45 protein-coding genes are annotated in these 42,578 nt (G+C 72.7%); 27 read left to right on the plus strand and 18 right to left on the minus strand.

All coding sequences use genetic code 11. From position 1 onward, the window contains the following. The 4 genes from AB0F10_RS19985 to AB0F10_RS20000 form a co-directional block, all read right to left on the minus strand. The coding region (locus tag AB0F10_RS19985; RefSeq protein WP_360626894.1) for a UvrD-helicase domain-containing protein at nt 1-1,008 on the minus strand (1,008 nt) is incomplete at its 3' end. Nucleotides 1,009-1,120: 112 nt separating this feature from the next. Next, a complete protein-coding gene (locus AB0F10_RS19990) occupies nt 1,121-2,140 on the minus strand; it encodes a LacI family DNA-binding transcriptional regulator (RefSeq protein ID WP_360626769.1) in 1,020 nt (339 codons plus the stop codon). 84 nt (nt 2,141-2,224) lie between these two features. Continuing rightward, nucleotides 2,225-2,767 (minus strand): TIGR00730 family Rossman fold protein, encoded by a 543-nt coding sequence (locus AB0F10_RS19995; RefSeq protein WP_360626772.1) that lies wholly within the window; start codon nt 2,765-2,767, stop codon nt 2,225-2,227. 1 nt (nt 2,768) lies between these two features. Then, nucleotides 2,769-3,545: a TIGR00730 family Rossman fold protein gene (locus tag AB0F10_RS20000; RefSeq protein ID WP_360626775.1), complete on the minus strand. Its 777-nt coding sequence runs from the start codon at nt 3,543-3,545 to the stop codon at nt 2,769-2,771. 199 nt (nt 3,546-3,744) lie between these two features. On the opposite strand from AB0F10_RS20000, the gene AB0F10_RS20005 reads away from it, so the two are divergent. Beyond that, nucleotides 3,745-3,912, plus strand: a complete 168-nt coding sequence (locus AB0F10_RS20005; RefSeq protein WP_360626778.1) for a hypothetical protein — start codon at nt 3,745-3,747, stop codon at nt 3,910-3,912. Nucleotides 3,913-3,924: 12 nt separating this feature from the next. Here AB0F10_RS20005 and dapE read toward each other — a convergent pair whose 3' ends face one another. After that, a complete protein-coding gene (dapE, locus tag AB0F10_RS20010) occupies nt 3,925-5,001 on the minus strand; it encodes a succinyl-diaminopimelate desuccinylase (protein WP_360626780.1) in 1,077 nt (358 codons plus the stop codon). 119 nt (nt 5,002-5,120) lie between these two features. On the opposite strand from dapE, the gene AB0F10_RS20015 reads away from it, so the two are divergent. The 4 genes from AB0F10_RS20015 (at nt 5,121) to dapD (ending at nt 8,398) form a co-directional block, all read left to right on the plus strand. Then, nucleotides 5,121-5,420, plus strand: a complete 300-nt coding sequence (locus AB0F10_RS20015; protein WP_360626784.1) for a type VII secretion target — start codon at nt 5,121-5,123, stop codon at nt 5,418-5,420. Beyond that, nucleotides 5,417-6,958, plus strand: a complete 1,542-nt coding sequence (locus tag AB0F10_RS20020) for a hypothetical protein (RefSeq protein WP_360626787.1) — start codon at nt 5,417-5,419, stop codon at nt 6,956-6,958. The genes AB0F10_RS20015 and AB0F10_RS20020 overlap by 4 nt, the downstream gene beginning before the upstream one ends. Beyond that, a complete protein-coding gene (locus AB0F10_RS20025) occupies nt 6,955-7,350 on the plus strand; it encodes a hypothetical protein (RefSeq protein ID WP_360626790.1) in 396 nt (131 codons plus the stop codon). Before AB0F10_RS20020 ends, AB0F10_RS20025 begins: the two co-directional genes overlap by 4 nt. 100 nt (nt 7,351-7,450) lie before the next feature. After that, complete coding sequence (gene dapD, locus AB0F10_RS20030) at nt 7,451-8,398, plus strand: 2,3,4,5-tetrahydropyridine-2,6-dicarboxylate N-succinyltransferase (protein WP_360626793.1); 948 nt, start codon at nt 7,451-7,453, stop codon at nt 8,396-8,398. Here dapD and AB0F10_RS20035 read toward each other — a convergent pair. Further along, entirely contained in the window at nt 8,395-9,249 is an 855-nt protein-coding gene (locus AB0F10_RS20035) for a LysR family transcriptional regulator ArgP (protein ID WP_360626796.1), read from the minus strand. The two genes, dapD and AB0F10_RS20035, sit on opposite strands and share 4 nt — an antisense overlap. Nucleotides 9,250-9,320: 71 nt before the next feature. On the opposite strand from AB0F10_RS20035, the gene AB0F10_RS20040 reads away from it, so the two are divergent. The 5 genes from AB0F10_RS20040 (at nt 9,321) to AB0F10_RS20060 (ending at nt 15,475) form a co-directional block, all read left to right on the plus strand. Then, nucleotides 9,321-9,914, plus strand: a complete 594-nt coding sequence (locus tag AB0F10_RS20040) for a LysE/ArgO family amino acid transporter (RefSeq protein ID WP_360626799.1) — start codon at nt 9,321-9,323, stop codon at nt 9,912-9,914. Between the two features lie 81 nt (nt 9,915-9,995). Further along, complete coding sequence (locus AB0F10_RS20045) at nt 9,996-12,323, plus strand: hypothetical protein (protein WP_360626802.1); 2,328 nt, start codon at nt 9,996-9,998, stop codon at nt 12,321-12,323. Nucleotides 12,324-12,369: 46 nt separating this feature from the next. Then, complete coding sequence (locus AB0F10_RS20050) at nt 12,370-13,413, plus strand: MerR family transcriptional regulator (RefSeq protein WP_360626898.1); 1,044 nt, start codon at nt 12,370-12,372, stop codon at nt 13,411-13,413. 75 nt (nt 13,414-13,488) lie between these two features. Continuing rightward, complete coding sequence (locus AB0F10_RS20055) at nt 13,489-14,550, plus strand: beta-eliminating lyase-related protein (RefSeq protein ID WP_360626805.1); 1,062 nt, start codon at nt 13,489-13,491, stop codon at nt 14,548-14,550. A gap of 70 nt (nt 14,551-14,620) precedes the next feature. Beyond that, complete coding sequence (locus AB0F10_RS20060) at nt 14,621-15,475, plus strand: oxidoreductase (RefSeq protein ID WP_360626808.1); 855 nt, start codon at nt 14,621-14,623, stop codon at nt 15,473-15,475. 14 nt (nt 15,476-15,489) lie between these two features. Here AB0F10_RS20060 and AB0F10_RS20065 read toward each other — a convergent pair whose 3' ends face one another. Continuing rightward, a complete protein-coding gene (locus AB0F10_RS20065) occupies nt 15,490-16,470 on the minus strand; it encodes a hypothetical protein (protein WP_360626811.1) in 981 nt (326 codons plus the stop codon). On the opposite strand from AB0F10_RS20065, the gene AB0F10_RS20070 reads away from it, so the two are divergent. From AB0F10_RS20070 to AB0F10_RS20095, 6 genes are all read left to right on the plus strand, one after another. Continuing rightward, nucleotides 16,469-17,209: a methyltransferase gene (locus tag AB0F10_RS20070; protein WP_360626814.1), complete on the plus strand. Its 741-nt coding sequence runs from the start codon at nt 16,469-16,471 to the stop codon at nt 17,207-17,209. The genes AB0F10_RS20065 and AB0F10_RS20070 overlap by 2 nt on opposite strands. Nucleotides 17,210-17,312: 103 nt before the next feature. Further along, on the plus strand, nt 17,313-18,545 hold the full coding sequence (gene egtA, locus AB0F10_RS20075) for an ergothioneine biosynthesis glutamate--cysteine ligase EgtA (protein ID WP_360626817.1): 1,233 nt from the start codon (nt 17,313-17,315) through the stop codon (nt 18,543-18,545). A gap of 89 nt (nt 18,546-18,634) precedes the next feature. Continuing rightward, nucleotides 18,635-19,939, plus strand: coding sequence for an ergothioneine biosynthesis protein EgtB (egtB, locus tag AB0F10_RS20080; RefSeq protein WP_360626820.1), 1,305 nt, complete (start codon nt 18,635-18,637; stop codon nt 19,937-19,939). After that, complete coding sequence (gene egtC, locus AB0F10_RS20085) at nt 19,939-20,688, plus strand: ergothioneine biosynthesis protein EgtC (RefSeq protein WP_360626823.1); 750 nt, start codon at nt 19,939-19,941, stop codon at nt 20,686-20,688. The genes egtB and egtC overlap by 1 nt, the downstream gene beginning before the upstream one ends. Continuing rightward, nucleotides 20,685-21,650, plus strand: coding sequence for an L-histidine N(alpha)-methyltransferase (egtD, locus tag AB0F10_RS20090; RefSeq protein WP_360626826.1), 966 nt, complete (start codon nt 20,685-20,687; stop codon nt 21,648-21,650). Before egtC ends, egtD begins: the two co-directional genes overlap by 4 nt. A 149-nt stretch (nt 21,651-21,799) precedes the next feature. Next, nucleotides 21,800-21,979, plus strand: a complete 180-nt coding sequence (locus tag AB0F10_RS20095) for a hypothetical protein (RefSeq protein WP_360626829.1) — start codon at nt 21,800-21,802, stop codon at nt 21,977-21,979. On the opposite strand, the gene AB0F10_RS20100 is transcribed toward AB0F10_RS20095, so the two are convergent. Together AB0F10_RS20100 and AB0F10_RS20105 are read right to left on the minus strand one after the other, a co-directional pair. Then, nucleotides 21,976-23,133 carry a PQQ-binding-like beta-propeller repeat protein gene (locus AB0F10_RS20100; RefSeq protein ID WP_360626832.1) on the minus strand — a complete coding sequence of 386 codons (1,158 nt, stop codon included), beginning with the start codon at nt 23,131-23,133 and terminating at the stop codon, nt 21,976-21,978. The two genes, AB0F10_RS20095 and AB0F10_RS20100, sit on opposite strands and share 4 nt — an antisense overlap. A 77-nt stretch (nt 23,134-23,210) precedes the next feature. Continuing rightward, complete coding sequence (locus tag AB0F10_RS20105; protein WP_360626835.1) at nt 23,211-23,597, minus strand: RidA family protein; 387 nt, start codon at nt 23,595-23,597, stop codon at nt 23,211-23,213. Nucleotides 23,598-23,623: 26 nt separating this feature from the next. Here AB0F10_RS20105 and AB0F10_RS20110 point away from each other — a divergent pair, with 26 nt between their 5' ends. The 5 genes from AB0F10_RS20110 to AB0F10_RS20130 all read left to right on the plus strand — a co-directional run bounded on the left by AB0F10_RS20110 (nt 23,624) and on the right by AB0F10_RS20130 (nt 27,908). Then, nucleotides 23,624-24,361 carry a class I SAM-dependent methyltransferase gene (locus AB0F10_RS20110; protein WP_360626838.1) on the plus strand — a complete coding sequence of 246 codons (738 nt, stop codon included), beginning with the start codon at nt 23,624-23,626 and terminating at the stop codon, nt 24,359-24,361. Nucleotides 24,362-24,672: 311 nt separating this feature from the next. Next, on the plus strand, nt 24,673-25,431 hold the full coding sequence (locus AB0F10_RS20115) for a hypothetical protein (protein WP_360626841.1): 759 nt from the start codon (nt 24,673-24,675) through the stop codon (nt 25,429-25,431). Between the two features lie 71 nt (nt 25,432-25,502). Next, a complete protein-coding gene (locus AB0F10_RS20120) occupies nt 25,503-25,976 on the plus strand; it encodes a hypothetical protein (protein WP_360626844.1) in 474 nt (157 codons plus the stop codon). Nucleotides 25,977-26,008: 32 nt separating this feature from the next. Then, nucleotides 26,009-26,632, plus strand: coding sequence for a hypothetical protein (locus AB0F10_RS20125; RefSeq protein WP_360626847.1), 624 nt, complete (start codon nt 26,009-26,011; stop codon nt 26,630-26,632). 604 nt (nt 26,633-27,236) lie between these two features. Then, nucleotides 27,237-27,908, plus strand: coding sequence for a hypothetical protein (locus AB0F10_RS20130; protein ID WP_360626850.1), 672 nt, complete (start codon nt 27,237-27,239; stop codon nt 27,906-27,908). 280 nt (nt 27,909-28,188) lie between these two features. On the opposite strand, the gene AB0F10_RS20135 is transcribed toward AB0F10_RS20130, so the two are convergent. From AB0F10_RS20135 to fdxA, 4 genes are all read right to left on the minus strand, one after another. Further along, complete coding sequence (locus tag AB0F10_RS20135) at nt 28,189-29,469, minus strand: DUF4407 domain-containing protein (protein WP_360626853.1); 1,281 nt, start codon at nt 29,467-29,469, stop codon at nt 28,189-28,191. A gap of 141 nt (nt 29,470-29,610) precedes the next feature. After that, a complete protein-coding gene (locus tag AB0F10_RS20140) occupies nt 29,611-30,267 on the minus strand; it encodes an SIMPL domain-containing protein (RefSeq protein ID WP_360626856.1) in 657 nt (218 codons plus the stop codon). A gap of 272 nt (nt 30,268-30,539) precedes the next feature. Then, entirely contained in the window at nt 30,540-31,628 is a 1,089-nt protein-coding gene (gene dapC, locus AB0F10_RS20145; protein ID WP_360626859.1) for a succinyldiaminopimelate transaminase, read from the minus strand. Between the two features lies 1 nt (nt 31,629). Continuing rightward, nucleotides 31,630-31,956 carry a ferredoxin gene (gene fdxA / locus AB0F10_RS20150; protein ID WP_360626862.1) on the minus strand — a complete coding sequence of 109 codons (327 nt, stop codon included), beginning with the start codon at nt 31,954-31,956 and terminating at the stop codon, nt 31,630-31,632. Nucleotides 31,957-32,039: 83 nt separating this feature from the next. On the opposite strand from fdxA, the gene AB0F10_RS20155 reads away from it, so the two are divergent. Further along, the gene (locus tag AB0F10_RS20155) at nt 32,040-32,996 is read left to right on the plus strand and encodes a GNAT family N-acetyltransferase (protein ID WP_360626865.1); all 957 of its coding nucleotides are present in this window, start codon (nt 32,040-32,042) and stop codon (nt 32,994-32,996) included. 8 nt (nt 32,997-33,004) lie between these two features. On the opposite strand, the gene AB0F10_RS20160 is transcribed toward AB0F10_RS20155, so the two are convergent. The 4 genes from AB0F10_RS20160 to mshB are packed head-to-tail and all read right to left on the minus strand — an operon-like array spanning nt 33,005 to nt 36,620. Next, a complete protein-coding gene (locus AB0F10_RS20160) occupies nt 33,005-33,469 on the minus strand; it encodes a hypothetical protein (protein WP_360626868.1) in 465 nt (154 codons plus the stop codon). 19 nt (nt 33,470-33,488) lie between these two features. After that, nucleotides 33,489-35,237, minus strand: a complete 1,749-nt coding sequence (locus tag AB0F10_RS20165) for a VanW family protein (RefSeq protein WP_360626871.1) — start codon at nt 35,235-35,237, stop codon at nt 33,489-33,491. A 52-nt stretch (nt 35,238-35,289) separates the two neighbouring features. Beyond that, nucleotides 35,290-35,736, minus strand: a complete 447-nt coding sequence (locus tag AB0F10_RS20170) for a hypothetical protein (RefSeq protein WP_360626873.1) — start codon at nt 35,734-35,736, stop codon at nt 35,290-35,292. Continuing rightward, a complete protein-coding gene (mshB, locus tag AB0F10_RS20175) occupies nt 35,733-36,620 on the minus strand; it encodes an N-acetyl-1-D-myo-inositol-2-amino-2-deoxy-alpha-D-glucopyranoside deacetylase (RefSeq protein WP_360626876.1) in 888 nt (295 codons plus the stop codon). The genes AB0F10_RS20170 and mshB overlap by 4 nt, the downstream gene beginning before the upstream one ends. A 79-nt stretch (nt 36,621-36,699) precedes the next feature. Here mshB and AB0F10_RS20180 point away from each other — a divergent pair, with 79 nt between their 5' ends. From AB0F10_RS20180 to AB0F10_RS20200, 5 genes are all read left to right on the plus strand, one after another. Then, nucleotides 36,700-38,439 (plus strand): prolyl oligopeptidase family serine peptidase, encoded by a 1,740-nt coding sequence (locus AB0F10_RS20180; protein WP_360626879.1) that lies wholly within the window; start codon nt 36,700-36,702, stop codon nt 38,437-38,439. Further along, complete coding sequence (locus AB0F10_RS20185; RefSeq protein WP_360626882.1) at nt 38,436-38,954, plus strand: Uma2 family endonuclease; 519 nt, start codon at nt 38,436-38,438, stop codon at nt 38,952-38,954. Before AB0F10_RS20180 ends, AB0F10_RS20185 begins: the two co-directional genes overlap by 4 nt. 37 nt (nt 38,955-38,991) lie before the next feature. Further along, on the plus strand, nt 38,992-39,546 hold the full coding sequence (locus tag AB0F10_RS20190; RefSeq protein WP_360626885.1) for a Uma2 family endonuclease: 555 nt from the start codon (nt 38,992-38,994) through the stop codon (nt 39,544-39,546). Between the two features lie 89 nt (nt 39,547-39,635). Continuing rightward, on the plus strand, nt 39,636-40,961 hold the full coding sequence (locus AB0F10_RS20195) for a GH1 family beta-glucosidase (RefSeq protein ID WP_360626900.1): 1,326 nt from the start codon (nt 39,636-39,638) through the stop codon (nt 40,959-40,961). Further along, entirely contained in the window at nt 40,958-42,199 is a 1,242-nt protein-coding gene (locus AB0F10_RS20200) for an MFS transporter (RefSeq protein ID WP_360626888.1), read from the plus strand. The genes AB0F10_RS20195 and AB0F10_RS20200 overlap by 4 nt, the downstream gene beginning before the upstream one ends. Here AB0F10_RS20200 and AB0F10_RS20205 read toward each other — a convergent pair. Next, nucleotides 42,174-42,578: LuxR C-terminal-related transcriptional regulator (locus AB0F10_RS20205; protein WP_360626891.1), on the minus strand; the 405-nt coding region annotated here is incomplete at its 5' end. The genes AB0F10_RS20200 and AB0F10_RS20205 overlap by 26 nt on opposite strands.

Genomic DNA, 42,578 nt, shown 5'->3' on the forward strand with positions numbered 1-42,578 from the left:
TGGTGGTGGGGTCAGGCGGTGGCGGGTCGCGCCGCGCATCCGCCGGGAGAGCCGCCCGGTCGCGTCGAGCAGCGCCGGCTCGGCCCGGTAGCTCGTGTGCAGCGTGACGACCTCGGCCAGCGCCTTGGACGCCGTCCGGAAGCGCTGCGGGAAGCCGCGCACCGCCTCCGGATCGGCGCCGCGGAAGCCGTAGACCGACGAGTCCGGGTCGCCGAACGCCACCAGCGGCGTGCCACCGCCCGCCACCAGGGACAACAGCTCGATCTGGGCCGGGTCGGTGTCGGCCAGCTCGTCCACGTAGACGTAGGACAGGCGGCGGCGCTCGGCCGCGAGCAGGTCCGGCGCATCGGCCAGCAGGCCGGACGCCGCCCGCACCAGCTCGGCCGGGTCGTAGGCCGTCGACCCGCGGGTCGTCGCGTCGCGCAGCGCGAGCACGGCGACGTATTCGCGCAGGAAGCGGGCCGCGGCCGGCCAGTCGTCGCGGCCCAGCCGCTCGCCGAGCCGGGCCAGCTCGACCGGCCCGATCCCGCGCTCCGCCGCCCGCTGCATCAGGTCGCGCAGCTGCTGGGCGAACGCCCGGGTGGGCAGCGCCGGCCGCAGCGCCTCGGGCCACCGCACGGCGTCCTCGACCTCGGGATCGCCGACCGCCTCGAGCAGCTCGCGGATGATGAGGTCCTGCTCCGGCCCGGTCAGCAGGCGCGGCGAGGGCTCGCCGCGCTCGGCCGCGGCCCGCCGCAGCAGCCCGAACGCGTAGGCGTGGAAGGTGCGCACCAGCGGCTCGTGGAAGCTCGGGCCGGAGATCCGGGCCTCGATCCGGTCCCGCAGGGCCGTCGCGCCGCGGCGGCCGAAGGTGAGCACCAGGACGCGTTCCGGGTCGACGCCGTCGGCGATCCGCTGCGCGACCGACTCGACCAGGACCGTCGTCTTGCCCGTGCCCGGACCGCCCACCACGAGCAGGGGGCCGTCGGTGTGCTCGACCACGTAGCGCTGCAGCGGGTCGTCGCGCAGCCGCGCCGCGGGGGCGGCGCTGCGGCGGACGAGCCGGTACGCCGGGCGGCGAACCGCCCCGGGAGTCGAGGTCACGGCACCAATGAGACCACGCGGGTATGACGGCTACCGATCAGGGCGAACCCATCGACGCGCGGTCGCGTACCGGCATCGGCAGCCGCCACACCTCCGGCTGGGGGTGTGCCGCCGGGTCCAGCAGCAGCTCGACCGCGCGCCAGCCCAGCTCGTAGTGGGGCAGCGAGATGCTGGTCAGCTGCGGGCGCAGCCAGGCGGCCAGGTCCGAGTCGTCGAACGACAGCACCGAGACGTCGTCCGGGATGCTCAGGCCCGCCTCGCGCAGCGCCTGGTAGGTGCCCAGGGCCACCCGGTCGTTGAGGCAGATCAGGACCTTGGGCGGCGGCCCCGCGGCCAGCGCCCTGGTGACCGCCTCGTACGCCGAGTCCGGCCACCAGTCGCAGTCGATCGTTCCGGACAGCCGGGTGCCCGCCGACGCGAGGCCCGCGCGGATCCCGGCCAGGCGCTCGCGGCCGGCGAAGACGTGGCGTGCCGGGTTGCCGACCAGGTGGATGCCGTCGCGATGGCCGTGCCCGGCGACCACCCCGGCCGCGCTGACGCCGGCGCCGGCCTCGTCGGGGATGACCGAGTGGTACGCCGGGCTCGCGGCCCGGGTCAGGCAGTTGAGCAGCACCACCGGATGCCCCTTGAGCAGCTTCGGCACGCGCACGTGGCGGGTGAACATGCTCGCGTACACGAAGGCGTCGACCTGCCGGTCCAGGAAGTCGGAGATCAGCTTCTCCTCGACGACCGCGTCGCCCTCGGTCTCGCCGATGAAGAGCAGGTGTCCGCGCGCGACCGCCGCGGCCAGGCCGCCGTGGATCGCACGGCCGGCGTAGGGGTCGGACGCGAGCGTGTCGGAGACCAGCGCGATGGTCTTGGTGACCTTCGTGCGCAGGCTCCGGGCCATGAGGTTGGGCCGGTAGTCCAGCTCCTGGGCCGCGCGGAGCACCCGTTGCCGGGCGTCCTCGGAAATTCGCATGTCCACGTGGCGTCCGGCGAGGACGAACGACGCCGTGCTGCGGGACACGCCGGCCCGTTGTGCGACCTGGAGCAGAGTCGCCCGTTGCGGGGGCATGAGAAGAATTCTTCCACGCTCGGCCGGACGGACGCCTCGGCGAACCGTGTCTTTCGTGAACGCGGCCCGCCGCCGGGCGGACGGTCAGTGGCCGCCCTCGATCGCGTCCAGCGCGGCCTCGACGGAGTCGACGACCGTGAGCTGGGCCAGCGCGGGACGGCGGACGAATTCCGTGTCCGCCAGCCCGCCGAGCCAGCCCAGCAGGCCGTCGTAGAAGCCGGCCGTGTTCAGCAGGATGATCGGCTTGGCGTGCAGGTGCAGGGTCGCCGTCGTCCAGACCTCGAAGAGTTCGTCCAGTGTGCCCAGACCGCCCGGCAGCGTGATGAACGCGTCCGAGCGCTCGATCATGATGTTTTTGCGCTCGCCCATGTCCGTGGTCACGATCAACTCGTCCGCCGAGGTGTCGGCGACCTCGAGATCGACCAGGTACTGCGGGATCACGCCGAGCGTGTGTGCGCCCGAGGCCCGGGCGGCGTCGGCCACCGCGCCCATCATGCCGACGCGGCCGCCGCCGGAGACCAGGTTGTGACCGCGCGGCCCCAGCGCCTTGCCCAACTCGGCCGCGAGGTCGAGCCAGTGCTGGTCGAGATCGCTGGAGGACGCGCAGAACACGCAGACGGCCGCCACGTCACCGGTTTCCGTCTTCGGCCTGCGCCACGTCCGCGCCGACGATGATCTGCACGGCCTCCGCCACGTCGTCGGTCACCCTGATCAGGTCCATGTCGCGCGCGCTGACCTTGCCGTCGGCGAGCAGCCGTCCCTTGATCCAGTCGAGCAGCCCGCCCCAGTACTCTGAGCCCATCAGGATCACCGGGAAGCGGGTGACCTTGCGGGTCTGCACCAGCGTGACCGCCTCGAAGAGTTCGTCCAGCGTGCCGAATCCGCCGGGCAGCACGACGAACGCCTGGGCGTACTTCACGAACATGGTCTTGCGGACGAAGAAGTAGCGGAAGTCGATGCCGATGTCGACCCAGCCGTTGAGGCCCTGCTCGAACGGCAGCTCGATGCCCAGGCCGACGGACATCCCCCCGGCCTCGGTCGCACCGCGGTTCGCCGCCTCCATCACGCCCGGGCCGCCGCCGGTGATCACCGCGTACCCGGCCTCGGCCAGGGCCGCGCCCAGGTCGGCGGCGAGCTGGCACTCGGGGCTGCTCGGATCGCTGCGCGCCGAGCCGAAGACGCTCACCGCCGGCGGCAGGTCGGCGAGGGTGTCGAAGCCCTCGACGAACTCCGACAGGATGCGCAGCGCCCGCCAGGCGTCCTTGGTTTTCCACTCGCCGCGATGGTGGGAATCCAGCAGCTTCTCGTCGGCGGTACTCAGGGGCATCGTTTCGTGCCGGAGCGTGACGGCGCCGCGATGACGCTCCGGGGGTACGCGCCTGCGACCGTTGGTGCTGTCCGTCATGGCAACCACCGTAGTGCGGACGGTCCGTAACCGGTGAATAACCGGTTGGGTTTCGGCAAGAGGATTGCGACGTCGCGACCTTTTTGCCAGATTGAAACAACGGACGGTAGCTCTGGAGCGTCTGTACAGTTACGAACCCGCACGGCGCAGACACGGCGCCCCGCCTCTGGCTGGGCATCTGGGCAGAGGAGCCACCGTGATGAACCGTTACGAGCGCATGAAGATGCAGCGTCGAATGCACCGGCGCATCCGGCTGGTGGTCGAGGAACGGCGCATGGCGCTGGCCCTGCGGCCGCCCGCCGCCGAGCCCGTCCACGACCCGGACGCGACCGTGGAGATACCGCGCCCGGTGCCCGACCCGATCTGACCCGCCGGCCCATCACTCGTACGCGGTCAGCCATCGGTGCAGCGTGGCGGCCCCGTCCCGGATCTTGCCGATCTCCACGTGCTCGTCCTGGGTGTGCGCCAGCAGCGGATCACCGGGTCCGTAGTTGAGCGCCGGGATGCCCAGCGCGGCGAAGCGCGACACGTCCGTCCAGCCCAGCTTGGCGGCCGGCTCCGAGCCGACCGCGGCCAGGAAGTCGACCGCCGGCGCCGCGGTCAGCCCGGGCATCGCACCGGGCGCCGAGTCGGTCACCTCCACGTCGAACCCCGCGAAGACCTCCTGCACGTGCGCCTGCGCCTGCTTCTGCGTACGGTCCGGGGCGAAGCGCAGGTTGACCTCGATCGAGCACTCGTCCGGAACCACGTTTCCGGCCACGCCGCCGGCGATGCCGACCGCGTTGAGGCCCTCACGGTACGTACAGCCGTCGAGGACGACCGTGCGCGGACGGTAGTCCGCGAGGCGCCGCAGCACCTCGCCGGCCGCGTGGATCGCGTTCACCCCCCGCCAGGCGCGGGCGGTGTGCGCCCGGCGCCCGGTGGTGCGCACCGACGCCCGCAGCGTGCCCTGGCAGCCGGCCTCGACCACGCCGTAGGTGGGTTCGAGCAGCACCGCGAAGTCGGCCTCGAGCCACTCCGGATGCTCCTGGGCGACCAGCCGCAGGCCGTTGAACCGCGACTCGATCTCCTCCGCCTCGTAGAAGAGGTAGGTGATGTCGTAGCCGGGCTCGGGCAGCGTCGCCGCCAGGTGCAGGGCCAGCGCGACGCCCGACTTCATGTCGGAGGCGCCGCAGCCGTAGATCAGGTCGTCGACCACGCTGGACGGGAAGTTGTCGTTGAGCGGGACGGTGTCCAGGTGCCCGGCGAGCACGACCCGCCGCTCGCGACCCAGGTTCGTCCGGGCCATCACGGTGTTGCCGTGGCGCTCGGTGCTCAGGTGCGGCAACCGCCGCAGGGCGTCCTCGACGTGTCCGGCGATGACCTTCTCGTCTCGGGAGACGGACTCGATGTCGACAAGCGCGCGGGTAAGCACGACGGGGTCGACGAGCACGTCAGGGGCTAGCGGGTTGGCCATGAGCGGCACATTACCGGCCGAACGTGAAGCCGGACCGCAATGCGCGGAGCGAGACGGAACGGACACGGGCCGTGGTTTCCCATTAGGATCCTTCGGGCCGGTGATGGGAGGCGCAGACCATGCAGGTCGATACGGCACCGCTTCGGACGGCGGCCACGAGGCTCCGGGACGAGGTCGCCGAACAGCTCAGAAGGGCCGGCATCCAGGCCGGCGGCCCCGAACGCGACTTCCGCGTCGCGGGCGCGTTCGACGCCTATACGACGCCGGGCCCGTACCGGGCTGCGGTCGCCGCGTGGAGCAAGGAGCTGGAGGTCCTCGCCGAGGCCGCGCGGCAGCTGGCCGATGCCCTCGACGCGGCCGCGGCCGGCTACGACGCCGCCGACGCGCGCGGCGCGGTGCGACTGGCCGGCACCAGGTGAGCGACGAACTTGACCGGCTGCAGGACTCACAGGACGACATCCACGAGGCGTACGGGGCCTGGGGCGCGAACGAACTCGCCGACGCGTGCGGCACGGCCGCGGCGGTGCCCTGCTTCGGCGGGGACGCGGGCGAGCTGCGCGCGATCGCGGAACACTGCGACACCGTCGCGCAGACCGTCAAGCAGGCGCTGGACGCCGCGGATCCCCTGCTGCGGGCGAGCATCAGCGGGGCCTGGGCGGGCGACACCCACGTCGCGGCGAACGAGGCGCTGCGGGCGCTGACCGATGACATGTTCCGGGCGCTGACGGCGTTCAACACGATCGGCGACCTGCTCCGGCGGCACGCCGAGCCGGTGGCGGGCGAGGCGCCGGACCGCGCCGACGCGGCCGCGCTGGCGCAGATCGCGGCGACGGTCGGCTCGATGACCTGGGGCGTGCTGCCCGGCCCGGAGTACGAGGGCGAGGTGATGCGCCGCGAGCACGCCAGGGCGATCGAGGCGATCGACGGCCGGGTGGGGCGGCACATCGCCGTGCGCGACGCGGCGGAGGATCTCGCGACCGCGCTGCACGAGATCGAGACCCAGGCCCGGACCGGGCGGCTCAGCGGCTCACCACTGTCCTCGATCGACGAGGTGGTGATCGCGGGGGCGGGCGCCTCCCGGGCGGTGGCGCGCCCGCCGGTGCTGACGCCGGCGATGGACGAGCGGGCGGCGGCGGCCCTGTCGGCGATGAGCGACGGGGATCGGGGACGGATGGCCGGCCTGCTGATGGCGGCGCGCTCCCCGGATCACCGGGCGTACCTGCTGAAGACCGTGGCGGCGGGCTACCCGGCGGATCAGGTGGCGCGGTTCGACCGGCTGATCGCGGGCCACGGCGACGACCCGGCCTGGCTGGACGAGCACCTGAGCCCGCTGTCGATGGACGGCGAACCCGGGCCCGGCAAGGACTTCACGACCTTCGGCGGCGCCGAGTGGGAGCAGGGCGACAATCCGACCTGCGTGGTGGCGTCGACCGTGACGGCCCGCGCCGAGATCGATCCCCCGTACGCCCTCCGGCTCACCACCGGCGGCCACCCCGGCGATCCCGCCTTCGACAACCCGGCGGCCTTCGCGGACCGGCTGCGCGACGAGCAGGCACAGCTCTACGACGACGGCCGCAGCTGGTTCCAGGAGCATTTCGGCGGCGACGGTATGACGTCCGGGCAGTCGGCGACCATCGCCGACGAGGAGATCGCCCCGCGCTCCGGCGCCGGCTACGACAACGTCGCGCTGGCCGACGCGAAGGCCCGCGCGGCGACGGTGCCCTCCATCGAGCGCGCCGTCGACGAGGGATACCCCGTCCCGCTGTTCACCAGCGAGGACGGCGAGACGCACCAGCTGATGGTGATCGGTCATTCGGGCGATCGGCTGCAGCTCTACAACCCGTGGGGCTACACCTACTGGATCACGGAGCGGGAGTTCGTGACCGGCCGGGTGAACGGCGTCGACCCCGACATCCCGAGCACACCCAGCTCGATTCGGCTTCCGGAGAGGGCATGACGACGATCCGCGCGAGTCTCGTGAACGAGGACCAGCTGGCGGGCATGCGGGTCGCCGCGCTGCTCGCGGACGGCATGCGCCGCCCCGACACCGCGCGCCGGATCGTCGGCGGGTGCGCGGTCCCGGCCGCGATCCAGGCCGGCCTGGCCGGGGTTCGGCCCCGGTCGCTGAGCTTCCTGGCGGAGCTCGTGCGCCGGGGCGGCGCCGCCTACGCGGCGCGGCTGCCGGAGCCGCTGCCGACCCCGGAGCAGTCGGCGCTGGTCCGGCCGTGGCTCGTGGTCGCGGCCGAGGCGACCGACGCCGACGAGCCGTTCGCCCGCTGGCTCGAGGCCGTCGCGGCGATCCTCGACGCCCGCGACGGCACCTCCATCACTCCGCGGTCCATACCGTGACGCGCTCCTCGTAGGCCTTGTTACCAAGATCATGGAAGAGGCTTCTGACTCCGAACCAGGGCATTTCAACTCCAGAGCATCACCTAGTAGGGTCCGCGGTGTGAGTACCGCGATCTCGACCTCGCCCGCCTGGGGCATCGGCCTCGCCACCGTCACCGCCGAGGCTCAGGTGCTCGACACCTGGTTCCCGGCCGGTTTCCTCGGCCTCGGGCCCGCCGCGGCGCAGCCGCCCACGCTCCCCGCCGGACTCGTCGGCCCGAAGGCGCTCACCGGCCTGTCGACGGTAGAGGTCCGTGTCGAGATCGGCTCGCTAGCCGACCCGATCAAGGACGCCTCGGACGCGTACCTGCGGCTGCACCTGTTGTCGCACCGGCTGGTGCGGCCGAACGAGCAGAACCTGGACGGCATCTTCGGCCAGCTGGCGAACGTCGCCTGGACCTCGGCCGGGCCGTGCCCGCCGGACCGGGTGGACGAGCTGCGCCTCATCGAGCGCGCCGCCGGCCGGCACCTCTCGGTCTTCGGCGTCGACAAGTTCCCGCGGATGACCGACTACGTCACCCCCTCGGGCGTGCGGATCGCCGACGCCGACCGGGTCCGCCTCGGCGCGCACCTGGCCGCCGGCACGACCGTCATGCACGAGGGCTTCTGCAACTTCAACGCCGGCACGCTGGGCACGTCGATGGTCGAGGGCCGCATCGTGCAGGGCGTGGTCGTCGGCGACAGCTCCGACGTCGGCGCGGGCTCGTCGATCATGGGAACGCTCTCCGGCGGCGGCAAGGACAAGGTCTCGATCGGCGAGCGCAGCCTGCTCGGCGCCAACGCCGGCATCGGCATCTCGCTGGGCGACGACTGCGTGGTCGAGGCCGGCTGCTACATCACCGCGGGTTCCAAGCTGACGCTCCCGGACGGCCGGGTCGTCAAGGCCCGCGAGCTGTCGGGGGTCAACGGCCTGCTGTTCTGGCGCAACTCGGTGACCGGCGCGCTCGAGGCGCGGCCCCGCAAGGGCACCGGCATCGAGCTCAACGCCGCCCTGCACGCCAACGATTAGCGCAGCGCCACCGCCGCCTCGGCCCTGACCGCACCGGTCAGGGCCGTCAGCATGACCGACTCCATGCGCCAGTACTGCCAGTAGAGCGGCACGTCCAGGTGCCGGCCCGGCACCATCTCCCGGACCCGGCCGGCCGCGATGTCGGCGCGGGCCAGCTGCTCCGGCATCATGCCCCAGCCCAGGCCCCGCCGGATCGCCTCGACGCAGGCGGCCACCGCCGGCATGTAGTGGATCGGCGGCTCCGCCCCGCGGCGGTTCTGCGCCGCCAGGAAGCGGTGCTGCAGGCGGTCCTTGCGGTTGAGCACGATCATCGGCGAGGTGGCGAAGTCCTCGAACGCGCCGGGCGCGGCCACCGCCAGGTAGCGCATCACGCCCAGCCTCTCCACCCGGCAGCCCTGCACCGCGACGTGCTGCGCCGTCACCGCGGCCATCGCGGTGCCCGCGCGCAGCAGGTCCGCGGTGTACTCCTGATCGTCCTGGTGCAGGTCGAAGCTCAGGGACAGCTCCGCGGGGACCGCGGCCAGCGCGGCCAGAAACCAGGTGTGCAGCGAGTCGGCGTTCACGACCACGGCCATCCGGGTACGCCCGCCGCCCGCCGGCGCGCCCCGGGCCGCGTCCAGCGCCTCGCGTTCGAGGAGCGCGACCTGGCCGGCCAGCCGTACGAGTGCCTGGCCCGCCTCCGTGGCCTCGCAGGGCCGGGTGCGGCGGACCAGGACCTGGCCGACCGACTGCTCGAGCGCCTTGATCCGCTGACTCACCGCGGACGGGGTCACGTGCAGCGTCCTGGCGGCGGCCTCGAAGCCGCCCTCCTCGATCACCGCCTGGAAGGTGGCCAGCTGAATCGCGTCCAAGAACAGAATCCCTAATGCTTATGAAGAATCATTAGCTGGAGTACATCACGGGCCGCCCCTAGCTTCGAGGGGTGCTCACCTGCGCCCTGGCCGGATTCGCCGCCTCCCTCGTGCTCATCGTCGCCATCGGCGCCCAGAACGCCTTCGTGCTGCGCCAAGGGCTGCGCCGCGAGCACGTGCTCCCGGTCGTCGTCACCTGCGCCCTCTCCGACCTGCTGCTGATCGCTGCCGGGATCTCCGGGCTCGGCGCCGCCGTGTCCGCGCGGCCGGAGGCCGTGACGGCCATCCGCTGGATCGGCGCCGCGTTCCTGCTGGGGTACGCGGCGCTGGCCGCGCGGCGCGCCTGGCGCCCGAGCCCGCTGCGGCCCGCCGACCGGGCGCCGGCGACCCTGCGGACGACGGTGCTGACCTGCCTCGCGCTGACCTACCTGAATCCGCACGTCTACCTGGACACGGTGCTGCTGCTCGGCACGGTGGCCCAGCAATATCGGTACCGGTGGCTGTTCGGCATCGGCGCGGCGGTGGCCAGCGGCCTGTGGTTCGCGGCGCTCGGCCTCGGCGCGCACCGGCTGGCGCCCGTGCTGTCGCGGCCGGCGGCGTGGCGGGTGCTCGACGGCCTGATCGCCGTCGTCATGGCGACGATCGCGATCACCCTGCTGGCCTGACGCACCGGATCCCCAGATTGTGGCCGAAATAGCCGGAAATGGATGAGAGCATTGCGGTGCCGGCTCGCGAGAGGGTGCTCGATGCGAAGAGTGAGCACGGCGGTGGTGCTCGCCGCGGCACTGGTGTTCGGTGCCGGCGCCCCCGTGCGGGCCGGCCCTCCCGATCCGCGGACCCCCGCACCGGCCGGCGGCTGGTCCCGCAGCGGCGACGTGCTCACCTGGCGGGCGCCCGCGCGGGTGCCGATGGGCGACGCGGCGGTGGAGTTCTTCGCGGGCGGCCGGCCGCTCGGCCGCCCGGTCCCGGCCCCCGACGGCCGGACGTTCCGATTGCGGATCGGTGCCACCGGCCGCCGCGACGACCTGCGGGTCCAGGCCGGCGGCAGGCGCCTGGACGTGACGGCTCCCCCGGCGGGCGACCGGTTCGCCCGGGCCGGCGCTCCGCCCGCGCCGCTGCCGCCGAACCCCGCCGACCCCGGCCTCAAGGGGCCGTACCCGACGGTCACCGGCGAGTACCTCCTGAGCGGCGTCAGGCTCCCCGGTCTGCCCCACCGGGTCGAGATGCGGGCCGTCGTCGTCGCGCCGAGGGGCGCGCCCGGCGCGCGGCCGCTCGCGCTGTTCCTGCACGGCCGCCACTCGACCTGCTACCGGGGAAGCGACCGAGACGCGGTCACGGACTCCTGGCCGTGCGGGCGGGACCGCCGGCCGGTCCCGAGCTACCGCGGTTATCTGCAGGCTCAGGAGCTGCTCGCCTCGCAGGGTTACGTGACCGTGTCCGTCTCCGCGAACGGCATCAACGGACAGGACTACCGCGCCACCGACGAGGGCGCGCAGGCCCGCTCCTCACTCATTCGGTTGCACCTGGCCCACTGGGCCGACTGGGCCGGCGCCGGACGCGCGGGCGCCCCGGCGATCGTCCGCGCCGCGCCCCGCGCCGAGATGTCCGAGGTGTTCCTGATCGGACACTCCCGCGGCGGCGAGGGCGTGAGTCTCGCCACCATGGACACCCTCGCCCCGCCGCCCGCCGCGCAGGACGGCTACCGCGGCCGGGTCCGCTGGACGATCCGCGGCATGTTCCTGATCGGCCCGACCACCTTCGGCCACAACCCGGTGCCGGACGTGCCCTCCGCGATCATCCTTCCCGGCTGCGACAACGACGTCACCGACCTGCAGGGCCAGGCGTATGTCGACGGCACCCGCGGGGTCGGCGCCGGCCGGGCGCTGCACAGCGCCCTGTACGTGATCGGCGCGAACCACAACTTCTTCAACGCCGAGTGGACGCCGGGGCAGTCGGCGGCGCCCTCCTGGGACGACTTCGGCGCCGACGACGACCCGGTCTGCTCGGCCGGGCGGCCGGAGCGGCTCTCGGCACGGCAGGAGCAGAGCGCCGGCGCGACCTACATCGCCGCGGCGGCCCGGCTCATCATCGGCGGTGACGACCGGGTGCGGCCGCTGCTGGACGGCTCCGGCGTACGGGCCAGGTCGGCCGACCCGGCCCGGGTGCTGAGCCAGGCCATCGGCGCCGGGCGGACGCCGGCGGTCCTGCCGTCACCCGGCGTGCGCGTCACCGGCGGGCGGATCTGCGCCCAGGTCAGCCGGGACACGACCCGGTCCTGCCAGGGCCTGCGGCGGTGGGCGGCCCGGAACCCGCACTTCGTGCCGTACCGCGACGTGCGCACCGAGGCCGGCCGGTACGCCCTCGAGCTGGCCTGGTCGTCGGCCGGCGAGCCGATCACCGTGCGGCCGGCGTACCCGCCCGACCTGGCCGGCGCGCGGGCGCTCGCGCTGCGGCTGATCGTCCCGCCCAACACCGCCGGCACCCGGCTCGGCGTCGTGCTCGTGCGGCCGGGCGGCGCCCGTACCGGACTCGGCGACATCAGCCTGGACGGCCTGCCCGGCGGCGCCTGGACGACGACGGCCTGGGCACAGGAGGTCCGGATACCGCTCGGCGGCTTCCGGGGCAGGTTCGCGAGGATCGAGTTCACCCCGCGTACGGCGAGCGGGCGGGCGGTGCTCCTCGACGCCTGGGGCTGGCGGCCCGGCACCCCGCAGGCCAGGACGGCGGCGCCGATGCTGCGCCTCGACCTGGTCCAGAGGCACGGCGCCGGGGCCGCGCCGGGCGTACGCGTCCTGCTGATCCCGGCCCGGGTGACCGGGCGCGGCCACGGCCGGGTGCGGCTCTTCCTCGTCGATCACGCGGGCGAAGGGGCCGGCGTGCGGTCGTGGGTGGTGACCGTGCGCCCCGGCCTGCGGGCGATCCGGGTGCCGGTGACCCCGCGGGACGCCGCCCGGCAGTACAGCCTCGACGCCAAGGCGGTGCGCAACACGATGATCGGCGACGACCACTGCGAGATCCACGTCACCGCTCTGGCACCGGCGCCCGGGTTCACGCACCATGGCAGCGGCGCTTGACCCTCCAGCAGGTCGAGGCAGCAGGGTTCGGGGTGTGGAGAGCAGGATGCACGGCATCGGGGAGATCGCACGGGCCAGCGGGCTGAGCATCAGCGCGCTGCGGTTCTACGACGGCGCCGGGGTGCTGGTCCCGGCCGAGGTCGACCCGGTGAACGGCTACCGCCGCTACAGCGACGACCAGGTCCGGGCGGCGCGGCTGGTGGCGGGTCTGCGCCGGATCGGCATGCCGGTCCCGGAGATCACCCGTGCGGTGTCGGAGCTGGCCAATCCGCCGGCGGTGCGCAGGCTGCTCGGCGAGCACCTGCGCCGGCTGGAGGACGGACTCGCCGATGCCCGTCGTGAGCTCTCCCGCGTCCACGCCCTGCTGGATCTTCAGGAGATCACCATGACCAGGATCACACTGCCCGCCGCCGCCCTCGCCGCCGTCCTCGACGCGGTCCGCTTCGCCGCCTCCGCCGACCCCGACCTGCCGATCCTCGGCGGCGTGCTGCTCGAGACCGAGCCCGCCGCGCTGCGGACGGTGGCGACGGACCGCTTCCGCCTCGCCGTCGCCGAGACCGCCGCCGGGATCTCCGGACCGCCGGCCCGGGTGGTGGCCCCGCTGTCGTTCGTCGACGAACTGCGCGCGCTGCTGATCGGGGACGGTCAGGTCGTGCTCGCGCTGAGCCCCGAGGTGATCGGCGCGGAGGTCGCCGGGCTCCGCCTCGACGCGAAGCCGATGGAGGTGGAGTTCCCCGACCACCGCCGCCTGGTGGACCCCGACGCGGTCGGCGCCCAGCGGGTCACCGTCGACGTGACGGCGCTGCGCGCGGCGGTGGACGCGGCGCCGGCGGTGTCCCGCGAGCACGAGGGCAAGCCGTTCGACCTCACCATCCTGGCGGTGGATCCGGCCGGCGCGCTGCGGGTGGCCCGCGAGCAGGAGTGGGCGGCCGACGAGCAGGCCCACGTCGCCGTCAACCGCGAGTTCCTGCTGCAGGCCCTGGACGCGGGCGGCGCCGGTCAGCTCGTCCTGGAGCTGGACGGCCCGATCAAGCCGCTGGCGGTGCGCGGCGCCGGCTCCTTCTCGATCCTGATGCCGGTCCGCCGCTAGGCATTTCGCCGATCATGATGGGCGGGAAGACCGGACGGGCCTGACACGGCTGCCCCGAGGGACAAGACTGGCACGGTGGATGACATCGCCGCTCGCCGCGCCGCCTGCACGGACTCCTTTCTCGGCAACGGGCTGATCCGGCCTCCGGAGCTGCTGGCGGGGATCGATCCCACCGCGGCGGCGGACGTGTACGGCGAGGGCGGCGTCGTCGCCGAGCTCGAGCGGCACGTCGCCGAGCTGCTCGGGAAGCCGGCCGCGGTCTTCCTGCCCAGCGGCACCATGGCGCAGGGCGCCACCCTGCGGGTGCACGCGGACCGGCGCACCACGCGCACGATCGCCTGGCACACCTACTGCCACCTCGACCGGCACGAGGGGCAGGCCCATTCGCGGCTGCACCAGCTGATCGGGCGCCCGGTCGGCGACCCCGAGCGGCTGATCACCCTCGACGACCTGTCCGAGGTCTCGGAGCCGATCGCGGCGCTGCTGCTCGAGCTGCCGCAGCGCGACCTCGGCGGCGCGTTGCCGTCCTGGGACGACCTCGTCGCGCAGACATCGTGGGCCCGCGACCGGGGCGCGGCCGTGCACCTCGACGGCGCCCGGCTCTGGGAGGCCTCCGCCGGCTACGAGCGCTCGCCCGCCGAGACGGCCGCGCTCTTCGACACCGTCTACGTCTCGTTCTACAAGGGCATCGGCGCGCTGCCCGGCTGCTGCCTGGCCGGATCGGAGCAGGACGTCGCCGAGGTGCGGGAGTGGCGGGGCCGGCTCGGCGGCACGTTGTTCGGGATGTGGCCGGCGGCGTCCTCGGCGCTCGGGCTGCTCGACGGCGCGGTCGCCGAGATGCCGGCCCGGCTGCGGCACGCCCGGGCGATCGCGAGCGCGCTGGCCGACGTGCCGGAGGTCCGGGTGGTGCCCGATCCGCCGCAGACGCCCATGATGCACCTGCTGCTCTCGGTGCCGGCCGACCGCTACCGGGCCAACGCGAAGCGCTTCTCCGAGGAGACCGGCCTGTGGGTGTGGCCGAGCGTGGCCGACACCGGCGACCCGGCGGTGGTGCGGTCCGAGCTGGCCGTCGGGCGGGCCACCCTGCGCCACAAGCCGGAGGCGATCGCCGAGATCCTGGCCGGCCTCTGCGCCTGAATTCCTATCCGGGGAGGGGTCGCTCGCCAGTGGGCAGGTATTTTCGGCCAGGACTCGTAGAGTGAGAGTCGTGACTGACGACACCTTTCCGCTCGGTGACCGCTCGGTACGACGCATCGGCTTCGGCGCGATGCAGCTCGCCGGACCGGGCGTGTTCGGGCCACCACGCGACCGCGACACCGCCCTCGACGTGCTCCGCAAGGCCGTTGAGCTGGGCGTCAACCACATCGACACGGCTCAGTACTACGGGCCGGACTACGTCAACGACCTGATCCGGGACGCGCTGTCGCCGTACCCGGAGGATCTCGTCCTGGTGAGCAAGGTCGGTGCCGCCCGGGACGAGGAGGGGCGCTGGCTGCCGGCGTTGCGGCCGGAGCAGTTGCGGTCCGCGGTGCAGGACAACCTGCGCTCGCTGGGCGTCGACCGGCTCGACGCCGTCAACCTGCGGCTGATGGAGACCGGCCAGGACTTCGACGTCGAGCTGGAGACGATGATCGCCCTGCGCGACGAGGGCCTGATCGCCGGCATCGGCCTGAGCAACGTGTCCCGCGAGCAACTGGTGCACGCGGTTCAGCGCACGGAGATCGTCTGCGTGCAGAACGCGCTGAACCTCATCGAGCGCCAGTCCATGTCGCTGCTGCGCGAGTGCCAGGAACTCGGCATCGCGTTCGTGCCGTTCTTCCCGCTCGGCTCGGCGTTCGGCGGCGTGAACCGGCTGCTCACCCACCCCGACGTGCTCGACACCGCGGACCGCCTGGAGGCGCTGCCGTCGCAGGTGGCGCTGGCCTGGCTGCTCGACCTGGCGCCGAACGTGCTGCTGATCCCCGGCACGTCCTCGCTGGGTCACCTGGTCGACAACATGACCACCCGCCGGGTCCACCTGGACGACGAGGCCCGCAAGGTCCTGGACGCGATCACGATCTGAGCCGGCCGGCCGGCTCAGGCGGTCCGGGGGGTGACCGCCGGCACCGAGGAGATCAGGTCCGCCATCACCTGCGCCGCCAGCGTATGCGGGTCCGGCGGCGCCGGATAGCGGGCCGCGATCTCCTTGTTGAGCGCGTCCAGCCGCTCCGGCAGCACGACCAGGAAGTCGTCCAGCCCGCGCTGCGCCGGCCGCTTCAGGAACGGCGCGACCAGGCCGGCCAGCGGCCTCAGCCAGCCGACCCCGCGGGCGGCCGCGCTGGTGGTCACGGTCCAGCGGCCCGGCGCGGCCCGGGCCATCCCGAGCTCGGCGACGGCCCGGCCCCGCGGGTGGGTCACGGTCGCGACCAGTTGCGGTTCCCCGTCCTCGTACGGCGGCAGCCGGCCGACGTCGACCTGCACCCGCGCGCTGACCATGCCGCTGAGCAGGCCGTGCGAGCCGAGCCAGTCGGGCACCTGCAGCAGCACGTCGATCGGCCCGGACGAGAACTCGACCCGCGCCCGGGTGCCGGTGAGGTCGTGATGGACGGTGAAGCACGTCCGGTCGCGGTCGTCGGCCTCCAGCGTGATCGCATAGGTGTGCCAGGTCGTCGCCACCCGCCCGGTGGCCCGCGCCACGGCGACCCGGCCGCGCTCCCACTCGGCCGCGGCGAGGGTGTCGGCGTCCTCCAGGCGGGCGGCGACCAGTGCCTCCTCGGGGGTCGGCCCGGGCACGTCGTCCTCGCGGAGCATCAGCCGGTAGGCGGCCCCCGGGTACGGATGCAGGCCGTCGACCACCCGCAGGCCATCGTGCGGCTTCTCGGTGACCGGGTGCCGCACCACCCCGTCGGCGAATGTGAGCGAGCGCCACTGTGCGATCAGCGGCCGAAGCGCGGCCACGAACGGTCTCGCATCGATCGCTGCGACATCCGTTCGACCGCCGAGACGCACCATGTCCGGATCGTAGACCGCGGCGATCCCGGTCGCGCTCTGCGGAGCCGTCCGGTTACCGTCGGGCATGCGCTCTCCACGGCAGTACGACCAGCTCGTCGGCGAGGCCGTGGGCGTTCCCATCACCGGCTGGGAATTCGCCTGGCTGGACGGTCGCGCGGTCGGCTCGGACCCGTCGTGGTCCTATCCGGACCTGGCCCGCCCGCTGCTGCGCCGCGCCGACAGCCTGCTGGATCTCGACACCGGCGGCGGTGAGCTGCTGGTCGAGCTCGCGCCCCTGCCCGCGCACACCGTGGCGGTCGAGGGCTGGGCACCGAACGTGGCGGTGGCGCGGGACCGGCTCACGCCGTTCGGTGCGACGGTGGTCACCGAGCTGCCCGGCGGCGAGGAGGAGTTCGACGTCGTGCTGAGCAGGCACGGCCGGCTGCCTGCGGAGGACATCGCGCGCCTGCTCAAGCACGGTGGCACGGTCCTGAGCCAGCAGGTCGGCAGCGACGATCTGGCCGATCTGAACGCGGATCTCGGCGCGCCGCCGCCGTACGCGACAAATTGGACGGCCGATCAGGCGGCCGCGGCCCTGAGCGCGGCGGGGTTGCGGGTGACGGACGTGCGCGAGGAGCGGCCGCCGCTGACGTTCCACGACATCGGCGCGCTCGTCTACCAGCTGCGTGCCGTGCCGTGGCAGGTCCGGGATTTCACTCCGGAGCGGTACGACCGGGCCCTGCGCAGGATCGACGCGACCATCCGAACTCAGGGCCATTACACCGCGACCGCCCACCGATTCTTCGTCCGCGCGACCCGCGATTGACCCGGAACATCGACGAATGGTCACAAAATGATTGCCTGAGATCGATGCGGCCGAGCTAGTTTCTAGGTAATGTCCGGCAGGACCGACTACTCGGGGGAGGGCCGTGGCTACCTTCAGTCGTGAAAAATCCCAGGACACCCTGCAACACGTCGCACAGGCCGCCGAACACATCTCCGGCATCTGCTTCAAGACCGGCCCACCGAGCCGGATCGGCGTCGAACTGGAATGGACCGTCCATCGGGACGGGGCACCGGCGGCTTATGTCGAGGCCGCCGAGCTGCGAACAGCGCTCGGCATTCACGCACCATCCGCACTAGGCAGCACCCACCCCGGTGATCCGTTACCCGGCGGTGGCACGGTGACCGTCGAACCCGGCGGCCAGGTCGAGATCTCCTCGGCGCCGGCCGGATCCCTCACCGAATTGCACGAAGCCCTCAGCACCGACCACGCGCTGCTCGGCGCCCTGCTGGCCCGCTCCGGCCTGGTGCTCGGCGGGAACGGGCTCGATCCGCACCGGCCGCCGAGACGCATCCTGCACACCCCGCGGTACGCGGCGATGCAGCGGCGCTTCGACGCCGCCGGCCGGCACGGCCACACCATGATGTGCAGCACCGCCGGCCTGCAGGTCTGCCTCGACGCCGGCCCCGCGGACCGATTACCCCAGCGCTGGAACGCGCTGCACGAGATGGGGCCCGCGCTGCTGGCCGCGTTCGCCACCTCGCGACGCCATGCCGGGCGCGACACCGGCTGGGCGTCCGCCCGGATGGCCACCTGGTACGGCATCGACCCGCGCCGAACCCGGCCGGTCGACGATCCGGGCGACCCCGCCAACGGCTGGATCCGCTACGCGCTCGCCGCGCCGCTGCTCTGCGTGCGGCGCGACGCGGACCGGTGGGACGTGCCACCCGAGGTCACCTTCGCCGACTGGATCGACGGGGCGCTGCCCGGCCCGCCGGTCGTCGGCGACCTCGACTACCACCTCAGCACGCTGTTCCCGCCGGTACGCCCGCGCGGCTACCTGGAGGTCCGCTACCTCGACGCGCAGCCCGGCGGCGAGTGGATCGCCCCGGTCGCGGTCCTGGCCGCGCTGGTCGCCGACGACGCGATCACCGACGCGGCCCGCGCCGTCGCCGCACCCGCGGCCGGGCGCTGGATGCCCGCCGCCCGGCACGGCCTGGCCGACCCGGTCATCCGCGGCTGCGCCACCGAACTCCTGGACCTCGCCTGCGGTCACCTCGACGCCATCGGCCTGCCGCCGGCCGTGATCGACACGGTGACCGACATCGTCGATCGGCGCCTGGAGCGCGCCGGTAACCGGAAGGACCCGCACCTGTGAGCAATTTTCGACCTGGCCTCGGGCCAGAGGTATCCGGGCCGTCGACCTCCGCCGGGCGCTGCCGCCCCGGCCAGGTTGAAAAAGGCTCAATGACCCAGGATCTCCGTCTCGCAGTCGCCGCCGAACTGGAGCGGGCGCGGGCGCGAACGGCCCTGCTGACCGACGCCGTCGACGACTCGGACCTCGTCCGGCAGCACTCACCGCTGATGTCACCCCTGGTCTGGGACCTCGCGCACGTCGCCAACCAGGAGGAGCTCTGGCTGGTCCGGGACGTCGGCGGCCGGGAGCCGGTGCGCCGCGACATCGACGAGCTGTACGACGCCTTCAAGCACCCGCGCGGGGACCGCCCGGCGCTGCCGCTGCTCGGCCCGGCCGAGGCCCGCGCCTACGTCGACCAGGTCCGGGACAAGGCCCTCGACGTGCTCGACCGCGTCCGGCTCGACGAACGCCCGCTGGTCGCCGACGGCTTCGCCTTCGGCATGATCATCCAGCACGAGCAGCAGCACGACGAGACCATGCTCGCCACCCATCAGCTGCGCGCCGGCGCGCCCGTGCTGGACGCCGCCGCGCCGCCGGCCGCCCGGCTCGACGTCTCCGGCGAGGTGCTGATCCCCGGCGGCCCGTTCACGATGGGCACCGACACCGAGGCGTGGGCGCTGGACAACGAGCGCCCGGCGCACACCGTGGACGTGCCCGCCTTCTTCATCGACGCGGCGCCGGTCACCAACCTCCGTTACGCGGAGTTCATCGCCGACGGCGGTTACGACGATCCGCGCTGGTGGAGCGGGCCCGGCTGGGACCACCGGCAGGCCGCCGGCCTGACCGCACCGATGCACTGGCGGCGCGACGGCGACGGCTGGGCGTACACGAGGTTCGGGCGCACCGGGCGGCTCGTCGCCGACGAGCCGGTGGTGCACGTCTGCTTCTTCGAGGCGGAGGCGTTCGCGGCGTGGGCCGGGCGCCGGCTGCCCAGCGAGGCCGAGTGGGAGAAGGCCGCCCGCTTCGACCCGGCGACCGGCCGGTCCCGGCGCTACCCGTGGGGCGACGATCCGCCGGAGCCGCGGCACGCCAACCTGGGCCAGCGGCACCTGTCCCCCGCACCGGTCGGCGCCTACCCGGACGGCGCGTCGCCGCTGGGCGTGCACCAGCTCATCGGCGACGTCTGGGAGTGGACCGGCTCCGGCTTCGACGGCTACCCCGGCTTCGCCGTGTTCCCGTACGCGGAGTATTCGCAGGTCTTCTTCGGCGGCGACTACCGGGTGCTGCGCGGCGGGTCGTTCGGCACCGACCCGGCCGCCTGCCGCGGCACGTTCCGCAACTGGGACCACCCGATCCGGCGGCAGATCTTCAGCGGGTTCCGTTGTGCCCGGGACGCCGGTCCCGAGCCTCGCTGATGTGCCGCCACCTGGCCTATCTGGGATCACCCGTACCGCTGTCGCAGCTGCTGTTCGAGGCGCCGCACGCCCTCGCCCGGCAGGCGTGGGCGCCGAACGACATGCGCGGCGGCGGCACCATCAACGCGGACGGCTTCGGCGTGGGCTGGTATCCGGCGGGCGAGGCCGCGCCGGTGCGCTACCGCAGCGCCGCGCCGATGTGGTCCGACGCCGCGCTGCCGGCGCTGGCCGCGCACACCAGCGCCGGGTGCCTGCTCGCCGCGGTCCGGTCGGCGACGGTCGGCATGCCGGTCGTGGAGACCGCGGCGGCGCCGTTCGCCGAGGGACCGTGGCTGTTCAGCCACAACGGGGTGGTCGCCGGGTGGCCCGACTCGCTCACCGCGCTCGCCGGCCGGCTGCCGGTGCGCGATCTGGTCACCCTCGACGCACCCACCGACGCCGCCCTGCTCTGGGCCCTGACCCGGCACCGGCTCCGCGCCGGGGCGCCGCCCGCCGAGGCCGTCGCCGCGACCGTGGCCGAGGTCTCGGCCGCCGCGCCCGGCTCGCGGCTCAACCTGCTGCTCACCGACGGCCGGCAGATCGTCGCCAGCGCCGCCGGGCACGCCCTGTCCGTACGGGCGGACGCCGCGTCCGTACTGGTCAGCTCCGAGCCCCTCGACCCCGGACCGGCCTGGCGAGCCGTGCCGGACGGCCACCTGCTCACTGCCACCGAGTCCACGCTGGACATCACCGCTCTAGGGAGATCATGACCCCGCTGGAGATCCATCTCGACGACCAGTACCTCGCCCGGACGCTGCGCAGCGACGTGGCCACCGGCCTGACCGCGACGCCCAAGTGGCTGCCGCCCAAGTGGTTCTACGACGCCCGGGGCAGCGAACTGTTCGAGGACATCACCCGGCTGACCGAGTACTACCCGACCCGTACCGAACGGGCGATCCTCGCCGAACGGGCCGCCGAGATCGCCCGGATCACCGACGCGAAGGCCCTCGTGGAGCTGGGCTCCGGCTCGTCGGAGAAGACCTGCCTGCTGCTGGACGCGCTGCTCGAGCACGGCACGCTGGGCGCCTTCACCCCGCTCGACGTGTCGTCCGCCGCGCTCGGCGACGCCGTCGACCGGCTCACCGCCCGCTACCCGGGCCTTTCCGTACGCGGCGTCGTCGGCGATCTGACCCGCCACCTGGCGCACATCCCGGACGGCGACAACCGGATGGTCGCGTTCCTCGGCGGGACCGTCGGCAACCTCGTGCCGGACGAACGCGCCGACTTCCTGGACCGGCTGCGTGCGGTCCTCGGCACCGGCGAGTGGCTGCTGCTCGGCACCGACCTGGTCAAGGACCCGGCGATCGTGGTGCCGGCGTACGACGACGCGGCCGGGGTCACCGCCGACTTCAACCGCAACGTGCTGCGGGTGGTCAACCGGCAGCTGGGTGCGGACTTCGAGGTGGACGCCTTCGAGCACGTCGCGATCTGGAACGCCGAGCAGGAGTGGATCGAGATGCGGCTGCGGGCCACCTCCCCGCAGCGGGTGCTGATCCGCGACCTCGACCTGACCGTCGACTTCGCCGCCGGCGAGGAGCTGCGCACCGAGATCTCGGCGAAGTTCCGCCGTGCCGGGCTGGAGGCGGAGCTCGCCGCGGCGGGCTTCGCGCTGCGGCACTTCTGGACCGATGCCGCCGGCCTGTTCGCGGTTTCCCTGGTGCAGGCCGACTGATCGGCCGGGCCGGGCCGGATCCCGGATCCGGCCCGGCCCTCGCGCGCCCACGAACGAGCCGGCGGTCGCGAGGACGCGCCGAAAGAGGCTTGAAGTTTTTGATTCTTTCGGCGATGACGGACCGGGTGGAGGCTCACGAAACTGGACAGATGCCTCCTCACCGACCCGACCCCTGGCAGGACCGGCCGCGGCACCGGATGCGTGGCCGGGACAAGGCGGAATTCGTCATCGCCGTGCTGCTGCTCGCCGCCCTGCTCGGCCTCCTGGCGATCAGCGTGGCGCGGGACAATCCGCAGGCACCGGGGTCGACGCCCAGCCTGGCGCCCTAGGGCGCGAAGGCCCGGATCGATGTGGCGTCGGTGGTGAACAGGCGCCCGCCCGCCACCACCACGTGATCGACCGCCGCGCCGTACCGGCGGCCGGGCGCCACGGACTCGCCGGTCGCCGGTGACAGGATCGCCAGGGCGCGGCCTCCGGTCGCGTAGAGCAGGCCGCCCGCGCGGACCGGCCGGCCCGGCTCGGCCAGCGCCCGCCGCCACAATCGGCGGCCGTCGCCCACCCCGTACGCCGCCAGCCCCGGGCCCGCCGCGAAGACCCGCCGCCCGTCGCAGGAGAGGCTCTCCACGGTGGATCGGACCGACCACACGACCCGGCCGGACCGCGAGTCGATCGCGCCGAAGCCGGCGCCGCCGCCGACCAGGAACCGGTCGCCGGCCGGGGTCGAGCTCAGCGCCGACCAGACCCGCCCCGAGCGCCAGCCGACCGCGCCGCCGCGCAGCGACACCGCCTGCGTGCCGAAGGCACCGTTCGTGCTGGAGAGCAACACCCGGGCGGATGCCACGACCTCGCCGGCCAGATCCGCGGAGTTCCGGGTCCACAGCTTCACCCCGTCGGAGACCCGGTACGCGACCACCTGGTTGCGGTCCTCGTCGCAGACGTAGCAGAAGCCGTGGGTCACCAGCACCCCGGAGCCCGCCACCAGCTTGTCGACCGTGCCGCTCTGCCGTGACCTCCACACCGGCCGGCCGGTCCGCAGGTCAAGCGCCGTGATCGTGCCCTCGTAGTCGCTCTGCGAGTGGCAACTCGTCTCGGTCGCGATCACCAGACCGTCCACGACGGCCAGGGTCTTGCCCAGATAACTGAAGCCGGTCGCCAGCCACAGCCGCCGGCCGGTACGCGCCTCCCGGGCGCCGACGCCACCGTTCTCGAACATGATCACGCGTTCGCCCGCAACCAGCGGCGGCTCCGGCGTGGTCTCGCAGCCCTCGACGCCGGGGCGCGGCGTCGCCGTCCAGCGCAGCCGCGCGCCGTCGACCGTGCTCAGGTTGAGCGCGTCCTCGTACGGGTTGTAGCCGGTGTTGCCGGGCCCGTAGCCGTCCTGCGTCCAGCCTGCGGCCGGACCCGTCGCCCGCGCGGCGACGGCGGCGGTCAGGATGGCGACGACGCCCAGCACGGCGCCCGCGACTCGCGTCCTCGTCTTCACGGCACTCACTATCGAGGCCGCGAGCGGGGCGAAGGCGGCTTTGCCCGAACACCACCCGATGCAGGCCGCGGCACCGGTCAGGGAATTACCGCGAGCGCCTCGATCTCGATCCGGAACGCCGGATCCACCAGGCCACTGACCTGCACCAGGGAGCTGGCCGGCGGCCGCAGCGGATCGATGAACTCGGCGCGCACCGAACGGAAGTCCACCAGGTCGCCCATGTTGGTGAGGAAGACGGTCAGCTTCACCACGTGGGCCAGGTCGGTGCCCGCCGCGGCGAGCGCGGCCTGGAGATTGAGGAAGACCTGGCGGGTCTGCGCCTGCGGATCGTCGGCGCCGACCATCCGGCCCTCGGCGTCGATCGGCACCTGCCCGGAGACCACGACCATCGTGCCGGTGAACGAGACGGCGTGGCTGTAGCCGTTCGTCGGCGGTAGCCCGGCGGGGTCGAGGTGGTGCCGCATGGCCGCAGCGTAACTAGGGTTGCGGCATGACGCGAGTGTTCGGCGAGGTTGCGGCCCTGTACGACGAGGTGCGCCCCGGCTACCCGGACGAGCTGCTCCCCGCCCTCACGGCCTACCACGGCGGCGTCCCCGCGCCGGTCGCCGACATCGGCGCCGGCACGGGCAAGTGCACGGAACTGCTGCTCAAGCTGGGCGCGCCGGTGACGGCCGTGGAGCCGGACCCCCGGATGGCCGCGGTGCTGGCGCACAAGTTCCCGCAGGTCGAGGTCGCGAACTCGGCCTTCGAGCAGTGGACGCCGCCGCAGGACGGATTCGGCCTGCTCGCGTGCGCGACGGCCTGGCACTGGATGGACGAGCAGACCCGCGAGCGGCGCGCCCGCACGGCCCTGCTGCCGCGCGGCACGCTGGCGATCCTCCACAACAGCCGCGGGTACGCCGTACCGCGGCACGCGGACGACATCAGCGCCGTTCTGCAGGCGATCGACCCGACCCCGTCGGTGGACGACCGCGCCGAGGACTGGGCCCGGGAGGGCCTCGAGAGCAGCGGGCTGTTCTCGGACGTCGAGGTGCACGGCTGGCACAGCTTCCCGGTGCTGAGGAAGGACCGCTACCTGCAACTGCTCCAGACGTTCTCGCCGTTTCGCCGCCACTCGACGCAGGACCAGCGGCGGGCGGTGACCGAGTTGAGCGCGGCGATCGACGGATTTGGCGGCGTCGTGGAGATGGACATCCACACCATCCTGGTGCTGGCCCGCGCGGTCTGAGGGCCCGGGTTATCGTTGACCGCGACCCCCGCCGTCCGGTGCCCGCTCCCGGACCGCGGATCCTCCCGGACTCGACAGAACCGTCGAGCGGATGCCTCTTTCAGGTGACGACCTCGTCGTTCAGCCGACCCCGTTAGGGACAAGTAAAAGAAAAAGGCGTGTCGCGGGGAAAGAAATGTGCACGGAAATCTCACGCGAGCCTTACCTGAGCGCCGCTGAAAACGCCTTCTTCCCGGACCGATCCGTTTACCCGGCTTGAGATCATGCGGCGGCACTGCTAGGCGCGGACTTTTGCCAGGCAGGCGCGCCTGATGGCGCATTTTCGCAGGCCGACCGGCTCGCACCGGCGCGCCCACCGTCAGCCGATCGGATTAGCCCGGTCGGCGCGGGCGGGCGGTATCGCGGTGTCGAAGTGGACGGACGGACGCACTATCGCGGCGCCGCGGCGAATCCGCCATCTTTGTCGCAGCGCCGGACCGCCGCACCGGATCGGCGCCACAACGAATCAAACAATGCGCACCGCGTCGACCTTCGTGACGTTGCGAGGTCGCACGCCAAGTCGTTCCAGGAGGACCACCATGGGCAACACCACCAAGCGCACCGCCACCGTCGCTGCCGCCGTCGTCCTCTCGGTTGGCGCCGGAACCGCGGCCTTCGCCTACGCCAGCGGGTGGTTCCAGGGCGGAGGCACGGTGAACGCCGCGTCGGCCGGTATCCAGAACGTGACCACGACGATCACCGTGGCGAACACCGTGCAGAACCGCCTGTTCCCCGGCAAGACGATCTCCGTGAGCGGCGACATCGTCAACCCCAACGAATACAAGATCAAGATCACTGGCGCCACCGTCACTGGCGTCACCTCGACCAAGAACGGCTCCAACAACGGGGGTTGCGCCACCGCCACGGCCGACCTCTCCGCGGCACTCACCGTCGTTCCGCTGGAGATCAACGCCGGCGCGACGGCCAACAACAAGGCGTTCACGCTCAAGATGGGCGAGAACGCGGCAGCCGCCTGCGCCGACAGCGTGCTCACCGCGACCCTGACCTTCGCCGGCGAACTCGTCCCCTGACGCACCGCGGTGGGGTGGAGCCTTCGGCCCACCCCACCGTCGGGTCATAGCCGGGGCGAGGTGGGGAGAGCATGAAGAGATGGCAGCAGGCGCTCGCCTCGGCGGCGGCCCTCGCGGGGCTGGTGGCCGCGTCCTCGCCACCCGCCGGTGGAACCAGCGAGCAGCCGATGGTCATCGCCTCGATGTCCGACGGCTACCCCCGCGAGCCGGTGTACCTCATCCTTCGTGGGCAGTTGAGCGGGCTGCACCCGGGAGCGGTGAAGCAGATCAAGGTGACCCTGGTCAACGACAGCGGCTTCACGGTCAGCCTGCACCGGCTCTCCGGACGGCCGGTGACGTCGTCGCGCCCGGACTGCCGGCCCTCGCCGGCGAACCTGCGGGTGCTCGACTATCGCGGACGCCTGCCGGTGACCATCCGGCCCCATACCCGCCGCACGCTGGCCGGATCGATTCCCATCGCGATGGGAATCGAAGCGACGCCCAAGTGCTCGAACACCAGCTTCTCGATCCTCGTCTCCGGCGCCGGCAGCAGGCGGCATCGGTGAGGCGGCCGAGACGAACCATCCTGATCGCCGGGGTGACCGTCACCCTGGCGGTCGGCGGCACGCTGGCCGCCAACGCGACCTGGTCGATTCCGAGCACCCCCACGTCCGTAAAGCTCACGACGGTGGACCTGCCGCGCGGCCCCAAGCCGAACGCCACCAAGGAGAACGGCGGGGCGGTCATCACCTGGTCGTCGCAGGAGATCGTGCCCGGCACCGCGATGCGGGGCTACATCGTCACCCGGCACGACACCGACGACGAGTCGTCGTCGAAGGTGTTCGCGGCGATCGCCGGCACGACGCTCACCGACACCGGGATGCCGCCCGGAAAGTTCTATTGGACGGTCACGCCGAAGTTCGCGGCATGGACCGGCGAGGAGAGCACGAAGAGCGAGAACCTGAAGTTCACCGCTCCGGCCGCCTCCGCGCGGACGGCCGTGGTCACCGGAGCGCCCCCGCCCGGCCGGCCCACGCCGTCCGCCGCCCCCACCCAGACGGCCGGTGGCGGGAGTGGGACGGCAGACCCGCCACCGGCCCCGCCCACCGGCCCAACGCCGCCCAAGGAGACCGACCCGCCCCCGGTCGCGGCGACCACCACGCCGCCGCCGACCGAGACCGTCCCGGATCCGGACCCATCCGGGGATGTCGGTCAGCAGTAGTCATCCCGAGTTCCCGTAGCCCTCGGCGTCGATCAAGGCGCCGGGGGCTGCGTGCGTCCTGCTTACTCTCCGTCGCGGCGGACACGGACGGATTAGGCCGTACCGCAACCGCGCCGCCCTGTATTCCGGCGCACAGCGGACGGTCGTCCGATGCGCGCCGGCGCCGCCGTGAGTCATGGTTTTCGGGCAGTCAACGAACTCACCGGAGAGACCGCCGACGGCGAACCTGAACATGAACGACGCTCGGCGATGAGCGGTCGGCGCAGACAGTGACCGCCGCGAGTTTGGATCGCCGGGCCCGCGATGCTAGCGGCCACGTCTTTCCCGATGAGCTCGGTTTAGCGCGTTGCCGCAGGTCAGGTGCGTGCCGGCTTTCACATTCCGGCGTACCTCGTGCGGGTTAAGCCGGACAGACCCTCCTGTCCGATTTATGCGCGGGCAACGGCGGACGGATTCCCGATCACGGAGCAGCACTTTTTCCGGAAATGTAGTAGTCGCTCCGGTTTTCGCCATCGCACCATCGCAGGAGGAAGCTCCGAATGCGCAAGCTCAACAGACGGCCAGCCGCCGCTTCACGCACGATCGGCGCCGCCGAGGTGACACCGTGATCCGCGACCTGCCGGTCGCGCGCGAGGTGCTCACCCGGCGTGACGGCACGTCCGGGCGCGATGGCGACGGGGACGCGTCCGAGGGCGTGCACGCCATGCCGGAGAGGACAATCGAGGTGGATCTCGACGACGAGCCCACCGCCGACCTTCGCGGCTCCGGCCGACGCCGCGGCTGGCTGCACCGGCTCGACGCGCGTACCCGATCGATCCTGACCGGCGCCGCGGCCGCGGCGGTGATCGTCAATGCCGGCGCGGTCTGGGCCTACTGGCGCATCACGGATTCGGAGACCGGCCGGCCGGCCGGCGGCACCGTCGTGGAGATGAACCTGCGCGCCCGCTCGGACCTGAACAAGGCCCTCGAGGCCGGCAGCACCGGAGACCTGACCGTGACGGTCACCAACGACAACAACTTCCCGATCCGGATCACCTCGGTCTCACCCGGCCAGGGCAACATCATCGCGGACGACGAGCACCGCGAGGCCGGCTGCGCGGACACCGGCGTGGTCGTCGCGCAGAACGCGGTCAAGGTGCGGTGGGACGTGCCCCGCAACACCGTCGGGGCGTTCACCGTTCCCGGCGGCCTGGCGATGGGTCCCGACTCCGACGCCGCCTGCGCCGGCGCCGTCTTCACCGTCCCGGTCCTGGTATCCGGCACGGCCGGCCACTGAGGCCGAACATGCCTGTGCCGGCGTCCGGCATGCCGACCGCTGAGGCCGCGCACGCCAGTGCCGATTTCGGCGTGGCCGACCGCTGAGGCCGCGCTTGCGCCGGGGCGGGTGCGGGTGCGGGGGCCGGTCATCACGGCGGCGGCGGCGATTTCGCGCCGCCTCCGCCGCACCTGATGCCCACCGGGCGCCCGTGGGTGCCCGGGCGGCGCCTCCGCCGGTAACAGAGCGTGGGCCTGGCAGCGCGCCGGAGTGAAATCGTAGCGCTGATCTGCAACTTGCACTACGCCCACAGGCTATCCACATTGCGCAGCGTGCGCGCACCGGACGGATGGTGTTCGATCAGCGGGATCACCGGCAGCGGCGGCATGGGGCTCCCGGCCACCGAGTCGTAGAGGTGCGCGCGGGCGCGTTCGATCGCCATGTCCGCGATCTCCTCGTCCCTCGAGGCCTTGCCGATGCCCTCGGCCATCACCCTCGAGGTCGCCTCCGCGTACCGGCGGACGTCCTTGAGGCACTGCTCGTAGCCGATCGCCGCCTCGTGTTCGCGGCCGCGGGCGGCCCGCGCCTCCGTCCGCTCGTACGCGTTGCCGTGCGACACGAACTTGAGCCCGACCGCCGCGCAGTCCAGGGCGATCAGCAGCAGCGCGATGCCGAGGTAGAAGGCGCCGATGCCCCAGAAGTCGGTCTTGACGAGGTACCACATCGCCTTGGTGCGGGCGCCGAAACCGGCGTCCGCCCGGATCACCTCGGCGTTGACCGTACGCTGATCGGCGATCTTGGCGGTGAGGTCCGCCTGCTCGGCGGCGCGGGCGGTCCGGGCGGCCTTCTGGGTGTCCTGCAGGCGGGCGGCCTGCGCGTCCAGCGTCGCCGCCTGGTCGTCGAGGCCGTGTGACCGCTGGACCAGGGTGTCGCAGAAGCCACCGGGCGGGCAGCCGGTCTTGCGGGACACGCCGTTGCCCTCCGAGTCGGCGATGGCCTGCTGATACAGCTCGCGTGCGTCCTTGCGCTTCTCGGCCGCCCGCGAGTTCAGCGCCCGCACCAGGCCGTCCTCGGCCATCGTCTGCTTCTTGAGCTCCCGCAGCCGGGCGTCGTAAGCGGCGATCGCCCCGCTGCCCTCGACCGCGCTGATCTGCTCGTTGTGCATCTCGTTGAGCCGCGCGTCGATCTCCGCCTGGTAGCGGGCCAGCATCAGGGGTTCGGTGATGATCACCGCGAAGAGCAGGGCGAGGGCGAGGCGGCCGAGGTACAGCCCGATCGTCGGGCGGCGCAGCAGGTCCTTGGGATCGGGCGAGTCCAGGCGGTCGTAGTTGATCGCCACCCGGCCCACCACGGCCCGGTCGTACGCGACCACCGCGATCGCCACCAGCGGGCCGACCAGCCACCGCCACCACGGGTGCGAGTAGTTCGCGCTCGCGTCGACGAAGGCGGCGCCCCCGACGGTCGCGTACAGGAAATAGAGCACGATGAAGACGCCGATGGCGTTGTAGAGAACGCGGTCGGAATGGGTCGTCACGCTGTCCGGGTTCACGTTGGCGATGCGGTGCAGGACGCGACGACGCATGGTGCCGAGTCTCGCCCATTGCGGCGGCGTGTGCGGGCGAAACGGGTGGATCACGCGGCGGCGGACGCCCGCGTGCTAGGGCGGATCATGACGGCCCGCGCGGGGCCCGGCTTCCGCCTCGCGACGCGGGATACGCACGCCCTAAGCCCGCTTGAGCGCGGTGGGCTCGGTGATGGTCACCCGGACGATCACCGAGGCCTGCACCGTCTGCCACTGTGGGTCGACGTCGAGCTCGAGGTCGGCCTCAGGCGCGCCCTTGAACGAGGCCATCCGCATCATCGGCTGTGCCCCGCCGCCGGCGCCCTCGTCGAGGATCTCCACGAGCCGGTCCACCTCGGCGCCGACGGCCTCGGCGTATTCGCGGGCGCGGTCCAGCGCGTCGGCGATCGCCGCGCGCCGCACCTCGGCACCGGCCCGGCTGCCCGGACGCAGCTGCCACCACGGGCCGGAGACCGAGACCTGATCCTGGCCGGCCAGGCGCAGCAGCAGCTCGCCGAGGACGCCGAAGTCGGAGACGGTGACCGTGGTGGTGACGCTTCCCGCGTACGCGGCGACGCGCTCGCCGCCGCCGCGCTTGAGCTCGGGGCGCACCTGCACGCCGCCGGTCTCGCGGCGCTCGACGGCGTCCGGGTATTCGTCGAGGTGGCCGCGGAGCGCGGCGGCCCGCTCGGTCAGCCGGGTCAGCGCGGTCTGCCGGTCCCGGTCGCGGGCGGACGCGGTCACGGAGAAGACCGCAAGCTCGGGCGGCACCTCGCGGGTCGACTCGCCCCGGACCACGATCATCGGTTGCTCGGCCATGGCCCGACGCTACCCGCCGGCACGCAGCACCGCCGGGCCGCGTGCCGGCGATGCCAGGCGGTCAGGCGGGCCACGGCCCGTCACGGCCGGTGCCGCGTGGCGGCGATGCCAGGCGGTCCGGCCGGCCACGGCCCATCACGGCCGTGCCGCGTGGCGGCGATGCCAGGCGGTCCGGCCGGCCACGGCCACGGCGCGGACCTGCCGCGTGGCGGCTAGACCAGGCAGTCCGGCCGGCCACGGCCAGGGCGCGGACGTGCCGCGTGGGGGTGGGGTCAGGCGGTCAGGCGGTTCACGGCCGCGGCGACGCGTTCGTCGGTCGCGGTCAGTGCGATGCGGACGTGCCGGGCCGCCGCCGGGCCGTAGAACGCGCCGGGCGCGGCCAGGATGCCGCGCTGGGCGAGCCAGTCGACGGTGTCCCAGCACTCCTCGCCGCGGGTCGACCACAGGTAGAGGCCGGCGGCGGAGTGCTCAATGGAGAACCCGGCCTTGACGAGGGCGTCCCGCAGCGCCTCCCGGCGGGCCGAGTAGAGCGCTCGCTGCTCGTTCACGTGCGCATCGTCGCCCAGGGCGGCGACCATCGCGGCCTGCACCGGAGCGGGCACGATCATGCCCGCGTGCTTGCGGACCGCGAGCAGCTCCGCGATCAGCACCGGGTCGCCGCCGAGGAAGCCGGCCCGGTAGCCGGCCAGATTGGACCGCTTGGAGAGCGAGTGCACCGAGACGATGCCGGTGTAGTCGCCGTCGCAGACCTCGTCGGCCAGCACCGAGACCGGGGTCTCCTCCCAGCCGAGGGTCAGGTAGCACTCGTCGCTGACCACGACCGCGCCGCGTTCGCGGGCCCAGTCGACCACCTTGCGCAGGTGTGCGGCGGGCAGCACCCGGCCGGTCGGGTTGGACGGCGAGTTGATCCAGACCAGCTTGACCCGCGGATCCGGGCCCAGCGCGGTCAGCGAGTCGGCGCGTACCACCTCGGCGCCGGCCAGGCGGGCGCCGACCTCGTACGTCGGGTAGCAGACCTGCGGGATGACGACGACGTCACCGCGGCCGACGCCGAGCAGCGTCGGCAGCCACGCCACCAGTTCCTTGGAGCCGATGGTCGGCAGCACGCCGAGCCGGCCGGAGGCGCCGCAGGTGCGGGCCAGCCAGTCGGCGATCGCCGCGCGCAGCGCCGGGGTCCCGGCCGTCAGCGGGTAGCCGGGCGCGTCGGACGCGTCGGCCAGGGCCGACTGGATCAGCGGCGGGACCGGATCGACCGGGGTGCCGACCGACAGGTCCACGATGCCGTCCGGATGCGCCGCGGCGACCGCCTTGGCCGGCTCCAGCAGGTCCCAGGGGAAGTCTGGCAGCGAGGCCGACAGCACGTCAGTGTGCGTCGCCGCGCGGCGGCTGCGAGGTCACGAACGGGGTGTCCTTGTCGATCTTGCCGACCTTGGAGGCGCCACCGGGCGAACCGAGGTCCTCGAAGAACTCGTAGTTCGCGCTCGTGTAGTCCTTCCACTGCTCCGGCACGTCATCCTCGTAGAAGATGGCCTCCACCGGGCAGACCGGCTCACAGGCACCGCAGTCAACACACTCATCGGGGTGGATGTAAAGCATCCGGTTGCCCTCGTAGATGCAGTCGACGGGGCACTCTTCGATGCATGCCTTGTCGAGCACATCGACGCAGGGCTCAGCGATGATGTAAGTCACGGGTCTTTCCCTTCCAGAGCCACGCCGCGGGACACCGCGACGGTACGGGCAGAGCCTAGTATCCCGCCGGAAGGAGGTGGCACGTGCTCCGACGGCAGGATGTGGGACACCGGGTAGTAGTTCGCCGAATTGTAGGTGTCTCCCAGAATCGCCCACTTTTCACGGACGCGCTCGGTGAGCTTGTCGAGCTGACGGAGACGGAACTCACGTTGGCCACCGCCAAGGGCACGCTGTGCATACCGCTGCGCGAGGTGCACCGGGCCAAGCGGGTGCCGCCCGCCCGCCGGCCGCCCGCCGCTGACGTGGTCGCCCTCGAGCTCGCGGCGAACGAGGCCTGGCCGGCCCCGGTCCAGGCCCGCCTCGGCGGCTGGATCCTGCGCGCGGCGCAGAACTGGACGGGCCGGGCAAATTCGGCGTTGGCGGTCGGCGACCCGGACCGCACTCTCGAAGACGCCATCGACGCCGTCGAGCAGTGGTATGCGGCCCGAGGCCAGCGCCCGATGATCAACGCGCCGATGCCGCTGGCCGCCCCGGTCAACGCGGCGCTCGTCGCCCGCGGCTGGACGGCCCGCCCGCTGACGCTGCTGCAGACCGCCGCCGTGCCCGGCCTGGTCGGCGACGTCCGGCGGGACCTGCCGCCGGTCGAGCTCGCCGACACCCCCAGCGACGCCTGGTACGAGATGGTCGCGGAGCACAAGGGCGCGCTGCCCGCGGTCGCGAGGCAGCTTCTCACCGGCGTTCCGGACGTGGTCTTCGCGTCCGTGCGGGACGAGGCCGGAGGCCTGCTCGCGATCGGCCGCGGCGCGGTCACCGGCCCGGATCGCTGGCTCGGGATCTCCCTGGTGCAGACCGCGCCGGCCGCCCGGCGGCGCGGCCTGGGCCGGCACCTGGTGCGCGCGGTGGCCGGCTGGGCGCAGCAGCGCGGCGCCGCGCGGGCCTACCTGCAGGTGGAGGAGCGGAACACCGGCGCGTCCGCGCTCTATCAGGGTCTCGGTTTCCGCACCCACCACACCTACCTGACCCGCGAGGCGCCCGGCTGACGGGCGCCTCAGCGGCGGACGACGCGGCGCGGCTTGGTCGTCTTCGCCTTGGCGAAGGCCGCGAGCGACCGGGACCGGTAGTCGCGCCCGAGCATGGTCGCGATCCAGTAGCCGAGCAGCGTGCCGACGATGGCGAAGCCGCCGTAGAGCCAGACCTGGGAGAAGAAGTTCCCGGCGCCCGAGGCGAACGGCGTGTCACCGCTGATGAACGGCCCGACCAGGATGGTCAGCAGCATCCCGCCGAGCGCCGCGGCGCCGATTTCGGGCAGCCACGAACTCGGCGGCACCCGCTGAGCGCGGACGAACGTCACGATCGCCAGCACGATGCCGATGGCGGCGAACATCGCGATCGAGACCCGGCTCTCGGCCGTCTCGTTGTCGGTGAAGCCGATGCGGATCACGAGCCGCGCGATCACGTTGATCGCGAACAGGCCGACCGCCAGCACCACGATCGGCACCCAACGCTGCTTCATGGCGTCCTCCCCTGACGAACTACGGCTTCTCGCCGCAAATGAATCGTGGCTCGGGATCGTAGCGCCAGGTGAACTTCTCGCGCGCGATCTCTTTGCCGTCCTTGCGGATGACGCGCCACGCGTCCTGGGTGAAGCCCGGAAGTCCGCTGCTGGTGATGCACTTCGGCCCCGGCTCGCGGTAGACGGTCGGCGGCGAGGTGAGGTCGCGGCGCGGGCTGCGCACGGTCTTGACGCTGTCGTAGACCTTGGTGCTCCACAGCGTGACGGTCACGGACCGGTTCGTGTACGCCGTGTCGATGAAGACCCCGTACGGCGTGGTGTTCTTGAATTTCAGATCGAGCGTCGGGTAGAAGATCGTCGACTCGATGACCGCCGGATAGCGGGAGAAGTAGAACGAGTGGGGCTTGTGCTCGACGTCCTCGAGCCCGGCGTAGTAGGCCGCGTTGAACAGCGTCGTGGTGAACTGCGAGGCGCCGCCGCCGACGCCCGGCTCGAGCCTGCCGCCGACGATGACCGGGGCGTCCTGGTAGCCGGAGTCGTAGTCGCGCTCGCCGGTGTGCGCGTTCAGCGAGAACGTCTCGCCCGGCAGCACGACCGCGCCGTCGACGGCCCGGGCGATGTTCATGATGTTCTGGCTGCGCGGCGAGCCGCCGCCGCCGGTGAAGCGGGTGGTGAAGGTGGAGACCTTCTCCTTGACCCCGAGGGCGGCCAGGTCGGTGTCGGTCCTGGTGGCGTTCTGCGTGGTGAGGCTCGCGACGACGGACCGGGGCCCGGTGTTGGGCAGCACGCCGAGCAGCGCCGGGCCGAGCAGGTTGAGGTCGACCATGTCGCCCGGGCGGCCCTCCACGATCGCCGGCTTTCCGCCCTTCAGGACGATCTTCGCCGGCTCGGGTGGCGTCTCGACCCGGGCGAACTCCTTCGCGGCGGCGTCGTGCAGCCGCGGGCCGTCGATCATCGGGGTCAGCAGCCCGTAGTCGTCGGAGCGGAAGACCAGGCCCCTGGCGATCGCCCTGGGCGTCAGGGTGAGCGACCTGCTGCCGACGGTGATGGTGACCGGCGCCGCGACGGCCGGGATCGCCAGGCCGGACATCAGCACGTCGACCTGCTCCGCCGTCGTCGCCGGCGGCTTGGTGGGCAGGGTGATCTCGGCGGTGCCGCCGACCAGCCAGGCCTTGCGGATCGCGGCCACGGCGGCCGGCAGGTCGAGGTTCCTGCCCGGCGCCGGGTAGGTGGCGGCCGGCCTCAGGCCCGCGTACGCGATGCCGGGCTTCTTCATCGTGATCTGCTTCGGGTCGACCTGCCCGCGCAGCACCGCCTCGAGCTTCGTCGCGTCGATCTCGATGACCGGCGGCACCGTGCGCCCGTCGAGCAGCGCCGGGCCGCCGCTCCTGATGGCCCTGCCGACCGACAGGTCGACGTTGAGCGTCATGGCGATGTCGGCCGGCTTGATCGAGAAGGCCTTGCCGGCCAGGTTCACCGACACCGGTTCGCCCCGGCGCGGCTCGACCGCGGTGGTCAGCGTGCGCTCGGCCTCGGTGCGGGACAGGCCTCCCAGGTCGACGCCGAGCACCCGGGTACCTCGCGGAACGTCACCGCCGTAGGCCCAGGCGGCCGCGGCGGCTCCCGCGATGAGGACGGCCGCCACGGTGCCGACCACGACGATCCGCTTGCGGCTGACCGGCCCCTCGGCGGGGGACGCGTCCTGCGGCGCTAGCGGGTCCGGCGCTGTCGATGGGGCCTGACCGGCGGAAGATTCTGAGACGAACACGGCGTAAGTGTGCAGGCCGGGCGCCGATAGCGACAAACGCCACGAGCGGTCGTCACAGCTTTGTGACAGGCGCCGGCTTCAAGATCAGCTTGTACATGTACACGGCGAACGTCAGGCTGCCCACGAGGATCATCACCAGCGCGACCCAGTTGTCGCCGCTGATCAAATAGTCACCCTCCGTGGTCCTGAACCCGGTCGCGGCGAACATGATCAATGTCCAGACCGCCCACGGCGGGCCCAGCGCCCAGCGCCGGCCGACAGTCGTCACGGCGAACCAGCAGAGCGCCAGGTTGGCGACCACGGCCACCGGAATCGCCACCCCGATCGGCACGCCGCCGATCCGCAGCGGGGTCAGCACGAGCTCCAGCACCGCGCTGAAGATCGTGGCGAGCATGGCGACGACGAGGCCGGCGGTCCTGATCGTCGTCTCGAGCGCCCGGCTCGGCTCGGCCCGCGGCGCCGGGTCGGCGGAGGCCGAGGCGGGAGCCTCGAGCGTCATCGCCCGACCACGTTGCTGAACAGGTCGGCCTCCCACTTGTGCGGGCCGCCCACCTCGCCGCGGTCGCCCTTGACCAGGGTGAAGTATTCGACGCCCATGAACTCGCCGCCGAAGTCCCCGGCGATGCCGTACAGCCAGGAGTTCTCCGGGATCTGGGTCGCGTGGGCGCGCATCGCGGCGACCTTCTGCTCGTAGAAGTCCGTGCCGTCGATCCGGGCCGCGATCTCGTCGTCGGGGTGGCCGAACGGCAGGTCCTCGACGTTCTCCACGTCGGCGAACGGGTTGTCGTCCATGCCCCGGAACGCCGCCATCCCGCCCTCGAGCACGCTCAGCGGCATCGCGGTCCAGTAGATCTTCTCCGGCCCGAAGCCCTCGGCCTCGGCCAGTTCCGCCGCACGCATCGCGACCCGGTGCGCCTGGATGTGATCGGGATGACCGTAGAAGCCGTTCTCGTCGTACGTGATGAGCACCTGCGGGCGTACCTCCCGCATGATCTCCAGGCACTGCCGGGCGGCGACCTCGAGGTCGGCCTGCCAGAAGGCCCGGGGGTGGTTGTTGGTCTCGAGACCCATCATCCCCGAGTCGCGGTAGCGGCCCGCGCCGCCGAGGATGCGGTGATCGGTGACGCCCAGGGCGGCGCAGGCCCGGTCGAGCTCGCCGATCCGCCACCCGCCGAGCTGGTCCGCCTGCCGGGCCTCGAGCTGCGCCAGCGTGGGGACGTGGATCTCGCCCTCCTCGCCGAGCGTGCACGTCACCAGGGTCACCAGGGCACCCTCGGCGACGTAGCGGGCCATGGTGGCGCCGGTGCCGGTGACCTCGTCGTCCGGGTGGGCGTGCACGAGCATCAGGCGGCGTGCGGGCAGCGCGTTCGTCACGGCCGCCACTCTACGCGCGAGCCCCGGACGCCCCCACGTACGCGGTTTGCCAGGCGCGAGGGGCGGGTGATCGGCGATGCTGGTCGGCGTGGAGTATCCCGAACTGGCGGACCGCACCGGCCGGTTCCGTTTCGGCACCCCGCACGCCCTGACGGTCGGCGACGACGGCGCGCGGGTCGCCTTCCTGCGCTCCGCCGGCCCCCGGGACCCGGAACCCGGCCTGTGGTCGCTCGACGTCGCCACCGCGGCGCTCACCCTGGTGGCGGCCGGGCCGGTCCACTCGTACGCGGGCTCGGCGAAGCTCGACGTGCTGGCCTGGGCGCACGAGGGCCGGCTGTTCACCTCCACCGCCGGGCGGATCGACACCGCCGCCACGGCCCTGGACCCGCGCCCGGACCCGGCCGGGCGGCACATCGGCTACCTCACCCCCGACGGCTGTCTGCGGGTGATCACCGGCTCCGACGATCAGCTGATCGCGGGCGAGCCCGACGCCTCCTGGGGAGTCGCGGAGCCGGCCGCGGCCGAGTTCGGCCGCGACCGCGGCTGGTGGTGGTCCCCCGACGGCACCCAGATCCTGGCCGTACGCAGCACCGACACGGCACCGAGCCTGCACCTGCTGGACCTGTTCGGCGGCTGGGTCGACGTGCACTGGGACCGGGAGACCTACCCGTACCTGACCGACATGCACTGGAGCGGCACCGGGCACGCCCTGATCACGGTGCTGCGGCGCACCCAGCAGCACGGCCTGGTGCTCTCCATCGACCCGCGCACCGGCGAGACCCAGGTGCACGCCGAGCTCGCCGACGCGCGCTGGGTCGAGCCGCTGCCCGGCACGCCCCGGCAGCTGCCCGACGGCCGCATCATGGTCGGCGGCGAGCTGGCGCACGACGGCTTCGACGCCCGCTGCCTCTTCGCCGACGGCAGCCTGATCACCCCGCCCGGCCTCTACATCCGCCGGGTCGCCGGCGTCCTGCCCCGGCCGACCGGCGGCCCCGAGATCATCATCGAGGGCACCGAGGGCGAGCCCGCCGAGCAGCACGTCTTCGCGGTCCGCACGGCGCAGGCCGGCGGCGTCAGCTCCCGCCGGCTCACCGCGGAACCCGGCTGGCACACCGCCACCGTCGGCGGCGACGTGCTCGTCGTCGACCTGACGGTCCTCCGCGGCTCGGCCGAGGTCCGCGAGCTGCCGTCGGTGGCGGAGCCGCTGCCGTACGCGCCCCGGCCGGTCCTCGAGCGGGTGACCGACCGGCGGCTGCCGAGCGGGGTCCTCTACCCCACCGGCCACGTGACAGGCACCAGACTGCCGGTCCTGCTCGAGCTGGGCGAGGGGCCGGGACACCAGCAGGTCGTGGTCGACCCGGCCCGCTGGCAGGAGCGGCAGTGGTGGGCCGACGCCGGCTTCATCGTGGTCAGCGTCGACTCCCGGGGCACACCGGGGGTGGCGCCCAGCTTCGAGAAGGTGATCTACCGGCGGCTGGCCGACGTGGCCCTGATCGACCACATCGACGCGCTGCGGTTCCTCACCGGCAAGCACCCCGACCTGGACCTGAGACGGGTCGCCGTGCGCGGGACCCGGCTCGGCGGCTGGCTGGCGGCCGTGGCCGTGCAGCGCCGGCACGACATCTTCCGCTGCGGCGTCGCCCTCGACCCGATCACCGACTGGGCCGCGCTGCCCACCGCGTACGCGGAGCGCTATCTCGGCAGCCAGGCCGACAACTCCGACGTCTACCACCACCATCGCGTGGAACCGGCGGCGGCCGGGCTACTGATCTCCCCCGCCGGGGGGCTGTCCGAAGAACTCGCATTCGTGACCCGGGAGTGTGCATGACGTCAACCCTGATCGGCCGCAGCCTGCCCTTGGAAGCCACGGCGACGACGGCGGCCGACTACCTCCAGCTCGGCGAGACGGCGCCCCGTACGGAGCTGTGGGACGGCGGCGTACTCACCTGCCCGAGAGACACGCCGAGACACCAGCTGATCCTGAACGCCCTGGCGAACGCGCTCCGGGCGAACCGCACGGACCTGAACGTGATCGCGGGCGTACCGGTGCACCTGGGCCCGCACCGCATCGCGGTCCCGGACCTGATCATCGCGGGCACGATCGACCTGGACCAGCCGCTTGTCGACGCCGCGTCGGTGCGCCTGGTCTGCGAGATCACGTCCGCGACCAGCGCGACGATCGACTGGTCCCTGAAGATGCACGCGTACGCGCAGGCGGGCATTCCGTGCTACCTGCTGGCGGAGCCGGAGCGGGGGCTGCTGCACAGCTACATGCTGTCGGCGCAGGGCTATGTCGAGCAGTCGGTGATGCAGCTCGTCCGAGTCACCGGGCTGAATCTCTGACCGGCCCGATCATGGCCGGTTGTGGGAAACTCGGGCCATGACGTCCGCCATCTTCGGCCGGGGATTGCCGATGACAGAGCACGAGTTCCTCGCGCTGGGCGAGACCTCCGAGCGCGTCGAACTCTTCGACGGGAGCTTGTACGTGACCCCCGCACCGACCCCGCGGCATCAGATGATCTCTCGAAGGCTGGCGAACCTGCTCGACGCGGGCGCCGGCAAGGCTGGGCTGATCGTGATGGAGGCGGTCAACGTACGGCTGCAACCCGGCCGGATCCCGATTCCCGACCTCGTGGTGACCACCGAGATCGACCTGGACGAGTCTGTCATCGACGCCGAGGCGGTCCTGCTGGTCTGCGAGATCGTCTCGCCCTCGAACGCCTCAGCAGACAGGGTGCTGAAGATGCACTACTACGCGGCCGCGGGCATACCCTGGTATCTGCTGGTCGAACAGGACACCGCCGCGCTGCACCTCTACGAGCTCACCGGCGACCACTACGCGGAGCGGTCGGTCACGAAGGCCGGCGAGGTGCTGCACCTGACCGAGCCGCTGGCCGCCAGGATCCCGCCCGCGGATCTGCGCCCGCCAGACTGACCCGCACGCCCCGACCTCTACCGCAGCCCCCCACGCGGCACTAACCTGAGCCGAATTCACTTCTGAGGGGGACGTGGGTCGTGGACGCACTGCCGAGCTTTCCGCCGGGTTTCCTCTGGGGCGTCTCCACCGCGTCCTATCAGATCGAGGGCGCCGTGCACGAGGACGGCCGGGGCCAGTCGATCTGGGACACCTTCGCCCACACGCCCGGGCGCGTGCGCGACGGCGACACCGGCGACGTCGCCTGCGACCACTACCACCGCTGGCCGGAGGATGTGGAGCTGCTCGGCGACCTGGGTGTGCGCGCCTACCGGTTCTCCATCGCCTGGCCCCGGGTGCAGCCCGACGGCTCCGGGGCCGTCAATCCCCGGGGCCTGGACTTCTACGACAACCTGGTCGACGCCCTGCTGGCGCGCGGGGTCATCCCGGTGCCCACGCTGTTCCACTGGGACCTGCCCCAGGCGCTGGAGGACGCCGGCGGCTGGCTGAACCGCGACACCGCGTACCGGTTCGCCGAGTACGCGGCCGTCGTCGCGGACCGGCTCGGTGACCGGGTCACCCGCTGGATCACCCTCAACGAGCCGATCGTGCACCTGGCCGAGGGGTACGCCTTCGGCACGCACGCGCCGGGGCGGGCGCTGATGTTCGACGCGCTGCCGGTCGCGCATCACCAGTTGCTCGGGCACGGCCTGGCGGTGCGCGCCCTGCGCGCTCGCGGCGCCACCGAGGTGATGATCACCAACAACTGCACGCCGGTGCGGCCGGCGGGCCCCGGTCCCGAGGACGCCACCGCGGCCGCGATCTACGACGCGTTCCACAACGGACTGTTCCTCGATCCGATGCTGACCGGCCGGTATCCGGAGCTGTCGGGGATGCCCGCCGACGCCCCGTTCATCCACGACGGCGACCTCGACATCATCGGCACGCCCGTCGACGCGCTCGGCATCAACTACTACCAGCCGAACCGGATCGGCGCGCCGGGGGCCGACAGCCCGCTGCCGTTCGAGATCCTGCCGATCGAGGGCGTGCCGCAGACCGCGTTCGGCTGGCCCGTCGTTCCCGGCGGGCTGCGCGAGCTGATGGTCGGGCTGCGTGCGCGTTACGGCGCCGCGCTGCCGCCGATCTACATCACCGAGAACGGCTGCTCCACCGTCGACGTGCCCGACGCCGACGATCGGGTGCACGACGCCGCGCGCATCGACTATCTCGACTCCCACCTGCGCGCCCTGCACCAGGCCATTGACGAGGGCGTCGACGTCCGCGGGTACTTCGTCTGGTCGCTGATGGACAACTTCGAGTGGGAGGAGGGCTATCACCAGCGCTTCGGGCTGGTACGCGTCGACTACGACACCCAGCGCCGAACACCGAAGGACTCGTACGAGTGGCTCCGCTCGGCCCTGGCCGCCCAACCGTGACCGACCCCGTCACCGTCGCCGTCGAGCCGACCGCCCGGGTCGGCACCCGCTGGATCTCGCTGCTGTCGCTGGCCAGCCTCGGCCTGTGGATGGGCTACTTCGGCCCCCTCCAGGTGCTGCTGCCCAACCAGGTGCAGGAGACGGCGGGCGACGACAAGACCGTCGTGCTCGGCATCGTCACCGGCGCCGGCGCGCTGGTCGCCGCCCTGGTCGGCCCGATCGCGGGCGCGATCTCGGACGCCACCACGGCGCGCACCGGGCGCCGGCACACCTGGATCGCCGCGGGAGCCCTGCTCGCCTTCGCGGGCCTGGCCCTGCTGGCCGTGCAGCACACCGTGCTCGGGCTGGCGCTCGCCTGGTGCGTCGCGCAGACCGGGCTCAACACCCTGCAGGCCGGGCTCACCGCGATCGTCCCGGACCGCGTGCCGGTCCGGCAGCGCGGGCTGGTCTCCGGCTGGGTGGGCCTGACCCAGTCGATCGGGGTGGTCATCGGCGTCCTGCTGGTCACCGCGGTGATCGCCGGCACGGTCGGCGGCTACCTGCTGATCGGCGTGCTGGTGGTGCTCACCGCGACGCCGTTCGTGCTCGCCACCGCCGATCCCCCGGCGGCGGCCGGCACCGTGCCGCGGCTCAGCGCCCGGTCGCTGCTGGGCTCGTACCGGTTCAGCCCGCGCGAGAACCCCGACTTCGCGTGGGCCTGGATCACCCGCTTCCTGGTGCAGCTCGGCAACGCCATGGCCACGCTCTACCTGCTGTACTTCCTGCGCGACCGGGTGGGCTACGCGGACCCCGACACCGGGCTGCTGCTGCTCATCGTCGTGTACACCGCCGCGACCCTGCTCACCGTGGTCGTCGGCGGGGTGCTGTCGGACCGGGCCGGCCGGCGCAAACCCTCGGTGATCGTGTCGGGGTACGTCATGGCCGCCGCGGCCGTGCTGCTCGCCTTCTGGCCGACCTGGACCGGCGCCCTGATCGCCGCGGGCGTGCTCGGTCTCGGCTTCGGCGTCTATCTCTCCGTCGACCAGGCGCTGATCACCCAGGTGCTCCCGGCCGCCCAGGACCGGGCCCGGGACCTCGGCATCATCAACATCGCCAACTCCGCGCCGCAGGTGCTCGGCCCCGCGCTGGCCTTCCCCATCGTGGCCTACCTCGGCGGCTATCCGGCGCTGTACCTCACGGTCGCCGCGGTCACGGTGCTCGGCTCCGTCCTGGTCACCCGGATCCGCTCGGTCGCCTGACGCCGGCGTCCGCCGCGAGCCGGGTGGCGACCGCGGCGCGGCGCCCCACGCCGAGTTTGGCGAGCACCCGGCCGACGTGCACCCCGACCGTGCCCACGCTGAGGAACAGCCGCCCGGCGATCTGCCGGTTCGTCAGCCCCTCGGCGACCAGCACGGCCACCTCCCGTTCCCGGGCGGTCAGGTCGTGCCGGTCGCCGGACCGCGGCCGGCGCGCGTTCATCCGCCGCTCGTCGCGTACGACCGAGTCGTACAGCAGCGGGGCCTGTGCCGCGGTGAAGCGGGAGCGGGCGTCGGCGTAGCGGGCCCGCGCCTGCTCCGGCCGCCGCAACGCGGCCAGGGCATTCGCGGCGAGGTGGTGTGCTCGTCCCGCGGCGAGGCG

The sequence above is a fragment of the Actinoplanes sp. NPDC026623 genome (assembly GCF_040638275.1).
GTDB lineage: Bacteria > Actinomycetota > Actinomycetes > Mycobacteriales > Micromonosporaceae > Actinoplanes.

Bases quoted from the DNA above. Each gene is read 5' to 3' on its own strand.
- AB0F10_RS19990 (WP_360626769.1), bottom strand. From the start codon at position 2,140: ATGCCCCCGCAACGGGCGACTCTGCTCCAGGTCGCACAACGGGCCGGC.
- AB0F10_RS20000 (WP_360626775.1), bottom strand. From the start codon at position 3,545: ATGACGGACAGCACCAACGGTCGCAGGCGCGTACCCCCGGAGCGTCAT.
- AB0F10_RS20005 (WP_360626778.1), top strand. From the start codon at position 3,745: ATGAACCGTTACGAGCGCATGAAGATGCAGCGTCGAATGCACCGGCGC.
- dapE (WP_360626780.1), bottom strand. From the start codon at position 5,001: ATGGCCAACCCGCTAGCCCCTGACGTGCTCGTCGACCCCGTCGTGCTT.
- AB0F10_RS20015 (WP_360626784.1), top strand. From the start codon at position 5,121: ATGCAGGTCGATACGGCACCGCTTCGGACGGCGGCCACGAGGCTCCGG.
- AB0F10_RS20025 (WP_360626790.1), top strand. From the start codon at position 6,955: ATGACGACGATCCGCGCGAGTCTCGTGAACGAGGACCAGCTGGCGGGC.
- AB0F10_RS20045 (WP_360626802.1), top strand. From the start codon at position 9,996: ATGCGAAGAGTGAGCACGGCGGTGGTGCTCGCCGCGGCACTGGTGTTC.
- AB0F10_RS20050 (WP_360626898.1), top strand. From the start codon at position 12,370: ATGCACGGCATCGGGGAGATCGCACGGGCCAGCGGGCTGAGCATCAGC.
- AB0F10_RS20070 (WP_360626814.1), top strand. From the start codon at position 16,469: ATGCGCTCTCCACGGCAGTACGACCAGCTCGTCGGCGAGGCCGTGGGC.
- AB0F10_RS20065 (WP_360626811.1), bottom strand. From the start codon at position 16,470: ATGCCCGACGGTAACCGGACGGCTCCGCAGAGCGCGACCGGGATCGCC.
- egtB (WP_360626820.1), top strand. From the start codon at position 18,635: ATGACCCAGGATCTCCGTCTCGCAGTCGCCGCCGAACTGGAGCGGGCG.
- egtC (WP_360626823.1), top strand. From the start codon at position 19,939: ATGTGCCGCCACCTGGCCTATCTGGGATCACCCGTACCGCTGTCGCAG.
- egtD (WP_360626826.1), top strand. From the start codon at position 20,685: ATGACCCCGCTGGAGATCCATCTCGACGACCAGTACCTCGCCCGGACG.
- AB0F10_RS20095 (WP_360626829.1), top strand. From the start codon at position 21,800: ATGCCTCCTCACCGACCCGACCCCTGGCAGGACCGGCCGCGGCACCGG.
- AB0F10_RS20105 (WP_360626835.1), bottom strand. From the start codon at position 23,597: ATGCGGCACCACCTCGACCCCGCCGGGCTACCGCCGACGAACGGCTAC.
- AB0F10_RS20110 (WP_360626838.1), top strand. From the start codon at position 23,624: ATGACGCGAGTGTTCGGCGAGGTTGCGGCCCTGTACGACGAGGTGCGC.
- AB0F10_RS20115 (WP_360626841.1), top strand. From the start codon at position 24,673: ATGGCGCATTTTCGCAGGCCGACCGGCTCGCACCGGCGCGCCCACCGT.
- AB0F10_RS20120 (WP_360626844.1), top strand. From the start codon at position 25,503: ATGAAGAGATGGCAGCAGGCGCTCGCCTCGGCGGCGGCCCTCGCGGGG.
- AB0F10_RS20135 (WP_360626853.1), bottom strand. From the start codon at position 29,469: ATGCGTCGTCGCGTCCTGCACCGCATCGCCAACGTGAACCCGGACAGC.
- AB0F10_RS20140 (WP_360626856.1), bottom strand. From the start codon at position 30,267: ATGGCCGAGCAACCGATGATCGTGGTCCGGGGCGAGTCGACCCGCGAG.
- AB0F10_RS20160 (WP_360626868.1), bottom strand. From the start codon at position 33,469: ATGAAGCAGCGTTGGGTGCCGATCGTGGTGCTGGCGGTCGGCCTGTTC.
- AB0F10_RS20170 (WP_360626873.1), bottom strand. From the start codon at position 35,736: ATGACGCTCGAGGCTCCCGCCTCGGCCTCCGCCGACCCGGCGCCGCGG.
- AB0F10_RS20185 (WP_360626882.1), top strand. From the start codon at position 38,436: ATGACGTCAACCCTGATCGGCCGCAGCCTGCCCTTGGAAGCCACGGCG.
- AB0F10_RS20190 (WP_360626885.1), top strand. From the start codon at position 38,992: ATGACGTCCGCCATCTTCGGCCGGGGATTGCCGATGACAGAGCACGAG.